This is a genomic window from Pseudomonas sp. YA1, assembly GCF_058680555.1.
The window spans coordinates 228,488-284,721 of sequence record NZ_JBZWBG010000006.1 but is presented as its reverse complement, the minus strand read 5'-3'; the positions used below and the strand labels follow the sequence as shown (position 1 = coordinate 284,721).

The 56,234-nt window shown below is 67.7% G+C and carries 46 protein-coding genes (2 of these 46 running past the window's edge); 24 read left to right on the top strand and 22 right to left on the bottom strand.

What is annotated here, in order from left to right; all coding sequences use genetic code 11:
- Together AC4OR5_RS10815 and AC4OR5_RS10810 are read right to left on the bottom strand one after the other, a co-directional pair.
- Positions 1–733, bottom strand: partial view of a bile acid:sodium symporter family protein gene (locus AC4OR5_RS10815; protein WP_003128792.1) — the 5' portion only. It extends 269 nt beyond the left edge of the window; the window shows 733 of its 1,002 coding nt (coding positions 1–733); it begins with the start codon at positions 731–733; its stop codon lies beyond the left edge, outside the window.
- Positions 734–885: 152 nt separating this feature from the next.
- Complete coding sequence (locus AC4OR5_RS10810) at positions 886–1,278, bottom strand: ACT-like domain-containing protein (protein ID WP_003088646.1); 393 nt, start codon at positions 1,276–1,278, stop codon at positions 886–888.
- A gap of 132 nt (positions 1,279–1,410) precedes the next feature.
- Between AC4OR5_RS10810 and AC4OR5_RS10805 the strand changes: the two genes are divergently transcribed.
- Both AC4OR5_RS10805 and AC4OR5_RS10800 read left to right on the top strand, forming a co-directional pair.
- Positions 1,411–1,884, top strand: a complete 474-nt coding sequence (locus AC4OR5_RS10805; RefSeq protein WP_003088649.1) for an Lrp/AsnC family transcriptional regulator — start codon at positions 1,411–1,413, stop codon at positions 1,882–1,884.
- Positions 1,885–1,907: 23 nt separating this feature from the next.
- A complete protein-coding gene (locus AC4OR5_RS10800) occupies positions 1,908–2,207 on the top strand; it encodes a winged helix-turn-helix domain-containing protein (RefSeq protein WP_003088651.1) in 300 nt (99 codons plus the stop codon).
- Between the two features lie 74 nt (positions 2,208–2,281).
- Here AC4OR5_RS10800 and AC4OR5_RS10795 read toward each other — a convergent pair whose 3' ends face one another.
- A complete protein-coding gene (locus tag AC4OR5_RS10795; RefSeq protein ID WP_023126086.1) occupies positions 2,282–2,539 on the bottom strand; it encodes a hypothetical protein in 258 nt (85 codons plus the stop codon).
- Positions 2,536–2,790: a DUF1127 domain-containing protein gene (locus AC4OR5_RS10790; RefSeq protein ID WP_003110679.1), complete on the bottom strand. Its 255-nt coding sequence runs from the start codon at positions 2,788–2,790 to the stop codon at positions 2,536–2,538. Before AC4OR5_RS10790 ends, AC4OR5_RS10795 begins: the two co-directional genes overlap by 4 nt.
- 179 nt (positions 2,791–2,969) lie before the next feature.
- Here AC4OR5_RS10790 and AC4OR5_RS10785 point away from each other — a divergent pair, with 179 nt between their 5' ends.
- The 3 genes from AC4OR5_RS10785 to AC4OR5_RS10775 all read left to right on the top strand — a co-directional run bounded on the left by AC4OR5_RS10785 (position 2,970) and on the right by AC4OR5_RS10775 (position 6,111).
- The gene (locus tag AC4OR5_RS10785) at positions 2,970–4,394 is read left to right on the top strand and encodes an aminotransferase-like domain-containing protein (RefSeq protein WP_003088661.1); all 1,425 of its coding nucleotides are present in this window, start codon (positions 2,970–2,972) and stop codon (positions 4,392–4,394) included.
- Positions 4,395–4,528: 134 nt separating this feature from the next.
- Positions 4,529–5,437, top strand: coding sequence for a siderophore-interacting protein (locus AC4OR5_RS10780; RefSeq protein WP_073647077.1), 909 nt, complete (start codon positions 4,529–4,531; stop codon positions 5,435–5,437).
- Positions 5,437–6,111 carry a class I SAM-dependent methyltransferase gene (locus tag AC4OR5_RS10775; RefSeq protein ID WP_058160389.1) on the top strand — a complete coding sequence of 225 codons (675 nt, stop codon included), beginning with the start codon at positions 5,437–5,439 and terminating at the stop codon, positions 6,109–6,111. The genes AC4OR5_RS10780 and AC4OR5_RS10775 overlap by 1 nt, the downstream gene beginning before the upstream one ends.
- A 7-nt stretch (positions 6,112–6,118) precedes the next feature.
- Here the strand turns inward: AC4OR5_RS10775 and AC4OR5_RS10770 are convergent, their stop codons facing one another.
- Positions 6,119–7,777, bottom strand: coding sequence for a thiamine pyrophosphate-binding protein (locus tag AC4OR5_RS10770; RefSeq protein ID WP_058160390.1), 1,659 nt, complete (start codon positions 7,775–7,777; stop codon positions 6,119–6,121).
- Positions 7,778–8,511: 734 nt separating this feature from the next.
- On the opposite strand from AC4OR5_RS10770, the gene AC4OR5_RS10765 reads away from it, so the two are divergent.
- Positions 8,512–9,033 carry a class I SAM-dependent methyltransferase gene (locus AC4OR5_RS10765; RefSeq protein ID WP_058160469.1) on the top strand — a complete coding sequence of 174 codons (522 nt, stop codon included), beginning with the start codon at positions 8,512–8,514 and terminating at the stop codon, positions 9,031–9,033.
- Positions 9,034–9,266: 233 nt separating this feature from the next.
- Here AC4OR5_RS10765 and AC4OR5_RS10760 read toward each other — a convergent pair whose 3' ends face one another.
- Both AC4OR5_RS10760 and AC4OR5_RS10755 read right to left on the bottom strand, forming a co-directional pair.
- Positions 9,267–9,581, bottom strand: coding sequence for an AzlD domain-containing protein (locus AC4OR5_RS10760; RefSeq protein WP_003088669.1), 315 nt, complete (start codon positions 9,579–9,581; stop codon positions 9,267–9,269).
- Positions 9,566–10,276 carry an AzlC family ABC transporter permease gene (locus AC4OR5_RS10755; RefSeq protein WP_009315631.1) on the bottom strand — a complete coding sequence of 237 codons (711 nt, stop codon included), beginning with the start codon at positions 10,274–10,276 and terminating at the stop codon, positions 9,566–9,568. Before AC4OR5_RS10755 ends, AC4OR5_RS10760 begins: the two co-directional genes overlap by 16 nt.
- 564 nt (positions 10,277–10,840) lie before the next feature.
- On the opposite strand from AC4OR5_RS10755, the gene AC4OR5_RS10750 reads away from it, so the two are divergent.
- The 4 genes from AC4OR5_RS10750 (at position 10,841) to AC4OR5_RS10735 (ending at position 16,484) form a co-directional block, all read left to right on the top strand.
- The gene (locus AC4OR5_RS10750) at positions 10,841–12,217 is read left to right on the top strand and encodes a glutamine synthetase family protein (RefSeq protein ID WP_003118546.1); all 1,377 of its coding nucleotides are present in this window, start codon (positions 10,841–10,843) and stop codon (positions 12,215–12,217) included.
- A 156-nt stretch (positions 12,218–12,373) separates the two neighbouring features.
- Positions 12,374–13,744, top strand: a complete 1,371-nt coding sequence (locus AC4OR5_RS10745) for an APC family permease (RefSeq protein ID WP_058160391.1) — start codon at positions 12,374–12,376, stop codon at positions 13,742–13,744.
- A gap of 487 nt (positions 13,745–14,231) precedes the next feature.
- A complete protein-coding gene (sstT, locus tag AC4OR5_RS10740) occupies positions 14,232–15,461 on the top strand; it encodes a serine/threonine transporter SstT (RefSeq protein ID WP_003088680.1) in 1,230 nt (409 codons plus the stop codon).
- A 120-nt stretch (positions 15,462–15,581) separates the two neighbouring features.
- Positions 15,582–16,484: an RluA family pseudouridine synthase gene (locus tag AC4OR5_RS10735; RefSeq protein ID WP_014603788.1), complete on the top strand. Its 903-nt coding sequence runs from the start codon at positions 15,582–15,584 to the stop codon at positions 16,482–16,484.
- A 157-nt stretch (positions 16,485–16,641) separates the two neighbouring features.
- Here AC4OR5_RS10735 and AC4OR5_RS10730 read toward each other — a convergent pair whose 3' ends face one another.
- From AC4OR5_RS10730 to cmrA, 4 genes are all read right to left on the bottom strand, one after another.
- Positions 16,642–18,516 carry a DUF3857 domain-containing transglutaminase family protein gene (locus AC4OR5_RS10730; RefSeq protein ID WP_003088690.1) on the bottom strand — a complete coding sequence of 625 codons (1,875 nt, stop codon included), beginning with the start codon at positions 18,514–18,516 and terminating at the stop codon, positions 16,642–16,644.
- A 174-nt stretch (positions 18,517–18,690) separates the two neighbouring features.
- The gene (yidD, locus tag AC4OR5_RS10725; protein ID WP_003088692.1) at positions 18,691–18,951 is read right to left on the bottom strand and encodes a membrane protein insertion efficiency factor YidD; all 261 of its coding nucleotides are present in this window, start codon (positions 18,949–18,951) and stop codon (positions 18,691–18,693) included.
- Positions 18,952–19,009: 58 nt separating this feature from the next.
- Positions 19,010–20,365, bottom strand: a complete 1,356-nt coding sequence (locus tag AC4OR5_RS10720) for a hypothetical protein (protein WP_015503020.1) — start codon at positions 20,363–20,365, stop codon at positions 19,010–19,012.
- 87 nt (positions 20,366–20,452) lie between these two features.
- The gene (gene cmrA / locus AC4OR5_RS10715) at positions 20,453–21,385 is read right to left on the bottom strand and encodes an AraC family transcriptional regulator CmrA (protein ID WP_003088694.1); all 933 of its coding nucleotides are present in this window, start codon (positions 21,383–21,385) and stop codon (positions 20,453–20,455) included.
- 581 nt (positions 21,386–21,966) lie between these two features.
- Between cmrA and AC4OR5_RS10710 the strand changes: the two genes are divergently transcribed.
- Positions 21,967–22,263, top strand: coding sequence for an antibiotic biosynthesis monooxygenase family protein (locus tag AC4OR5_RS10710; protein WP_003088696.1), 297 nt, complete (start codon positions 21,967–21,969; stop codon positions 22,261–22,263).
- A 57-nt stretch (positions 22,264–22,320) separates the two neighbouring features.
- On the opposite strand, the gene AC4OR5_RS10705 is transcribed toward AC4OR5_RS10710, so the two are convergent.
- Entirely contained in the window at positions 22,321–24,315 is a 1,995-nt protein-coding gene (locus AC4OR5_RS10705; protein ID WP_058160393.1) for an alkaline phosphatase D family protein, read from the bottom strand.
- Between the two features lie 327 nt (positions 24,316–24,642).
- On the opposite strand from AC4OR5_RS10705, the gene AC4OR5_RS10700 reads away from it, so the two are divergent.
- Both AC4OR5_RS10700 and AC4OR5_RS10695 read left to right on the top strand, forming a co-directional pair.
- Entirely contained in the window at positions 24,643–25,149 is a 507-nt protein-coding gene (locus AC4OR5_RS10700; protein ID WP_003088700.1) for a sigma-70 family RNA polymerase sigma factor, read from the top strand.
- Positions 25,146–26,099, top strand: a complete 954-nt coding sequence (locus AC4OR5_RS10695; protein WP_058160394.1) for a FecR family protein — start codon at positions 25,146–25,148, stop codon at positions 26,097–26,099. Before AC4OR5_RS10700 ends, AC4OR5_RS10695 begins: the two co-directional genes overlap by 4 nt.
- A 37-nt stretch (positions 26,100–26,136) precedes the next feature.
- Here the strand turns inward: AC4OR5_RS10695 and cynS are convergent, their stop codons facing one another.
- Together cynS and cynT are read right to left on the bottom strand one after the other, a co-directional pair.
- The gene (gene cynS, locus AC4OR5_RS10690; protein ID WP_003088707.1) at positions 26,137–26,607 is read right to left on the bottom strand and encodes a cyanase; all 471 of its coding nucleotides are present in this window, start codon (positions 26,605–26,607) and stop codon (positions 26,137–26,139) included.
- Between the two features lie 39 nt (positions 26,608–26,646).
- Entirely contained in the window at positions 26,647–27,309 is a 663-nt protein-coding gene (gene cynT, locus AC4OR5_RS10685; protein ID WP_003111901.1) for a carbonic anhydrase CynT, read from the bottom strand.
- A gap of 114 nt (positions 27,310–27,423) precedes the next feature.
- On the opposite strand from cynT, the gene cynR reads away from it, so the two are divergent.
- Positions 27,424–28,311, top strand: a complete 888-nt coding sequence (cynR, locus tag AC4OR5_RS10680; protein WP_023084319.1) for a transcriptional regulator CynR — start codon at positions 27,424–27,426, stop codon at positions 28,309–28,311.
- A gap of 6 nt (positions 28,312–28,317) precedes the next feature.
- On the opposite strand, the gene AC4OR5_RS10675 is transcribed toward cynR, so the two are convergent.
- Entirely contained in the window at positions 28,318–29,703 is a 1,386-nt protein-coding gene (locus AC4OR5_RS10675; protein WP_058160470.1) for an MFS transporter, read from the bottom strand.
- Between the two features lie 140 nt (positions 29,704–29,843).
- Between AC4OR5_RS10675 and AC4OR5_RS10670 the strand changes: the two genes are divergently transcribed.
- The 8 genes from AC4OR5_RS10670 (at position 29,844) to AC4OR5_RS10635 (ending at position 42,235) form a co-directional block, all read left to right on the top strand.
- Positions 29,844–30,746: a LysR family transcriptional regulator gene (locus AC4OR5_RS10670; RefSeq protein WP_023094081.1), complete on the top strand. Its 903-nt coding sequence runs from the start codon at positions 29,844–29,846 to the stop codon at positions 30,744–30,746.
- Between the two features lie 261 nt (positions 30,747–31,007).
- Positions 31,008–33,965, top strand: coding sequence for a TonB-dependent receptor (locus AC4OR5_RS10665; RefSeq protein WP_058160397.1), 2,958 nt, complete (start codon positions 31,008–31,010; stop codon positions 33,963–33,965).
- A gap of 3 nt (positions 33,966–33,968) precedes the next feature.
- Positions 33,969–35,777, top strand: a complete 1,809-nt coding sequence (locus AC4OR5_RS10660; protein ID WP_015503012.1) for an extracellular solute-binding protein — start codon at positions 33,969–33,971, stop codon at positions 35,775–35,777.
- Position 35,778: 1 nt separating this feature from the next.
- Entirely contained in the window at positions 35,779–36,852 is a 1,074-nt protein-coding gene (locus tag AC4OR5_RS10655) for a microcin C ABC transporter permease YejB (protein ID WP_058160398.1), read from the top strand.
- Position 36,853: 1 nt separating this feature from the next.
- Positions 36,854–37,870, top strand: a complete 1,017-nt coding sequence (locus tag AC4OR5_RS10650; RefSeq protein WP_023126071.1) for an ABC transporter permease — start codon at positions 36,854–36,856, stop codon at positions 37,868–37,870.
- Between the two features lies 1 nt (position 37,871).
- A complete protein-coding gene (locus tag AC4OR5_RS10645; RefSeq protein ID WP_003109649.1) occupies positions 37,872–39,482 on the top strand; it encodes an ABC transporter ATP-binding protein in 1,611 nt (536 codons plus the stop codon).
- 145 nt (positions 39,483–39,627) lie between these two features.
- Positions 39,628–40,809, top strand: coding sequence for an aminotransferase class V-fold PLP-dependent enzyme (locus AC4OR5_RS10640; RefSeq protein WP_058160399.1), 1,182 nt, complete (start codon positions 39,628–39,630; stop codon positions 40,807–40,809).
- A gap of 202 nt (positions 40,810–41,011) precedes the next feature.
- On the top strand, positions 41,012–42,235 hold the full coding sequence (locus AC4OR5_RS10635) for a T6SS phospholipase effector Tle1-like catalytic domain-containing protein (RefSeq protein WP_003088736.1): 1,224 nt from the start codon (positions 41,012–41,014) through the stop codon (positions 42,233–42,235).
- Between the two features lie 19 nt (positions 42,236–42,254).
- Here the strand turns inward: AC4OR5_RS10635 and AC4OR5_RS10630 are convergent, their stop codons facing one another.
- The 7 genes from AC4OR5_RS10630 to AC4OR5_RS10600 all read right to left on the bottom strand — a co-directional run bounded on the left by AC4OR5_RS10630 (position 42,255) and on the right by AC4OR5_RS10600 (position 52,334).
- Positions 42,255–43,310 carry a copper resistance protein B gene (locus tag AC4OR5_RS10630; RefSeq protein WP_058160400.1) on the bottom strand — a complete coding sequence of 352 codons (1,056 nt, stop codon included), beginning with the start codon at positions 43,308–43,310 and terminating at the stop codon, positions 42,255–42,257.
- Positions 43,307–45,127: a copper resistance system multicopper oxidase gene (locus AC4OR5_RS10625; RefSeq protein ID WP_033984006.1), complete on the bottom strand. Its 1,821-nt coding sequence runs from the start codon at positions 45,125–45,127 to the stop codon at positions 43,307–43,309. The genes AC4OR5_RS10630 and AC4OR5_RS10625 overlap by 4 nt, the downstream gene beginning before the upstream one ends.
- Positions 45,128–45,275: 148 nt before the next feature.
- Positions 45,276–45,914: a YdcF family protein gene (locus tag AC4OR5_RS10620; protein ID WP_003088740.1), complete on the bottom strand. Its 639-nt coding sequence runs from the start codon at positions 45,912–45,914 to the stop codon at positions 45,276–45,278.
- Positions 45,911–46,579 (bottom strand): HAD family hydrolase, encoded by a 669-nt coding sequence (locus tag AC4OR5_RS10615; RefSeq protein WP_058160401.1) that lies wholly within the window; start codon positions 46,577–46,579, stop codon positions 45,911–45,913. Before AC4OR5_RS10615 ends, AC4OR5_RS10620 begins: the two co-directional genes overlap by 4 nt.
- Before the next feature lies 1 nt (position 46,580).
- Positions 46,581–47,744 carry an MFS transporter gene (locus tag AC4OR5_RS10610; protein ID WP_003109654.1) on the bottom strand — a complete coding sequence of 388 codons (1,164 nt, stop codon included), beginning with the start codon at positions 47,742–47,744 and terminating at the stop codon, positions 46,581–46,583.
- A 43-nt stretch (positions 47,745–47,787) separates the two neighbouring features.
- Positions 47,788–49,512 carry a carbamoyltransferase family protein gene (locus AC4OR5_RS10605; RefSeq protein WP_058160402.1) on the bottom strand — a complete coding sequence of 575 codons (1,725 nt, stop codon included), beginning with the start codon at positions 49,510–49,512 and terminating at the stop codon, positions 47,788–47,790.
- A 179-nt stretch (positions 49,513–49,691) separates the two neighbouring features.
- Positions 49,692–52,334 (bottom strand): TonB-dependent receptor, encoded by a 2,643-nt coding sequence (locus tag AC4OR5_RS10600; RefSeq protein WP_058160403.1) that lies wholly within the window; start codon positions 52,332–52,334, stop codon positions 49,692–49,694.
- A 275-nt stretch (positions 52,335–52,609) separates the two neighbouring features.
- Between AC4OR5_RS10600 and fusA the strand changes: the two genes are divergently transcribed.
- Both fusA and AC4OR5_RS10590 read left to right on the top strand, forming a co-directional pair.
- Positions 52,610–54,718 carry an elongation factor G gene (gene fusA, locus AC4OR5_RS10595; RefSeq protein ID WP_003139642.1) on the top strand — a complete coding sequence of 703 codons (2,109 nt, stop codon included), beginning with the start codon at positions 52,610–52,612 and terminating at the stop codon, positions 54,716–54,718.
- 171 nt (positions 54,719–54,889) lie between these two features.
- Positions 54,890–56,234, top strand: the 5' portion of a protein-coding gene (locus AC4OR5_RS10590) for a bifunctional diguanylate cyclase/phosphodiesterase (RefSeq protein WP_003128667.1). Its footprint extends 1,250 nt past the window's final position; 1,345 of the gene's 2,595 nt are visible here — the first part of the coding sequence; its start codon is at positions 54,890–54,892; the stop codon falls past the right edge of the window.

Below are 56,234 nucleotides of genomic sequence, written 5' to 3'. Positions count from 1 at the left end.
CCAGGGCGAGGATCACGCAGCAGGCGACGGTCAGGCCGAGCAGCGCCAGCCAGGGTACTTCGTGCCACAGGCCCTGGATCACCGCGGCGCTGAAGGCGGTGTAGACCACCAGCAGGATCGAGCCCTGGTCGACATAGCGCAGCACCGGCTTGTTGCGCTCCACCCAGGCGCCGATCCAGCGCCGCAGGACCTGGCCGGCGATGAAGGGTACCAGCAGTTGCAGGGTGATCTTGCCGATGGCGTCCAGCGCGTTGCCGGTCTCGCCTTCGGCGCCGAGCAGCAGCTTGACCAGCAGCGGGGTAAGGAATACGCCGAGCAGGCTCGACACGGAAGCGCTGCATACCGCTGCCGGCACGTTGCCGCGAGCCAGCGAGGTGAAGGCGATGGAGGATTGCACCGTGGCCGGCAGGGCGCAGAGGAACAGGATGCCGAGGTACAGCTCCGGGGTGACCATCGGCGACAGCGCCGGTTTCAGCGCCAGGCCGAGCAGCGGGAACATCACGAAGGTGCAGGCGAATACCAGCAGGTGCAGGCGCCAGTGGGTCATGCCGGCGACGATCGCCTGGCGCGACAGCTTGGCGCCGTGGAGGAAGAACAGCAGGCCGATGCCGATGTTGGTCACCCATTCGAAGACCACGGCGGTCTGGCCGCTGCAGGGCAGGAAAGTGGCGAGAAGGACGGTGGCGATCAGCGCCAGGGTGAAGTTATCCGGAAGGAAACGCGGTCGGGACATGGGCACGCTCTGCAGGATCGGGGAACACACGGCAGTCTTCTGGCTGCCTGGCGAACCTGCACTGTAGCCATGGGCTGGGCGACCGGCTAACGCCAGAAGGCCAGCCGATGACGCTGAGTGGACAGGGCGGCCGCCGCGCCGCCCCGAGGGGCTCAGACGACGCTGGCCAGCAGCGGCTCGCTGACGCTGGGACGGACCTTGCCGGCATGGGGAGAGAACTCCAGGCGGACGGCGAGCACGGTGACCAGCGAGCGCAGTTTCTCCGCGATCACGCTGGCGCGGTGCTGGCTGAGGCCGGGGAAGGTCAGCAGCAGGCGGATCTTGTGGTCCTCGCGGTCGGCACGAACCCGCTCCGGGGTGAAGGACTGCACGGCGAACAGGTTGAGCACCCGGCACAGCAGGTCCGGGTCGGCCATGCCCTCGATATGGAAGATCGACAGGGTCTCGGTATCTGCGCAGGAGGTTTCCCAGACGTTCGGGCGGATCACCTGGCGTTCTTCGCCGTCAGGGTGTTTGGCCAGGAAAAGGGGGGCGAGGGTTGACATGTGACGCTCCAGGCAGTGTTTCGACGAGAGAAATTCTCCCAGAGACGTGCCGGATTTTTTCTCCTGTTTTTGCGTGATTTTGCGCTATCCGTGCATACTTGATCCCTATGTTTTTCTTTGTAGGGAATATTTATGTCCATTCCGCTGGATATGTACGATCAGCGTATTCTCGCTTTGCTGCAGGAGGAATCCTCGCTTTCCACCGCCGAGATCGCCGAGCGCATCGGACTTTCCCAATCGCCCTGCTGGCGGCGCATCCAACGCCTGAAGGAGGAGGGGGTGATCCGCAAGCAGGTGACCCTGCTCGACCGCAAGAAGATCGGCCTGAATACCCAGGTATTCGCCCAGATCAAGCTCAACGCCCATGGGCGCAAGAACCTCACCGACTTCGCCGAGGCGATGCACCAGTTTCCCGAGGTGCTGGAGTGCCACGTACTGATGGGCGCGGTGGACTTCATGCTGCGTATCGTCACCCGCGATATCGAATCCTACGAACGCTTTTTCTTCGAGAAGCTGTCGGCGGTGCCGGGCATCCAGGAAGTGAACTCCATCGTCGCCTTGTCGGAAATCAAATCCACCACTACCTTGCCCCTGCTCGCTCCCTGAGCCTTCCCGGAGAACGCCTGCCCATGACCATCAGCAAGACCAAGTCCAGCTTCTACCGCCGCCTCTACGTCGCCTACCTGATCGACAGCGGCATCGCCAGCGTGCCGGAGATCATGGCCGCCACCGGCATGCCCCGGCGTACCGCCCAGGACACCATCGCCGCGCTGGAGGAACTGGACATCGTCTGCGAGTTCGAGCAGCGGGAGGGCGCGCGCAACCACCAGGGCGGCTATGTCATCCGCGACTGGGGGGCGGTACGGCGGGAGTGGGTGGTCGAGCAGCATCGGCGAATCGCGGCGGCGCTGGAGTATCCGGCGCAATGAGCCACGCGCTGGCGGCCATATGCATATAAAAGAAGGAGGGGCTCAAACTGCCTCCCCTCCCGAGCATGCGTTCTTCAGATGCCGCGCTGTTCCAGGGTGGCCTGGCGGGCGCGCTGGGCCAGCTCCTCGGCGGGCTGGACGCTGCTGCCGGCGGTAGGCGGCGGTGACGGCATATGCGGCTTGAGGTAGGCCGCCAGGCTGACGCCGCAGTAGACCAGCAGGGCCATGGCGATCAGCGCCTTGTATGGGTCGAGGTCGGATCGGCGCTTGCAGACCATACAGATATGCCCTTCGCTGGCTGGGCGTTCGCCACAGTTGCGACAGCGGATCATGCCTTTCTCCCGCCGGACCTTCCCGCCTGCCAGAACGCCAGCGAGGCTTCCTCGCGGGCCTGCTCGGCGCTCAGGCCGATATCCTTCAGCTCCGCCGCCTCCAGGTCCAGCAGCGCGCGCCGGGTCAGCTGGCGTTGCCGGGCCAGGCGATAGCCGCGACGCAGGGCCTGCGCCAGGGTGTCCATCGCGGCGAGTGGGAAGGGGCCATCGAGGCGTTGGCGGCGCTCGGATTTCGCACTGAGTCGCGTCATGCTGCGTACTCCATATTGATCGGCTGGACGACGGAGATAGAATGGCCATCGCGCGCTGTTCCGTACAGGTCCAGAAAAGGTGGGTTGACTGCATACAGATCAAGCGCTCCCCGGCCTGAATGGTGGATTTCGCCACCATCTGTACCGGTCCCGCTTTCGATCACCCTGGAGTCCCGTTCATGACCCTTTATCTGCAACTCGCCGAGACCCTCGGTTCGCGCATCGAACAGGGCCTCTACCGTCCGGGCGACCGGTTGCCCTCGGTGCGGGCCATGAGCATCGAGCACGGTGTCAGCCTGAGCACCGTGCAACAGGCATACAGGCTGCTGGAAGATCGCGGGCTGGCCGAACCACGGCCGAAGTCCGGCTATTTCGTCCCGGCCGCGCGACAGATGCCGCCGCTGCCGGCGATCGCCCGCCTGGCCCAGCGGCCGGTGGAAATCTCGCAATGGGAGCAGGTGCTGGCCCTGGTCAGCACGGTGCCGCGACCGGACGTGGTCCAGCTCGGTCGCGGCATGCCGGACATCTCCAGCCCTTCGCTGAAACCGCTGACCCGCAGCCTGGCCCGGCTCAACCGCCACGCCGACGCCCGTGCGCTGGCCTACGACGGGATCCACGGCTCGCCGTTGCTGCGCGAGGAAGTCGCCCGCCTGTTGGTGGACTCCGGCTGTCGGGCCACCGCCAGCGACGTGGTGATCACCACCGGCTGCCACGAGGCCCTGTCGGTGAGCATCCGCGCGGTGTGCGAACCGGGCGACATCGTCGCGGTGGAGTCGCCGAGCTTCCATGGCGCCATGCAATCGCTGAAAGGCCTCGGCATGAAGGCCCTGGAGATCCCCACCGATCCGGTCAACGGCATCAGCCTGGAAGCCCTCGAACTGGCGCTGGAACAGTGGCCGATCAAGGCCATCCAGGTGACCCCGAACTGCAACAACCCGCTCGGCTACATCATGCCCGAGTCGCGCAAGCGGGCGCTGCTGGCCCTGGCCCAGCGCTACGACGTGGCGATCATCGAGGACGATGTCTACGGCGACCTGGCCTACACCTATCCGCGCCCGCGCACCATCAAGTCGTATGACGACGATGGCCGGGTGCTGCTCTGCGGGTCGTTCTCCAAGGTCCTGGCGCCGGGCCTGCGGATCGGCTGGATGGTACCCGGGCGCTACGCCGACCGCGTGCTGCACATGAAGTACATCAGTACCGGCGCCAGCGCCTTGCAACCGCAACTGGCGATCGCCGAATTCATCGGCAACGGCCACTACGAGCCGCACTTGCGGCGTATGCGCGCCCAGTACCAGCGCGGACGTGACCTGATGATCGACTGGGTGGCGCGCTATTTCCCGGAGGGCACCCGCGCCAGCCGGCCCCAGGGCGGTTTCCTGCTCTGGGTCGAACTGGACGAGGCGTTCGACACCCTGCGCCTGGACAAGGCCTTGCGCAACCGCGGCGTACAAGTCGCGGTGGGCTGCATCTTCTCCGCTTCCGGCAAGTACCGGAACTGCCTGCGGATGAACTACGCGGCGTTGCCGACCCCGGCCATCGAGCAGGCGGTCAGGCGAGTAGGGGAGAGCGCTTGCGAGCTGCTGGAGCCTTGCGAGGCCTGAGCGGCAGTCGTGCTTTCGACGCAGTCGACGATTGCACAAATAGCAAATGCTAATCATTCGCATTGTTTGCTAGAGTTGCCTGATGCATGCATCCGCCGGCGCCGCTGGGCGCCGGTCACCAGGAGACCATCGTCATGTCGCAACCCGCCTATCGTCTGTTCAATGTCGAACTCAAGCGCCGCGAGCAACTCAGCCCGGCGCTGACCCGCTTCGTCTTCGGCGGCCCGGAGGTCGCCGAGATGAAGACCCTGGCCGCCGACCAGCGGATCAAGATCTTCTTCCCCGATGCCAGCGGCCAGCCGCCCAACCTGCCCGGCGGCAGCGAGTGGTACCAGGCCTATCGCAGCGTCGAGCCGGCTCGCCGGCCGCCGATGCGTACCTACACCATCCGTGCGCTGCGCGCCGAGCAGGAGGAGGTCGACGTGGAGTTCGTCCTCCACGGCGAGAACGGCCCGGCCTCGGCCTGGGCGACCCACGCGCGGATCGGCGACCGCCTGCAACTGGCCGCGCCCAACCGGCAATACGGCGATGACCCCGGCGGCTACGAATGGAAGCCGCCGGCTGGCGTCCGCCATATCCTGCTGATCGCCGACGAAACCGCCTTGCCCGCGGTGGCGGGAATTCTCGAGGAGCTGGCCGGCGAAGCCGAGCCGCCGGTGGTCGAGGCCTTTCTCGAAGTGCCGGGAGAAGCCGACATCCTCGACCTGCCGGCGATTCCCGGTGCGCGCCTGCACTGGCTGCCGCGCCACCAGGCCGGCATCCATTCGCGCAACGGCGAGCGGATGATCGAGGCGGCGCGCCAGGCGCGGCTGCCGGAGCGCGAGGTGGCGGGTGGTGCGGCCCAGGAACTGGAGGACATCGATATCGACGAGGAGATCCTCTGGGAACTGGCGAGCCCCGAGAGCGGCAGTTTCTACGCCTGGGTCGCCGGCGAGTCGGCGGCGGTGATGGCGATCCGGCGCTACCTGGTGCAGGAGCGCGGTATCGACAAGCGTCATCTGACCCTGATGGGCTATTGGCGCCTGGGTAAGGTGTTCGACTGATGGGCCGCTTCGTCGGGAAACAGGCGGACGGCTACGAGACGCGGATCGACCGCCTGTTGCCGGGCTACGAGTTGCTGCACCTGCTCAGTCGCGCGCAGTTGCTGGCCCGTCTGCCGGAACGGGCGCGCCTGCTCAGCGTCGGCTGCGGCGCCGGCGGCGAGCTGGCGGAGCTGGCCGGGTTGCGTCCGGGCTGGCGCTTCGTCGCGGCGGACCTGTCGGCCGACATGCTCGCCCTGGCCCGCCAGCGCTGCGCCAGGCTCGGCCTGCTGGAGCGGATCGAGCTGCATTGCGGCGACGTCGCCGGGCTACCGCCAGCGCCGCCTTGCGATGCGGCGCTGGTCCTGCTGGTGCTGCATTTCCTGCGCGGCGACCAGGCCAAGCGGCGCTTCCTCGAGGCGGTCGCCGAGCGTCTGGCGCCAGCGGCACCGTTGCTGCTGGCCAACCTGATGGAAGCCCGGGACGCCTTCGAACGCCCGGTGCAGGCCGAGGCCTGCCGCTTGGCCGGGCTTTCCCCGGAGGACAGTGACGGCATGCTGCAACGCTTGCGCGAGGATTTCGATCCGCTGTCCGAGCAGCGCCTCGGCGAACTGCTGGAAGACACCGGCTTCGTCCTGCCCAGCCGCTATTTCCAGGCCGTGGGCTACCAGGCCTGGATCGCCTTCCGCGCCGGTTGAGGATGCCTCAGGCGAGGCGCGCCTGCGGCGTGATCTGGCGCGGGTCGGTCAGCAGCTCCAGCAGCGCCGGGCGTCCGCTTTCGCGGGCGCGGCGGAACGCGGCGGGGAAGTCGGCGCTGCACTCCACTCGTTCGGCGTGGGCGCCGAAGGCTCGCGCCAGGGCGACGAAGTCGGGGTTGGCCAGGCGGGTGGCGGATACCCGCCCGGGATATTCGCGTTCCTGATGCATGCGGATGGTGCCGAGCATGCCGTTGTTGACCACGATCACCACCGGCGTCGCGCCGAACTGCGCGGCGGTCGCCAGCTCCTGCGGATACATCATGAAACAGCCGTCGCCGGCGAAGCACACCACGCTGCGCTGCGGATCGCGCAGGCTGGCGGCGATCGCGGCGGGCAGGCCGTAGCCCATGGCGCCGTTGGTCGGCGCCAACTGCGTGCGGGCCTGGCGATAGCGGTAGAAACGATGCACCCAGACGGCATAGTTGCCGGCACCGTTGGCGATCACCGCGTCGTCCGGCAGGTTTTCGCTGAGGTACGCGACCACGGACGCCAGGTCGACGCCCTGGATGGCGGGGTCGCTCGCGGCCGGGGTCGAGTAGGCCAGGTAATCGGCATGGGCGGCTTCGCGCCAGTCCTGCCAGGTGCTCGAGGGCAACGGCGCGAGGTCGGCCAGGGCCTCGGCGAAGGCACACGGGGTGGCCTGGATCGGCAGTCGCGCCAGGTAGACGCGGTTCAGTTCCGCGCTGTCCGGATGCACGTGGACCAGCGTCTGCGCGGGGGTCGGACTACGCACCAGGCTGTAGCCGGCGCTCGGCGTTTCGCCCAGGCGCGCCCCGACCACCAGCAGCAGGTCGGCCTGGCGCAGCCGCTCCAATAGCGCCGGCGCCGCGCCGAAGCCCAGTTGCCCGGCGTAGTGCGGGTCGCGGTTGTCGAACAGGTCCTGGCGACGGAACGAGGTGGCCACCGGCAGGCCATTGGCCTCGACGAAGGCGCCTAGCCGTTTCCTGGCGGCGCCGTCCCAGCCGCTGCCGCCAAGTACCAGCAGGGGGCGCCTGGCGTTCGCCAGCAGTTCGCGCAGTTCCGCCATCGCCGTGGCGCCCGGCCGCCCCGGAAGCACCCTTGGCACCGGCGCATCGGCGACCTGCGCGGAACCGAAGAGGATTTCCTCGGGCAGGGCGACCACGACCGGGCCCGGTCGGCCCGAGGTGGCGACGCTGAAGGCGCGGCCGACGATCTCCGGGATGCGTTCGATACGGTCGATTTCCACGGCCCACTTGGCCAGTCCCGAGAACATCTGCACGTAGTCGACTTCCTGGAACGCCTCGCGGCCCTTGAAGGCGCTTTCCACCTGGCCGACGAACAGGATCATCGGCGTCGAGTCCTGCTGTGCCGTGTGCACGCCATTCGCCGCATGGGTGGCACCGGGGCCGCGGGTGACGAAGCAGATGCCTGGTCGGCCGGTCAGCTTGCCGTAGGCATCGGCCATGTTCGAGGCGGCACCCTCATGGCGGGTGACGATGGTGCGGATGTCGTCGGCGTCGTGCAGCGCGTCGAGCACCGGCAGGTAGCTTTCCCCGGGGATGCAGTAGACGGTATCGACGGCATTGCGCCGCAACGCCTCCACCAGGATCTGCCCGCCGTTGCGCTGGGGAAGGGAGTCGGACATGAGGGCCTCGCTGCGCACGTTGTGGTTGCCCCGATCTTCGGCCCAAAGCGCGTCAGCGCCAAGCGACCTTTCTTCGCGAGTTCATTCCCGTGGAGCATGAACCCTCGTTCTTCGTTCCGGGGGAGGCCCCTTTCAGCGCTTCATCTGGAAGGGAAGGGGCCTGGAGCGTCATCGCAACGGATCTCCTCTAGGCGGATCGGAGAGCGCGGTTTTCCGCTCGTTTCTCCATCTTCTCCTCAATTATGTCTATGTAACTATTTCCTCTAGCAAAAAGGATTGTTCTTACATTATTTATAAATTTTCTTTGTTAGTTTTTCCTCGCTCCGTGCTGTCTGGCTGCTTCCTGAAGGGAAGGTTGTTGCTGGGGCGCTGAGATAGAGGGCGAGTTGTTGTTTGGTTGTCGGCAAGTTTCGGCTTTTATCTTTCAGTCCGATGGGGCAAGGGTATCAATGAGCAGGGAGGTTTTTAGGGTGAAGTTTTTATCCGGTTTCTGGGAACGCCGTCGTTCGAATGGCACTCCTCTAGCATGCGACGAAGAACTTGGCAGTGAAGCAGGCGAATTCTCGTCGTTGTCCCGTAGGGTTGAAACTGCTCCTGACATACGTAGCGTTGCGTCCGCAGATCCGGAGCAGTGGATGCATTCCCAGGAGTACGAGCTTTCTTTCTGGAAGGATAAATGGCCCTATCGCCATCTGTCTGTCGAGGAACTACAAGAGGCCCGGCATAAGGATGCAATGTGGTTTCTTGGGAAGATGGGGTTCACGTACGGCTCCTCGCATTATCGCTACGAAGGTTTTGAAGGTAAGGTTTTGGAAGTAGGTAGTGGGCCGATCGGCTTTTTCGAGAAGGTCGAAGGCGTGACAGTGACTGCCCAGGACTCATTGATGGGGCTGTATGCAGAGAATCTTCCATTCTCGATTCTCGGGGAAAGAGGTTCTTCTTGTTATGTAAGGGATGGTGTTGCCGATATAGAGAGTGCGTTCGATTTCGTCGTTTGCTCAAATGTGCTTGACCATACGGCCGACTGGATCCAGTTCCTGATTGACTGTGTGGGCAGGTTGAGGACGGGCGGTGAGCTACTGTTGGTGACTGACTCTCGCGGAGTTCCAGCAATCGGGCATACACAGATATTCAGCCATGATCAACTGGTTCGTGTCTTGGAGTTGTTGGGGGCAAAGCAGTTCAAGGTGAAAGCCGTCGAGCGGGAGGATGGCGTTCACTGTGACTATCGTCATTATTTTCGGGTGATTTTCTAAAGTGCTCCCCCGTTAATTGCTTTGCCTGGGCGGGCGCCAGGTTTACGCGTGTTTATCCAGGCTAGATAGAAGGGAGCTGGTTGCTATCAGGTACTGCATCGATAGTAGCCTGGCTGTCAGCTGGATAGCGGCTGCTCCGGAGCATCTGGTGGGCCATACAGCCGCCCGCCGCGAGTTTGCATGAACCCTGCAAGGCCGCCTGCCGAGGTCATGCCGTCAGCGACTGACATCGATCAAATCAGCCACCACTTGAACAGGAAGAAGAACGCCATGCCCAGCAGCATGCTTGCCAGGGTATTGCGGGTATAGAGCACCAGCGCCACGGTGACTGCGCCGCTGACCAGGTAGGGATTGTCGTAGCCGAGGTCGATGCGGCCCTCTGGCATGAACACGATCGGGCCGCAGATCGCGGTGAGCATGCCGGGCACGGCGAAACCGAGGAACTGCCGCAGGTTGCTGCCGAGGCGGATCGGCAGGCGTGGTTCGAGGAACAGGTAGCGGTTGAGGAAGACGATCGCGCCCATCCCGAAGATCACTGCCCAGACCATGGCGCCTCCCGATACAGCTTGTTGCAGACGAAACCGGCGGCCATCCCGGCGAGGCCGGCGAGGACCAGTGCCGAACTCCATTGCCAGTGGCTGAACAGCACCGAGCAGAACAGCGAGGTGGCCACGCAGACCAGCGTCGGTACGTTGCGCACCAGTGGCGCGACCAGCGCGATGAAGGTGGCGGCGATGGAGAAATCCAGGCCCAGGTGTTCGAGACCGGGAATGCTGCGGCCAAGCAGGATGCCGGCGAGGGTGAACAGGTTCCAGGCGATATAGAAGGTCAGGCCGACGCCGAGGGCGTACCAGCGGTTGAAGTTGCGCCGGTCGTGCTGGCTGGCGAGGGCGAAGAACTCGTCGGTGAGCAGGAAGCCCAGGCCGATCCGCCAGCGTCCCGGCAGAGGCGACAGGACCGGCCGCAAGCTCATGCCGTAGAGCAGGTGCTGCGAGGTCAGGAGGAGGGTGGTGAAGATGATCGAAAAGAACCCGGCACCGCCCTTGAGCATGCCGATCGCCACCAACTGGGCGGCGCCGGCGAAGACGATGGCGGACAGGCCCTGGCCCTCGGCCGGGGTCAGGTTGGCTTCGATGGCCATCGATCCCGCCAGCAGCCCCCAGGGCGCGACGGCCAGGGACAATGGGAGGATGGCGACGGCGCCGCGGAGAAAGGCTTGGCGGGGCAGGTCGTGGGCAGTCATGGGGGCATGGCGGTGGTGAACGTCGGTCCAGCATGCCAGCAGGCGCATCGGGTTGGCTTGAACGATCTTGCTCTTCGTATCCGTTATCCACGCAGGCGAAAGCGGCCGGTGTCCTTCCTTATATAAGGAGGACGGGCAGGACAGGCGGCGGACGAGCGAGGGCCGCTCGAGGGCGCTGCGAAGAATCGAGGGAGAGAAGAACCGGAGCGGAGCTAACGCGGATGCTGACCGATCTTGTGGCCGCGGAACTTGGCGCCGAGGGACGGCTGGTAGGACATGGAACACCCGGTTTATTGCTGTTGTAGGGTTGGCACAGCTTAGCCTTGTTCAATTTTTCGTACAACGGAGCCTGTAAAATATCTGCTGCACCAGGTTGAACACCTTGCCTGGCCTGGCTTTGGCCGCTTTCTTGATGCTCTGGAAGGCCCTGTCTACGGCCATTCCGCCGTCCGCGAGGGCGACGAGAGGGCGACGAGAGGGCTATTGACAACAAATTGGCTTTCCGATTGACTCTGGCTCCAGCCCCCGCATGATTGAAATTTTTAACAAAAAAGGTGTTGCATCATGTCGGTACCCCTGCGTGCCGTTCAGCTCACTGAGCCGAGCCTGTTCCTTCAGGAACATCCCGAGGTCCAGTTCGTCGACCTTCTGATTTCAGACATGAATGGCGTGGTTCGCGGCAAGCGAATCGAACGCAACAGTCTGCCCAAAGTCTTCGAAAAAGGTATCAACCTTCCCGCTTCCCTGTTCGCCCTCGATATCACCGGCTCCACCGTAGAGAGTACCGGCCTGGGTCTCGACATCGGCGACGCCGACCGGATCTGCTACCCGATCCCCGGCACCCTCTCCATGGAACCCTGGCAGAAGCGCCCGACCGCGCAACTGCTGATGACCATGCATGAGCTGGAAGGTGATCCCTTCTTCGCCGACCCCCGCGAAGTCCTGCGCCAGGTGGTGGCTAGGTTCACCGAGATGGAACTGACCATCGTCGCCGCCTTCGAGCTGGAGTTCTACCTGATCGACCAGGAGAACGTGAACGGCCGGCCGCAGCCTCCGCGCTCGCCGATCTCCGGCAAGCGTCCGCAGTCGGTGCAGGTGTACTCCATCGACGACCTCGACGAATACGTCGAGTGCCTCCAGGACATCATCGACGGCGCCCGCGCCCAGGGCATCCCGGCCGACGCCATCGTCGCCGAATCCGCACCGGCGCAGTTCGAGGTCAACCTGCATCACGTCGCCGACCCGATGAAGGCCTGCGACTATGCGGTGCTGCTCAAGCGCCTGATCAAGAACATCGCCTACGACCACGAGATGGACACCACCTTCATGGCCAAGCCCTATCCGGGCCAGGCCGGGAACGGACTGCACGTACACATCTCGCTGCTCGACAAGCACGGCAACAACATCTTCACCAGCGAGGATCCCGAGCAGAACGCCGCATTGCGCCATGCGATCGGCGGCGTGCTCGAGACCCTGCCGGCCTCCATGGCCTTCCTCTGCCCGAACGTCAACTCCTACCGCCGCTTCGGTTCGCAGTTCTACGTGCCGAACGCGCCGAGCTGGGGCCTGGACAACCGCACCGTGGCCCTGCGCGTGCCCACCGGCAGCCCGGACGCGGTACGCCTGGAACATCGCGTCGCCGGCGCCGACGCCAACCCCTACCTGCTGCTGGCCTCGGTGCTTGCCGGGGTGCACCACGGGCTGACCAACAAGGTCGAGCCGGGTGCCCCGATCGAAGGCAACTCCTACGAGCAGTTGGAGCCGAGCCTGCCGAACAACCTGCGCGACGCCCTGCGCGAACTGGACGACAGCGAGATCCTGGCGAAGTACATCGATCCGAAGTACATCGACATCTTCGTCGCCTGCAAGGAAAGCGAGCTGGAGGAGTTCGAGTACTCGATCTCCGACCTCGAGTACAACTGGTACCTGCACACCGTGTGAGCATGGGCGGGCGGCTCCGGTCCGGCGCCGCCCGCCCGTTCTTCCGTCGAGGTTCCCACCCTTGCTGAAGGTAGACGGCGGCAAGCCTGCGGTTTCCGCCCGTCCGCCTTCCTTTGCTGTGCATTAGAAAAAGAAGAAATCGAGGCAAGCATACCCATGTCGAATCCTCCCCCCACCGCAGAACGAACCCAGCTTCGCAAGTCCCTCAAGCTGTGGCAGATCGTCATGATCGGGTTGGCCTACCTGACCCCGATGACCGTCTTCGACACCTTCGGCATCGTTTCCGGGATTTCCCAGGGACACGTGCCCACCGCCTACCTGCTGGCCCTCGCCGGCGTGCTGTTCACCGCGATCAGCTACGGCAAACTGGTCCGCCAGTTCCCCACCGCAGGCTCGGCCTATACCTACGCGCAACGGGCGATCAATCCCCATGTCGGCTTCATGGTCGGCTGGTCGTCGCTGCTGGACTACCTGTTCCTGCCGATGATCAACGCGCTGCTGGCGAAGATCTACCTGACCGCACTGTTCCCCGAGGTCGCGCCATGGGTCTGGGTGGTGATGTTCGTGCTGATCATGACCCTCATCAACATCAAGAGCGTGAACCTGGTCGCCAATTTCAACACCGTCTTCGTGCTGGTCCAGCTGGCGATCATCGTGGTCTTCATCGGCCTGGTGATCCATGGCCTGAACAACGGGGAGGGGACCGCCGCGGTGCTCAGTACCCAGCCGTTCTTCTCCGAGCACGCGCATCTCTCGGCGATGGTGGCGGGGGCGACGATCCTCTGCTTTTCCTTCCTCGGTTTCGACGCGGTGACCACGCTGTCCGAGGAAACCCGCGACGCCGCCAAGGTGATCCCGCGGGCGATCTTCCTCACCGCGCTGTACGGCGGGGTGATCTTCATCACCGTGTCGTATTTCCTGCAGTCCTATTTCCCGACCAACGTACGCTTCAAGGAACCCGACGCGGCGTTGCCGGAAATCGCCCTGTACGTCGGCGGTAAGCTGTTCCAGTCGATCTTCCTCTGCGCCACCTTCATCAATACCCTGGCGTCTGGCCTGGCCTCCCAGGCCAGCGTGTCGCGCCTGCTGTACGTGATGGGGCGGGACAACGTGCTGCCGGAGCGGATCTTCGGCTTCGTCCATCCGAAATGGCGCACGCCGTCGATCAACGTGCTGATCGTGGGCATGGTGGCGCTTTCGGCGATCTCCTTCGACCTGGTGACGGCGACCGCGCTGATCAATTTCGGCGCCCTGGTGGCCTTCACCTTCGTCAATCTCTCGGTGATCGTGCATTTCTATGTGCGCGGCGGGCGCAACCGCAGCCTCAAGGAGCATTTCCACTACCTGGTCCTGCCGCTGCTCGGCGCGGCCATCGTCGCGGTGCTCTGGCTCAACCTGGAAAGCACCTCGCTGGTGATGGGGCTGATCTGGGCCGGGCTGGGCTTCGGCTACCTGTTCTACCTGACCCGCAGCTTCAGCCGTCCGCCGCCGCGCTTCCAGGAGAGCGAACTGAGCCCGACCCAGTGAGGCGAGCGGTGAATGGATTCAGCGAAAAAGTGAAGGAAAAAGTTTGGTAATCTTCACGAAATTTTCACGGTGACGGGTCAATCATGGACCCATGGCTAACGGACTAGCCCCCCATCTGAAGCCCGCCTCACGGCGGGCTTTGGCTATCTGCAGACAGCGAATTCCGCGTTTTCCCTCCTTTTCACAGGGGTTTCCGGCCTCCCGGCTGGCAATGCACCTGCGACGACATGTCCGAATCCAGACAGAATTGGACGCCCCCAAAAAGCGCAGACACGGCTAGAATCCACGCCGTCCCGATCCGGTTCGATGGCCGTGGCGGGGGAGCCCGGTATCCGCTGGTCGGTGTTTCCTGTGGTGCTGCGCGTCCTTCCCTAGACTACCCGGCTCGCTCGAACCATCCCTTCGCGGGGGCGGAACGGCACAGGGTCGTTCGGCATGGAAGCTGCCTGGGCCGGCCTTCGACACACCTATAAGAGTAGAAATCTGCATGACATACCCTGAACGTCCCCTGCTTCATCTGCTGACGCGTACCAGCCTGGTGGGCCAGATCATCGTCGGCCTGATCGCCGGCCTGCTGCTCGCCAGCTTCTTCCCGGCCGCCGCGCTCAAGGTCGGCTTCATCGGCAAGGTCTTCGTTTCCGCGCTGAAGGCCGTCGCGCCGGTACTGGTGTTCGTCCTGGTGATGGCATCCATCGCCAACCACAGGCAAGGCCAGCAGACCCATATCCGGCCGATCCTGCTGCTGTACCTGGTCGGCACCTTCAGCGCCGCGGTGGTGGCGGTGATCGCCAGCTTCGCCTTCCCCTCGAGCCTGGTGCTGGCCAGCCATCCGGGCGAGATGTCGCCTCCGGGCGGCATCGCCGAGGTGCTCCAGTCCCTGCTGCTGAGCGTGGTGGACAACCCGGTCAACGCCCTGATCTCGGCCAACTTCATCGGCATCCTGGCCTGGGCCATCGGCCTCGGCATCGCCTTCCGCCACGCCAGCGATACCACCCGCAACCTGCTCTCCGAGCTGTCCAACGGCGTCTCGCTGATCGTCAAGGTGGTGATCCGCTTCGCCCCGCTGGGCATCTTCGGCCTGGTCGCCTCGACCTTCGCCGAGTCCGGCGTCGAGGCCCTGAAAGGCTACGCCCACCTGCTGGTGGTGCTGCTCGGCTGCATGCTGTTCGTGGCCTTCGTGGTCAACCCGCTGATCGTGTTCCTGAAGATCCGCCGCAATCCCTATCCGCTGGTGCTGACCTGCCTGCGCGAAAGCGGCATGACCGCGTTCTTCACCCGCAGCTCGGCAGCCAATATCCCGGTCAACCTGCAGCTCTGCGAGCGCCTGGGCCTGCACGAAGACACCTATTCGGTATCGATCCCGCTGGGCGCGACCATCAACATGGCCGGCGCAGCGATCACCATCACCGTGCTGACCCTGGCAGCGGTGCATACCCTGGGCATCGCCGTGGACGTACCGACCGCGATCCTGCTCAGCGTGGTGGCGTCGGTCTGCGCCTGCGGCGCATCCGGCGTGGCCGGCGGCTCGCTGCTGTTGATCCCGCTGGCCTGCAGCCTGTTCGGGATTCCCAGCGAGGTGGCGATGCAGGTGGTAGCGGTAGGCTTCATCATCGCGATTCTCCAGGACTCCGCGGAGACGGCGCTGAACTCCTCGACCGACGTGCTGTTCACCGCCGCCGCCTGCCTGGCGGAGGAGCGCAAGGCGAGCGCCGCCTGATTCGATCCCTGGATCACGGAAGAAACCGCCCTCGGGCGGTTTCTTCGTTTCGCTCCGGCGCGCTTTGACCTGTGCGCCGCGCTGCGGCCTAATGTTCGCCCGTCCTTCCCGAGTTGCCGCATGTCGTCTCCTTCCTTGCCCGACGCCAGTCTCCGCGCCAGCACCCTGCATCTGCCGGCCGGCCCCTGGAGCACCGTGCTCGATTGTCTCTGCGCGCGTTTCCCGGCCATCGACCGCGACACCTGGCTGGCGCGCATGCAGCGGGGCCGGGTGCTGGACGCCGAGGGGCGTGCGCTGGGCCCGCAGGCGGCGTATCGCGAAGGCCTGCGTGTGCACTACTTCCGCGAGTTGCCGGCGGAGGCGCCGATCCCTTTCGAGGCGCGCATCCTGTACCGCGACGAGCATCTGCTGGTGGCGGACAAGCCGCACTTCCTGCCGGTGATGCCGGCCGGCGGCTATGTCGAGCAGACGCTCCTGGCGCGGCTGGCCCGCAGCACCGGCAATCGCGACCTGGTGCCGCTGCATCGGATCGACCGGCATACCGCCGGGCTGGTGCTGTTCTCGACCAATCCCGGCAGCCGCGGGCGCTACCAGGCGCTGTTCCGCGAGCGGCGTATCGACAAGTACTACGAAGCGATCGCTCCGGCCTTGCCGCGACTGGACTTCCCGTTGCTGCGCAGGACCCGCCTGGTGCCCGGCGAGCCGTTCTTCCGCATGCGCGAAGGCGAGGGCGAGCCGAACAGCGAGACGCGCATCGAGGTCGCCGAGCGCAACGGCCGCTGGTGGCGCTACCGGCTGTATCCGGTGACCGGCAAGAAGCACCAGCTGCGCGTGCACCTCGCGGCACTCGGCGCGGGTATCCAGAACGACGGGTTCTATCCCGAGCTGCTGGACGCCGAGGACAGCCCCGACGATTACCGGCGGCCGCTCAAGCTGCTGGCCAGGGGGCTGCGCTTCGACGACCCGCTGAGCGGGGAGAGGCGTATGTTCGAATCCGGGCTGCGGCTCGATTGGCAGGTGTAGGCGACAGGCTCGCCAGCGGAATGCTGGCGTACGTCGCCGACCCGGAGCGCATGGCGCGTTTCTATGAGCAGGCGCTCGGCCTGGAGGGCTGCGCGGGCGAGTAGAAGAATCGCCCGCTGTGCGGCTGGACGCGCCCGCCGGAGCGGGCGCGCGTCGCTCAGGGACGCTTGTCCAGCTTGACCACCAGGCGCAGTTGCTCGACGCAACCGCGGCTCTGCTCGATCAGCTTGCCGAACTCGGCGCTGTTGATCTCGTCGTGGTTGAGCCAACTGGTCTTCTGCACTTCCCGGTAGCGATAGTGGTAGCCGCCGTCCTTGGCCGGTTCGGCCTGCAGGTCGATGTCGAACCAGGGGCTGCGGATCTCGCAACTGTGCGCCGGCTCGTCGGTCTTGCCGCCGGACAGGCTGATGTCGTAGGAGGTGATCTGCGGTTCGCCCAGGTACAGCTCGGCCAACTGGCCTTCGCTGCGGTACTTGGCGAACGCGTCCCACTGGCTGGCCAGGTCCTGGCGGTTGTAGAAATACTCTCCGCCGAGCCGGTCGAGGGCGCGGCGGTCGGTAAGCCTGGCACTGATCGTATAGCTGGGCGGCAGCACGAACTGGCTGTCGTCGCGCTCCAGCACGCAGTCGCTGCCTTCCTTGGCGAAGTTGCGGCACAGGTCCTGGTCGGTGCTGGTGCGGCCGCGTTGGCGATCGGCGACGCTGAGCTGCATCAGCGGCGCATTGGAAAGCTCCACGCGCGACTCGACCCGGGCTTCGCCGTCATGGGTGTAATGCTCGCTGCGGGTCACGCGCAGGGTGTCGCCGGGCGCTTCCAGGGGAATCTCGTCGCGCCGCACCTTGCCGTCGGCGCCCAGCACCAGCGCCCAGCGCTGCTGGATGTCGGGCATGGTGCGGCCGGGAGCGAACACCGGGTTGGTCGGGTCCAGCCACCAGGTCTTGCCGTCCACCTCGGCGCGGACGATGGCATGGTTCGGCGCGTACATGCCGGGCACCAGCAGGTCCCAGACCACGTCGCCGCGGCTGACCAGGGTCGGTTCGGCCTTGATCCCGGCGGCCTTGAGCATGGCGGCGAGGAGGATCGCCAGGTCCTTGCAGTCGCCGTAGCCATTGCGCTCGATCTCCGCCAGGGAGAAGGGCACGTAGCCGCGCTCGCTGGCGCGCCAGTCGCCCAGGTAGCGGTAGGTGTCGTTGATGTACTGCATCAGGCCGGCGACCTGCTCGCGGGCCGGCTTGCCCTTCACCGCGGCGACGGCCGCCGCGGCGCCCTTGGGCAGCTCCGCGGCGAGGATCTCGTTGTAGCGCGCGGCGAACGGGCCGAAGTTGTCCTGCAGGTCCAGCGAACTGCCCAGCTCCAGGCGCGGGGTATGGCGCAGGTAGGCGTTGCCGGCTTCGTTGATGTAGTTGGTGTATTGCGGCTTTTTCAGGCTGACCTTGAGGGTCTTCTTGTCGGCGCTCTGTTCGATGCGATAGGCGTCCATCAGCTCGCTGCGCACGAAGATCGGCCGCTCGGCCTTGAACTCGGCGACGAAGCGGTCGTCGCGCACCGGCATCGGCGGGCGGCTGAGGATGTAGTGGAACTGGGTGCTCAGCGGCTTGGCGGTGAAGTGCTCGCGCAGGGTGTAGCTGATGCGGGTGCCGACGCGCAGGTTGGGGAACGCCAGGGAGGTCTGGCGTTCGCGCAGGAAGCCCTGGTCCGGGTTCGGCGCGGTGCGCGTATCGATCTGCGACTGGTCCAGCGGCACCGGCTTGCCGCCGGGCTGGGTCAGCTCGGCCTTCTCCACGATCAGGCTATCGGTCTCCGCGTAGCTGCGATCGATGCGCGAGAGCATCTCGCGGCCGCTCGGCTTGAGGATGGTGAAGCTGTAGGTGCTCACGCAATCGGTGCTGTTGTCGGCGTTGAACTGGCAGCGGAACTCGGTTTCGCCGGCCAGCGGCGCCTCGGCGATCGGTTGCAGCGCGGCGAGGGCCGGGGTGGCGGCGCAGAAGACGCTGGCGGCGAGGAAGGAAGGGGAGAAGGGATGACGGGGCATCGGAGCCTCAGGATGAAACGTTTGAGCGGAACTCCCCGGCGTAGTCGGGCGCAAGGGGGCGCCGGGCGATAGCCGGGGAGATGGACCCTGAATGATAGGTTTTATCAATTCCGCATGTCGACCGGCGGGTCCGGTTATGTGCGGGATGTCGCCGTTGCGATCTTTTCGCCGGCTTCATTCGCCGGGCTTCGCCGTTCTGTGGCAGGCGCACGCCTGTTCCTGGCGCTCCGGAACCGGGTCGTAGCCGCCCGGGTGCCAGGGGTGGCAGCGCAGCAGCCGGCGCGCGCCGAGGTAGCCGCCTCGCAGCGCGCCATGTACGCGGATGGCTTCCAGGGTGTAGTGCGAGCAACTGGGGTAGAAGCGGCAGCGGGGACCGATCAGCGGGCTGATTGCGTACTGGTAGAAGCGGATCAGCCCGATCAGCAGGAACTTCATGGCGAGCCCTCGGCGGGGTTGCGGCGGCGAGCGGGCATTGTAGCGCCGTTGTCGGTCCTCAAGGAGCATTCTCCGCTGCGCAATAAAGGGTCCGCCCGTCGACGAGGCTGCGAGCAGTCGCCAGGCGGCCGCGCAGGCCGGGTTCTTCCGGCGCCAGCGTGCCCTCGCGCCAAGCGCCTCCGCGCAATGGAATCAGTGCCGAACGGCCGTAGCCCGGGCAGTACGCCTCGGCGTCGCCCTCCAGGTAGTCGACGCCGTCCAGGGTCAGCTCGCCGACATTCCAGCGCGCGCCGAGGTAGGCCTGGCGGAACGGCCCGTCGGCAAGAACGTAAAAGCCCCCGCGCACCTTGCTGGCCGCCGTGGTGAAGCCGATGGTGCGGCGCGGTTGCGGGATCACCAGCAGCGGTCGCCGTGGGTCGGCGAAGGCCTCCTGCAACTCGACCAGGCGCTGGCGGGTGGCGCCCATCTCACGCCGGTAGCGCTCGCCGCGCGCCCGCGCGTCGTCGGGAAGTTCGCTCCAGGCCGGAGGCTGGTCGCGCAGCAGGTAGTCCAGCGGCCAGGTGCCGGCTATCGCGGCCTCCTTCCAGTCCGCGTCGTCGTCGCGCAGGTCCAGCAGCACTCCGGCCAGCGCGCCGATCTCGTAGGCTTCGCTGTCGACGCCGACGCCGATCTCGTTGGCATCGTAGAAGGCCAGCGCGTACTCCCGCAGCGCCTGCCGATAGCGTTGCGGATCCTCGGCGAAATCGGTGCGGTAGCGCGCGGCGGCGGCCATCTCGATGTAGCGCGCGGTGCCTTCGCTGAGATCGACCTGCGCCGCCAGCCGGCTTTCCTCGGGAGCAGCTTCGCGCCAGCGGCGCAGCCAGCCCTGGGCGTCGCTCAGGTAGCTGTCGCGCTGCCCGGGCGTGCGCAGGGCCTGGAGCAGCGACTGGAACAGGGCATAGCGGTATTCCCGCGGGCGCGGGTCGAGCGTGGCCAGGTCGCCGCGATAGCCACCGGGCTTGCGCAGGCCCGGCCAGTCTTCCTGGGCGTAGCGATGGAAGGCTTCGTGCGGGCCGATGGCGGCCAGCGTCTCGCTATTGCCGGTATTGCTCCGCAGGTGCGCGGCGCTGATCTGCAGCAGCACCGCCGGACGGCCCCGGTAACGCGGAAAGGCATAGCTCAGGTCGAGATCCGGGTCGCTGTCGCCCGCCGCCGTGGTGCGCTGCGCGCGGCCTTCGGCATCGGCGACCCAGGTACTGCGGCCATCGCTGTAGAGGAAGGCCTTGTCGGCCATCCGCCAGCCGGGCCAAAGTCGTTCGCTGTGCTGGCCGACGGCATGGGCATAGGCCAGGTAGCGGCGGGCGAACGACTCGCTGTCCGTCGCCGCGGCGGGAAGGGACAGGGCAAGCAGGAGCAGGGGCAGGGCTCGGGTCATGGCGGGTACGGTTGCGCAAGGTCGGTCGGGGCGACGAAGGTATCCCGCCGCTTCCCGATTGACCGTCGCGGCCGCTGCCGCGTTCCCCTAGGCGGTGTTGCGCGCCCGCGCCAGGTCGCGCAGCGGCGGGGCGCCGAACAGCCGGCTGTACTCGCGGCTGAACTGCGACGGGCTTTCGTAGCCGACCCGGTAGCCGGCGGCGGCCACTTCCAGGCCCTCGCTGAAGATCAGCCGGCGTGCTTCCTGCAAGCGCAACTGCTTCTGGTACTGCAACGGGCTCATCGCGGTCACGGCCTTGAAGCGGTGGTGCAGGGTCGAGGGGCTGAGGTTGACCACCTGGGCCAGTTGCTCGATGCGCAGCGGCTTCCCGTAGTTCTGGTTGATCCAGTCGATGGCGCGGGTGATGCGGTGGGCCTGGCTGTCGGCGATGGCGATCTCGTGCAGGCGCTGGCCCTGGCCGCTGCGCAGCAGCCGGTAGAAAATCTCGCGGAGGATCAGCGGCGCCAGCATCGGGATGTCGCGCGGGCTGTCCAGCAGATGGATCAGGCGCAGCACCGCATCCAGCAGGCTGGCGTCGATACGGTCGACGTAGAGGCCGCGGTCGCCGCGCCGGCTGGCCACTTCCATGGGCCCGGCGTCGGAGATCAACTGGGTGATTTCCGCCGGGTCGATATCCAGCCGGACGCAGAGGTAGGGCGCGTCCGGCGAGGCGTCGATCACCTGGCCGGCCAGCGGCAGGGTGACCGAGACCACCAGGTAGTGCAACGGATCGTAGATATAGCGTTCCTCGGCCAACTGCACCTCCTTGCGGCCCTGGGCGATGATGCACAGGGCAGGTTTGTGCATGCCGCGCGCCGGCAGGGTGGGGCCGTCGGCGCGGATCAGGGCGAGGGGTTCGACGGCGGTGCCGTAGATACCGTCGCGGGGGCAATGCCTGAGCAGCGACTGCGCCAGTTCGCTCTGGCGCTGGCGCAATTCGGCGGGGAGATCGACGGAAAGAAGCGGGGTGTTTTCGCTCATGCGGGGACTCGCGGGGGAAACCTTCCCAAGACTAGCGCGCGTCGCGGCGACAGGCATCCATCGCGCTGCGCGATGGCAGGATCAGGCAAGCATTCGCCAGGAACAGGCAAGCCAGCTCGTTTCACCGGGCGCAAGCGGATGAGAAAAAACCGGAACGCGGCAGTTTCAGGCAAGAACCCGACAGTATCCGTCTACCGATTCCCCGCGCCGTCCCCCTAATCTGGCTGGCATGGCGGAATCTCCGTCATGCCGATGGGAAATACCTGCAGGGGGACACACCTATGTCAAATCAACAGGCCAGACTGTCATCGGGCGGCGTGCCGCCGGAGCGCGCGCCGGGCGCCTCCCGTTCGCGGTCGCGCGACGGCGCTCTGGTCCCCGACACGCCTTCCCGTTCGCCTGCCGGCCCCGCCGCGGGCGGCACGCTGGCGCGGACCCATCCCGGCAACTGGTAATCGGAGGCAGGGCACATGCGTCACCCTTACACCCCACAGCGGCCGGCCGGCGTCTCGGCGCCGCCGGCCCTTCCACTCCTGGTGCCGCTTGCGCAGCGGCGAATCCATGTCGAGGAGGCAGAGAGCATGCCAGCGTTCAATCGGGCCAGTCACCTGGTCAGCATTCGCGCCCGCAGCGGCCAGTCGCACCGCCTCGGCCTGCGCCTGCAAGAGCTGGCGCAGGCGGGCCAGGCCGCGCCCGGTTGCCTGCGCTACGAACTGCGCCAGGCGGACGGGGACGCCGACCTGTGGCTGTTGCACAGCGAGTGGAGCGATGAAGCTGCCATGCAGGCGTACCTGTCCGGCGACGCCCAGCGGGTCTTCGCCGAGGTGCTCTGGCAAGCGCTGGCGGCGACCCTGGACGTGCAGGAGCGGCCGTTCTGAAACCGGGCGGGCGGATGACGCGGCGCGGCGTCCGCCCGTCCCCCTTGTTCTGGCGTCTCAGCGACCCGGCGCGACCGGCGACTGGTCCGCTCGTTCGTCTTCGACGTCGCGATGTCGCTCGAAGGCGGTCGCCGGCGAGCCATCGGCATTGACCTGCAACACCGCGCGCGGACGGCCGTCCTCGCCAATGAATACCTGGCCGATCCCGGCGCTGTTCCACAGGCGCTCGCCGGCCTGGCTGTGCTGCGGAACGCGCGGGCGGATTTCCAGGCTGCGCCGCTGGGTCAGCCAGTTCAGCGGCGACCAGGGCGCATAGAGCCAGCGGTTGAGGCGGTCGAACCAGTCCAGCAGGCGTCGCGGGAATTCGTTCTTGATCCCGCTGCTGGTGATCTGCCAGAGCCGGGGCCCGCGCTCGCGGTGGCGAATCCGGATGTCGTAGACGAAGGAGTAATGCACGTCGCCGGAAAGGATCAGGTAGTTACCCGGCGTGCGCGAGTGGCGGAAGATGTTCATCATCACCGAGGCCGCGCCGCGATGGGCCATCCAGTTTTCCGCATCGACCAGCAGCGGCTGGCCGATCCAGCTGAAGAGCTTCTGCACGCCCTCGATCAGCTTGACCCCGAACATCGGCGCCGGCGACACGATGATCGCCGCCTTTTCGCCGAGCAGGTCCTGCTGGAGTTCACTCAGCGCCTCCCAGTCCATCAGCCCGGAGGGCCGGCCCAGGTTGCGCTCGCTGCGCCAGCGGCGGGTGCGCGTGTCGAGGACGATCAGGGTCGGGCTGCCAGGCAACCGGTAGTGCCAGTGCTGGAAGTCGAGCAGGGCATCGAGCAGGCGGTCCTGCTCGGCGCAGGGCAGCCGGCCGTCTGCCGCGGCACCCTCCATCAGGGCCGCGACCGGCGCCAGCCATTCGCCGCAATGCTGCGGGTCGTTGCCCCAGCCCTGGCAGAGCAGGTAGGCGAGCAGGGCGTTGCCGATGATCCGCCGGGAGAACGGATGGCCGTAGGCGGTCAGCTCCCAGCGCGCGGAAAGGTTCCAGTCGTCGGTGATGTCGTGGTCGTCGAAGATCATCAGCGACGAGATATGCGCCAGTGCCCGCGCCACGCCGGGCAGGCCATCGCGGAAGGCTTCGATGTGCCGGCGCTCGTCGGCGAAGCGCTGCGCGTGCCGCGCATCCAGCCCCGGCGGCGGTTCCAGCCTGACCAGGCGCCAGGGCGCCGGCGACCAGACCAGCAGGTACATCGCCAGCACCTCGGCCAGGCCGACCAGATGGTTGTGGGCGTTGGCCGAGGTGAAGATCGGCTTCTTCACCCCGCCGAAGAAGCGCTCGCGCAGGGCTTCGTTGGACTTGAAGGCGGGCAGCAGGTCCTCGCGCCGGTAGTAGGTGGCCGGGTGTGCGTAGAGCGCCTCGCTGTCGTCCACCAGCGCGCCTTCCAGGTGTTCGCCGTACAGGCCGAGGCGGCGGATCAGCCCATGGATGGCCACCAGCATCGGCCCGGCGACGTCGTCGGCGTAGACCTGGTCGCCGCTCATCATCAGCAACGCCGGGCGGCTTTCGGCCTGCAGCAGGTTTTCCTCCAGCAGCCGGTCGACCTGCAGCAGGCCATCGGCCGCCGGGTGATGCGGCTTGCGGCAGGAGCCGTGGAGCAACTGGTCGAGACGTGGCTTGAGCACCAGGCTGGCGCGCTGGCGACCGGGGTAGAGCAGATGCGGCGCCCATTCGGCGATTCCCGCGGGCTCCCGGCCGTCGGCGGCCAGGCGCAGGTCGTAGTCGACCAGGCGGGCGCAGGGCAACGGCGGGTCGAGCGCGACATCCAGCAGATGCAGCCAGGCATGGGTGCCGATGCGGATGGCCGAGTGGGTTCCTTCCGCGAGGCGGATCCGACGCTCTGCCTCGCCTTCGCTGGCGAGGACCAGCTCGATGGCCGTCGGGCATGACGTGGCCAGCCAGAACACCAGGCGCTCGGGCTCTGCGCGGCGCAGCAGGGGGCCGGCCAGGACCAGGGGCAGGGCTTCGTCAGGCGGGATGTCGTTGGGGAGCGAGGCGGACATTGGTACGGGCGTTGTCGACGCGGCGAAACAAGCTGACGAGTATGCCGCTTTCCGCGGATCGCGGCGTTGCCATTTCGTAAGGAATGACGACAGTCGTCGCGGGATGGCGATCTTCTAATGCCAAAAAGTTAAGTACACCTTAATTAATATTCTTTTTTGCGTTCGGGCTTCTGCGGCATATTGCCTTCCGCGCAGGCCCGGCGGCCTGCCATCGCTGTTTGCGGGAGGGACACGTGCAATCCGACGTCGGCGCCGCCTCCCGCCGATCAAGGTTTCGCCTGCCACCCCGACGCCCGGTGGCGCAGGCCCGTAGCACGAGAGTGCGGAATGGGCATGGATCAGACACGCAATCGCCTCGTCGGCCTGATGTTCCAGAACGACTATTCCTGGCTGAGCGGGCGCCTGCGGCGCTACCTCGGCTGCCCCCACAGCGCCGAGGACATCGCCTCGGAAACCTTCCTCAAGGTCCTCGCCCTGCCGGACCCGGCAAGCATCCGCGAGCCGCGCGCGCTGCTCACCACCATCGCCCGCCGGTTGATGTACGACGGCTGGCGGCGCCAGGACCTGGAACGCGCCTACCTGGAAAGCCTGGCCGGGCTTCCGGAGGCCCTCGCGCCGTCCGCCGAGGAGCAGGCCCAGGTGGTGGAAACCCTGCTGCGCCTGGAGCGCATGCTCGCCGGGCTGTCGCCGAAGGCCCGCGCCGCCTTCATCCATAGCCAGATCGGCGGACTGACCTACGTGGAGATCGCCGGCTTGCTGGAGGTTTCCGTCAGCCGCATCCACCAGTACATGGTCGAGGGCTTCAAGCAGTGCTACCAGGTGCTTGCCGAATGAGCCAGGGAAGGCGCGAACGCATCCTCGACGAAGCGGCGCAGTGGATGGCGCTGCTGCAATCCGGCCATGCCGGCGCCGAGGAGCGCCTGGCGTTCCAGCAGTGGCGCCAGGCCGACGCCGAGCACGGTGCGGTGTTCGACCGGCTCAGCCTGGGCTTGCAGTCGTTTCGCGACGAGCCCTTGCACGGCTTGCGCGCCGAGCAATTGATCGGCGCGCTCGAGGCGCCGTCCGCCCGTCGCCGGTTTCTCCAGCGCAGCCTCGCCCTGGCGGCGTTCGGCGTGGCGACGCTGGCGCTGGGGCGGATCGGCATCGTCGGCTTCCCCTGGCCCGGCGACCTGTATACCGGCACCGGACAACGCCAGAGTTTCCGCCTGGAGGATGGCAGCCAACTGGTGCTGGACGCGCGCAGCCGGGTACGCCCCGAATTCGATGGCTACCGGCGTCGCCTGCGCTTACGCGAGGGGCGCCTGCTGGTTGACGTGGCACGGGATCCGGCGCGGCCGTTCGTCGTCGACACCGGGCGCGGCCAGGTCGAGGCGCAGGGAACCCGCTTCCAGGTCAGCGATGACGGCGCCAGCTCGCGAGTGGTGGTGCTCGAGTCGCGGGTGCGGATCACCACGGCCGACGGACGGCAATGCCTGCTGGATCGCGGCCAGAGCGCGCGTTTCGACGCCTCGGCGATTCTCGCCCGAGGTCCTGCCGAAGGCGGCGAGAGCGCCTGGCTGGATGGCCGGCTGGAGGTCCGCGACCGCCCGCTGGGGGAGGTGCTGGAAGCGTTGCGCGCCTATCGCCGCGGCATCATCAGCGTCGCCGACGACGCGGCGGCGCTGCGCGTCAGTGGCATCTACCCGCTGGACGACAGCGGCGTGGCGCTGGCATTGCTGGAGCAGAGCCTGCCGATCCGGCTCGACTACCACGGGCCCTACTGGGTCAGCATCGCCAGCCGCTGAGGCGCGCGCCCGGCGGCGAGCCGGGCGGCGCGACGCTTCAGAACGGCTTGGTCGGCAGGTACTTGCCGTCGAGGGTGATCACCGCCCGCGAGCCGCCTTCCGGGTCCTCGACCTTCTTGATGTCCAGCTTGAAGTTGATCGCGCTGATGATGCCGTCGCCGAACTGTTCGTGGACCAGCGCCTTCAGGGTGCTGCCGTAGACTTGCAGCATCTCGTAGAAGCGATAGATGGTCGGGTCGCTGGGAATGCCGCCGGGAATGCTGCCGCGCAGCGGGATGCTTTGCAGCAGGAGCACCGCGTCGTCGTCCAGGCCGAGTTGGGCGGCGACCTTGCGCGCCGCCGCCTCTGGCAGGGCATGCTGGCCGAGCAGGGCGGCGGTGACGAAGGTCAGGGCGAGACCGGTGCCGTCGGCCAGATCCTGCCAGGACAGGCCCAGGCGGGCCTTGTTCAGGACCACGGTCTCGGCCAGTTGCTGGCGCGCGTTGGGGGACACTTGGCTGTGTTGCATGGGATGACTCTCCTTGCGGGTGGTTGTGAGGGAAGGGATTCAGGCGACCGCCTGCCCGGGTGCGCCGCCTACCGCGCGCACTTCGGGATGCTCGGCGAGGGAGACGAAGCGCCGGCTGGCGCCGTCGAGGGCGTCGATGCGGCCGCTTTCGATGTCGTAGACCCAGCCGTGCAGGTTCAGCCGACCCTGTTCCAGGGCGCGGGCGACGCAGGGGTGGGTGCGCAGGTTGGCCAGTTGGGCGATCACGTTGTGCCGCACCAGGGCGTCCAGCCGCGCCGCCTCGGAGGCGTGTTCGTGGGCGCTGTTCATCGCCCGTGCGGCCTCGGCGTGGTGCAACCAGCCGGCCACCGCCGGCAACTGGTCGAGACAGGCGCAGGACGCGATGGCGCCCATCGCGCCGCAGTCCGAGTGGCCGCAGACCACGATGTCGCCGACCCCGAGCACCGCCACCGCGTATTCCACCGAGGCGCTGACCCCGCCGGGCTGCGGCCCGTAGCCGGGGACGATGTTGCCGGCATTACGGATCACGAAGAGTTCGCCGGGCTCGCGCTGGGTCAGCAGCTCGGGGACCACCCGGCTGTCCGAGCAGGCGATGAACAGCGCCTTGGGGGCTTGCCGGGTGGCCAGGGACTTGAACAGTTGCGAGCGCGCCGGGTAGGCGTCGCGCTGGAAGCGGAGAAAGCCGTCGATGATGTCACGCATGGCGCTGGGCTCCTGGCCGTCGAATGGTGGGGCCAGGATGCGCGGATTGAGCCATAGGGTCCAAGACCGGTTTATTATTCCAATCATTGGTCTGGCCTATAGTTGGATGTTTCCATGCTGCTTCGCCACCTGCGCTACCTGCTCGCTGTCGTCGAGCATCGCAACTTCACCCGCGCCGCCGAGGCGCTGCACGTTTCGCAACCGACCCTGTCGCAGCAGGTGCGGCAACTGGAAGAGCAACTGCGCGTGCAATTGCTCGACCGCTCCGGCAGGAGCGTGCGTCCCACCGATGCCGGCGAGCTGTACCTGCTTCATGCGCGGCGTGCCTTGCGCGAGCTGGAAGCGGCGCAGCGGGCGATCCACGAGGTGCGCGACCTCAGTCGCGGCCGCCTGCGCCTGGGCATGACGCCGACCTTCACCTGCTATCTGGTGGGCGCCCTGGTGGATCCGTTCAATCAGCGCTATCCGGGCATCGAGTTGAGCCTCGAGGAGTTGCCCCAGGACGCCCTGGAGGCGGCGCTGATCGACGATCGCCTGGACCTTGGCGTGGCCTTCAGCGAGCCGGGTTCAGTGGAGATCGACAGCCAGCCGCTCTACCTGGAGCGCCTGGGCCTGGTGCTGGGGGCGGAACACCCGGCGGCGGACGCGCCGCTGGCCGCCGCAGCGCTGGCGGAGTTGCCGTTGGCGTTGTTGCGCGACGACTTCGCCACGCGCCGGCACATCGACGCTTACCTGCGCCAGCAAGGGGTGACGGCGCGGGTGGCGCTGGAGGCGAACTCGATCAGCGCCATCGTCGACGTGGTTCGCCGCGGACGGCTGGCCAGCATCCTGCCGGAGGCGGTGGCGCGCCAGCAGGCCGGGTTGCGCTGCGTGGCGCTGCGGCCGGCGCTGCCGACCCGCCAGGTAGCGCTGTTCTGGCGCCAGGGCAGCCACCCCGGTGCCGCGCGCCTGGCCTTCCAGGCCCTGGCGCTGGAGCTCGGCGCCGAGCTGGGCGACGCCTGAGCGGGATCAGCCGCGACTCGGCTGCAACGCCGCGGGCTCCTCGCGGCGCAGGCGCAGGGCCAGGGCGGCGCCGAACAGGGCGAGCAGGGCGCTGAGCGCGGTCACCCATTCGATGCCGCGCGCCTGGCTGGCCAGCAGGCTGGCGGCATCGGCGCCGCGCACCTGGGTGTTGGCCAGCGCCACCAGCAGGGCCAGGCCGAGCGCGCCGCCGATCTGCTGGGTCATCGAGGCCATCCCCGAGGCGACGCCCTGTTCGGCGGGATCGACGCCGCTGGCGGCGCTGACCCACATGGCGGTCCAGGTCATGCCCTGGCCGACGCTGAGGATCACGATGGCCGGCAGCAGCGCCAGGAAGCCGCGCCCCAGCGGTAGGCACGCTGCCAGCAGGCTGAGCCCGAGCGCGCCCAGCAGCAGGCCGGCGACCAGCGTCGCGCGTGCCCCGTGGCGGGCCAGCAGGCGCTCGGCGACGCGGATGCCGAGGGTGCAGAGCAGAGTTGCCGGGAGGAACGCCAGGCCGGTCTGCAACACGCTGTAGCCGTACACCGACTGGAAGTAGATGGCCAGGAAGTAGTACTGCACGCCGTAGCTGCTCATGAAGATCGCGGTCAGCAGCATCGCCACCTGCAGGTTGCGGTTGCCCAGCAGGCGCAGCGGCATCAGCGGGTCGCGGCTGTAGTGTTCGATGGCGAGGAACGCCAGCAGCAGCGGGACGGAAAGGTAAAGTCCGAAACGTACCGAGGGCGCATCCCAGCCCGACTCGGGGCCCTGGACCAGGGCGAAGACCAGCAGGGTGGCGCCGGCGGTGACCGTCAGCGCGCCGGCCAGGTCGAAGCGCCGGCCGCGCTGGCGCCGGGCGTCGGCCGGGATCAGGCGCAGGGCGAGCAGCGCCGCGGCGCCGGCCAGCGGCACGTTGACCAGGAAGATCGAGGCCCAGCCGAACAGCTCGGTGAGCGCGCCGCCGAGCGCCGAACCGAGGGCCAGGCCGAACGCCGAGGCGATGCTCCAGATCGCCAGGGCACGATTGCGCGCCGGGCCCTCGGCGAAGTGATTGCCGATCAGCGCCAGGGTCGCCGGGAACAGCAGCGCGCCACCCAGGCCCTGCACGGCGCGGGCGAGGATCAACGGCAACTCGCTCTGGGCCAGGCCGCCCGCGAGGGAGGCGAGGGCGTACAGGCTTTGTCCGAGGACGTACATGCGGCGCCGGCCGAGCAGGTCGGTGGCGCGCCCGCCGAGCAGGAGGAAGCCGCCGAAGGCCACCGTATAGGCGCTCACCACCCATTGCAGGCGTTGCGCCGAGAAATCCAGCGCCCGGCTGATTTCCGGCAGGGCGACGAACACGATGGTGGCGTCGAGGGCGATGATCAACTGCGCGCAGGCGAGCAGGGCGAGCATCCAGTTGGAAGGGGCGGCACGGTCCGTCACGGCGGGACTCCTGGTCTGGGTTGGGCGCGGCCAGTGTTTCTCATGCTGGAATCGTGATAAATAGCCTCTCCGTCCTTTCACTGATGAAAATAATCATCGATGAGATCGCCATGGACCTGAATGCCGTCAAGTTGCTCGCCCGCGTGGCCGAGACCCGTAGCTTCACCCAGGCCGCCGTTTCCCTCGGTCTGACCCAGTCCGGCCTGTCGCGCGCCATCGGCCGGCTGGAAGCCGAACTCGGCGTGCGTCTGCTGCACCGCACCACCCGCAGCGTCAGCCTGACCCCGGACGGCCAGCTGTTCTACGAGCGCTGCGCACCCTTGCTGGCGGAGCTGGAGGAAGTCGAGAAGTTGCTGGTGGACCGCCAGTGCGCGCCGAGCGGCCCGCTGAAGATCACCACCCCGCAGGCGCTCGGGCGGATCGTGATCATGCCGGCGCTGCGCGAACTGACCCGGCGCTACCCTCAGTTGCAGATCGAGGCGGCGATGACCGATCGCCTGGTCGACCTCACCGAGGAAGGCTTCGACGCCGCCGTGCGTCTCGGCCGGGTCGGCGACGTGCGCCTGATCGCCCGGCCGTTGGCGGCGTTGCGTTGGGTCACGGTGGCGTCGCCGGAATACCTGCGCAGTCACGGCACGCCGGAGCGCCTGGAGCAACTCGCCGGGCATAACTGCCCGACGGTGCGCGACCTGCACACCGGCAAGCTGCTGGAATGGCAGTTCCAGCGCGACGGCCAGCCGCTGAGCCTGGCGGTGCGCGGCGACCTGGTGCTGGACGTGGCCGACGCGCTGGTCGACGCGGCGCTGGTCGGCCAGGGCATCGTCCAGGTGATGGGCTTCATGGCCGAGGAGGCGATCCGCCGGCGTCGACTGGTACGCATCCTCCAGCCCTTCGAACCGCCGCTGTGCCCGGTGTCGCTGATCTACCCGCCGTCGCGGCAGTGCTCGCTGAAGATCGGCGCGCTCTACGAGGAACTGAAGAGCGCGCACTGGTGCGGGGCGCTGACGTACTGACCCGAGGGCGGCAGGGCGGATAACGCCGTGTTCGGACCGGCGGATAGCCGCAAGCGGCTATTCGCCCTACGCGGGGCAAGGCCGGTAGCGGAGCTGGGGAAGATTGTCGGGTAGGGCGAATAACGCCGGAGGCGTTATCCGCCGATACGCCTGTTCGCCTGCGTTTATAAGCTCAGAACAAAGCGTTCCAAGCTGGCCCTGCAAATCTCCCGCGCTCATCGCTCATCCCCTGGAAACCATGTTTTCGGGGGGAACCGAACGATGCCGCACCATGCTCCATCCACACGCCTGCCTTCCAGCCTGGCCCTGGCCGCGCTGCTCGCGGCGGCCTACGCCGCGCCGCCGGAGGCTCGTGCGGAGACGCCCGCGCTCGCCGCCAAGGCGCTCACCTTCGACGTCGCCGCCGGCCCGCTGGACCAGGTGCTGCTAGGCATCTCGCGGCAGAGCGGCTTGCTGATCTCCTTCGAGCAGGCGTTGGTGCGCGGCCGGCAGGCGCCGGCGGTGCGCGGTCCGCTGAGTGTCGACCAGGCCCTGGAACAGGCCCTGCGCGGTAGCGGCCTGCAGTTCCGCCGTTCCGAGCGCGGCGCGGTGATTTCCGCCGCGCCGCTGCGCGCGGCCGTACCGGCGGCGAAGGTGCAGCCGCTGGCGGCGAACGCGGAGCAGACCCTGGAGCGGGTGGTGGTGACCGGCTCGCGGATTCCCCGCGCCCAGCAGGAAGGACCGTCGCCGGTCACGGTGATCAGCAGCGAGGAAATCCAGAACCGCGGCTACCGCAACGTCTTCGAGGCCTTGCAGACGCAGACCCAGAACACCGGCATGACCCAGGGCGAGGACTACGGCAACACCTGGCAGCCGGCGGCCAACGCCCTCAACCTGCGCGATCTCGGCCCCAACCACACGCTGGTGCTGATCAACGGCCGGCGCGTCGCCGACTACCCGACCGCCTATGGCGGCTCGGTGAACTTCACCAACCTGGCGAACATCCCGGCGGTCATGATCGACCGCATCGAGATCCTCAGCGGCGGCGCCTCGGCGATCTATGGCTCGGATGCCATCGCCGGGGTGGTCAATATCGTCCTGAAGAAGAAATTCGATGGCGTCGACGTCAACCTGCGCGCCGGCACCACCGAGCGCGGCGGCGGCGACAACCAGCGCCTGCAACTGGTCGGCGGCGGTGCGACGGGCGACTTCGAAGGCCTGTTCGGCCTGCAGGTCGAGCAGCGCCAGCCGGTCTGGGCCAACCAGCGCGGTTTCATGGACAGCTACCCGGACGGCAACAACGTCGGCTACCGGCTGAACCCGCAGAGCGGACGCTACCTCGGCGACGCCTCCTGCGCCGGCCTCGGCGGCCTGTTCGGCGGCAACGTGGCGCCGGTGCCGGGCGCCAGGGGTGGCTATCGCTGCATGACCGACCAGTACTACAACAACTACTGGACCCTGCAGACCAAGAAGGAAAACTACGACGGCTACGCCGGCGGCACCTGGCACCTGAGCGACAGCGGCAAGCTGTTCGCCGACCTGCTGTTCGGCTTCGACCACCTGCAGAACAACACCCGCGGGCCGTCCTTCACCTCGCCGGACTTCATCAATGCCTCCAGCGGCGACCTGGAGCGCTGGTACCGGCTGTTCTCGCCCGAGGAGATCGGCGGCAAGAGCAGCAACAACAGCAAGTGGCGCGAGGTGTCCTGGACCGGCACCCTCGGCTACAGCGACCGCGTCGCCAATACCTCCTGGGAATACGAACTGGCCGCGACCCGCTCCGAGTACCGCAGCGACCGTACCACCCGCTACACCCCGGCGGCCGGGATCCTCGACCTGTACCTGGGCCGCAAGCTCGGCGAACGCGACGGCTACCCGGTCTACGATCCCGATCCGGCGCGCCTCGGACGTCCGCTGAGCGAGGAAGAGTGGCGCAGCCTGCGGCGCAACGTGACCCAGCACAGCGAGTCCTACTCGCAGACCTACAGCTTCACCGGCAACGGCGAGCTGTTCGACCTGCCGGCCGGCCCGGTGGCCTTCGCCGGCGTGCTGGAGGTGGGCAAGCAGGGCTACAGGATCCGCCCCGATTCGCAATACAACGACGGCTCCCTCTACAACGTCTCCAAGGCCAGCAGCTCCGGCGGCTCGCGCGACCGTTACGCCGCCGGCGGCGAATTCAGCATCCCGCTGCACGACACGCTGCTGGCGTCCGCCGCCGGCCGCTGGGACCAGTACAGGTTCAGCGGTCGCACCGAGGAGCAGACCACCTACAACCTGGGGCTGGAGTGGCGCCCGCTGACCAGCCTGCTGCTCCGCGGCAGCTACGGCACCAGCTTCCGCGCGCCGGACCTGAACTACATCTACCAGGCCGACGCCAACGGCTACTACCCGGCGCAGAAGGACTACTACGGTTGCGAGAAAGGCGTCGACGGCGCTTGCAAGAACGGCCGGGTCGACTACGTGCAGAGCGGCACGCCCGACCTGAAGTCCGAGCGCGGGCGCTACTGGGGCTACGGCTTCGTCTGGTCGCCGTCGAGCAGGTTCGACTTTTCCGCCGACTACTACCACATCCAGATCGACGACCTGCTGACCACCCTCGACCCGGACAAACTGCTGCGCGACGAGGCGGCCTGCCGTAGCGGCGGGCTCGATCCGGACTCGGCGCAGTGCCGCGACACCCTGGCGCGGGTCGAGCGCAACGCCGGCGACGCCAGCGTCGATCCGAATCGCCTGAACAAGGTCTACGTCAATGCCATCAACGCGGCCAAGGAGCGCACCAGCGGCATCGACCTGCGCAGCAACATCCGCTGGGGCGCCGGTGACTACGGCGCCTTCTCCTCGACCCTCGGCTACACCCTGGTGTTGTCCCACGATTACCAGCAGTCCGACGACTACCCCAGCGAGAACCAGCGCGACAGCCTCGACTCCCACGACTGGCGCAGCAAACTCAACGCCAGCCTGACCTGGGACTACGCACAGTTCACCTCGACGCTCTTCGCGGTGCGCTACGGCAGCGTTACCAACGCCGCTGGCAGCGGGCGCCTGAGCCCGTGGACGGTGTTCAACGCCAGCGCCCGCTACCGGCTCAACGAACGCGCCAGCGTCGGCCTGACGGTGAACAACCTGCTCGACCAGATCAAGGAGGACGACTCCGATGGCTGGCCGTACTATCCCACCGGCAACTACGACGCCATGGGCCGCCAATGGTGGCTGGACTTCAGCTATCACTTCGGTGGTTGAGCCATGCCCGGACGCATCCTGGTCTTCGCCTGCTGCCTGCTCGCCAGCCTGGCCCGCAGCGAGCCGCGCCATGCCATCACGCTCTACGACGAGCCGGCGAAATACCCGCCGGGTTTCCAGCACTTCGACTTCGTCGACCCGCAGGCGCCCAAGGGCGGCAGCCTGCGGCGGATGGAAAGCGGCAGCTTCGACACGCTGAACCCCTTCGCCAACCGCGGCACGCCGATCAGCATGACCCAGGCCGCGCTGATCTACGAAACCCTCGGCTTCCAGTCGCTGGACGAGCCGTTCACCGAATACGGCTACCTGGCGCGCTACATCGAGAAAGCCCCGGACAACAGCTGGGTGCGTTTCCATATCGATCCGCGGGCGCGCTTCAGCGACGGCGTGGCGGTCACCGCCGAGGACGTGAAGTTTTCCTTCGATAGCCTGGTCGAGCAGGGCAGCCCGTTCTGGCGCGCCTACTACAAGGAGGTCCTCGAGCCGGTGGTGGAGGACCGCCTGCGCATCCGCTTCGACTTCCGTCATGCCGGCAACCGCGAACTGCCGCTGGTGCTGGCCCAGCTCTACGTGCTGCCCAGGCATTGGTGGCAGGGACGCGACTTCAACCGCAGCAGCATGCAGCCGCCGCTGGGCAGCGGACCTTACCGGCTGGAGAAGGCCGAGGCGGGGCGTTCGGTGAGCTACCGGCGCAACCCCGACTGGTGGGCTCGCGACCTGCCGGTCGGGCGTGGCCTGTACAACTTCGAGCGGATCCGTTTCGACTACTACCGCGACAGCGGCGTGGCCTTGCAGGCGTTCAAGGCCGGGCAGGCCGACATCAATGTCGAGACCAGCGTCAAGGCCTGGAGCAGCGGCTACGACTCGCCGGCCCTGCGCGATGGCCGGTTGCGCCAGGAGAGCTTTCCCTACCCGTACCCGGCCAGCCTCCAGGGCCTGGTGTTCAACCTGCGCCGGCCGCTGTTCGAGGACCGCCGGGTACGCCAGGCGCTGAGCCTGCTGTTCGACTTCGAATGGACCAACCGACAGCTCTTCGGCGGTCGCTACAAGCGCCTGCGCAGCTATTTCGACAACTCGGAGATGGCCGCTCGCGGCCTGCCCGGCGCCGACGAGCTGGCCTTGCTGGAGCCGCTGCGCGGGCAGATCCCCGAGGAGGTCTTCGGCCAGGCCTACGCTCCGCCGGTGAACGACGGCAGCGGCGATATCCATGAGCGCCTGGTGCAGGCCTACCGCCTGCTCGGCGAGGCCGGCTGGCATGCCGTCGACGGACGCCTGCTGGATACCGCCGGACGGCCGCTGCGCTTCGAACTCCTGCTCCAGGGCAAGGGCCTGGAGCGCGCGCTGCTGCCGTTCCAGCGCAACCTGGCGCGGATCGGCATCGATATGCGCCTGCGCCAGGTGGACGCTTCGCAATACATCGAGCGCATACGTGCGCGGGACTACGACATGATCGTTTCGAGTTTCTCCCAGTCCAATTCGCCGGGCAACGAGCAGTACAGCTTCTGGCATTCCTCCAGCTACGCCGATCCCGGCGGCTACAACCGCATCGGCCTGAAGGACCCGGCCATCGACCGGCTGGTGCAGGCGGTGGTCGAGGCCGACTCGCGGGCCGCCCTGGAAACCGCCGTGCGCGCCCTCGACCGGGTGCTGCAATGGGGCTACTACCTGATCCCGACCTGGTATTCCGACGAGGTCTGGATCGCCAGCTGGAATCGCTTCGGCCGACCGCCGCAGGCGCCGCGCTACAGCCTGGGGCTGAACACCTGGTGGGAAGTCCGCGAGCGGGCCGCGCCGAGCCGGGAGGCGCAGTGACATGGGCGGCTACCTGTTGCGCCGCCTGGCGCTGATCCTGCCGACCCTGCTGGGCATCCTGCTGATCAACTTCGCCATCGTCCAGGCCGCACCCGGCGGGCCGGTGGATCAGGCCATCGCGCGCCTGCAGGGCGTCGACGGCGGTGGCCCGCTGGGGCGTGGCGGGGAGGGTGGGCATGGCGCTCTGGAAGCGCAGCGCCACGGCGAGACCGGCATCGATCCGCAGCTGGTGGCCGCCCTGGAGCGCCAGTACGGCTTCGACAAGCCGCCGCTGCAACGGCTCTGGCTGATGCTGTCGAGCTACGCCCGGCTGGATTTCGGCGAGAGCTTCTACCGCGACGCGCGGGTCGTCGACCTGATCGCCGAGAAGCTGCCGGTCTCGCTGTCCCTGGGCTTGTGGGCGACACTGATCACCTACCTGGTGTCGATTCCCCTGGGGGTGGCCAAGGCGGTGCGCCACGGCAGCGCCTTCGACCTGTGGAGCAGCGCGCTGGTGGTGGTCGGCTATGCGGTGCCCGGCTTCCTCTTCGCCATCGTCCTGATCGTGCTGTTCGCCGGCGGCAGCTACCTGGACTGGTTCCCCCTGCGCGGCCTGGCTTCCGAGGGCGCCGAGCGCCTCGGCGCGCTGGCGCGCTTCGCCGATTACCTCTGGCACCTGGCGTTGCCGGTGGGTTCGCTGGTGGTCGGCGGCTTCGCCAGCCTGACCCTGCTGACCAAGAACAGCTTCCTCGACGAGATATCCAGGCAGTACGTCGCCACCGCCCGCGCCAAGGGCCTCGGCGAGCGCCGGGTGCTCTACGGCCACGTGTTCCGCAACGCCATGTTGCTGGTGGTGGCCGGGCTGCCGGCGGCGCTGGTCTCGGTGTTCTTCACCGGGTCGCTGCTGATCGAGGTGCTGTTCTCCCTCGACGGCCTCGGCCTGATGGGCTACGAAGCGGCGCTCGGCCGCGACTACCCGGTGGTGTTCGGCAGCCTGTTCATCTTCACCCTGCTCGGGTTGCTGGTGAAGCTGGCCGGCGACCTGGCCTACAGCCTGGTCGACCCGCGCATCGACTTCGCCGCGAGGAAACAGTGAGATGGCCATCGTCCTTTCCCCGCTGAACCGCCGCCGCCTCGCCGCGTTCCGCGCCAATCGCCGCGGGCGCCTGGCGCTGCGGCTGTTCCTCGCGCTGTTCGTCGCCTGCCTGTTCGCCGAGCTGATCGCCAACGACCGCCCGCTGCTGCTGGAATACCGTGGCCAATGGTTCCTGCCGGTGCTGCGGGACTATCCGGAAACCGCCTTCGGCGGCGAGCTGCCGTTCCCGCCGGACTACCGCGGCCGCTTCATGAGCGAACGCATCGCCCGCGACGGCTGGGCGCTGTGGCCGCCGATCCGCTTCGACGCCCGCAGCATCAACTACGCGCGCCCGGCGCCGGCGCCGCCCTCGGCGGAGAACTGGCTGGGCACCGACGACCAGGGCCGCGACGTGCTCGCGCGGGTGATCTACGGCCTGCGCCTGTCGATCCTCTTCGCCCTCGGCCTGACCCTGGCCTCGTCGTTGCTGGGAATCTGCGCCGGCGCGGTGCAGGGCTACTACGGCGGCTGGATCGACCTGTTCGGCCAGCGCTTCATCGAGGTCTGGTCGGGTCTGCCGATGCTTTACCTGTTGATCATCCTCGCCAGCCTGGTGCAGCCCGGGGTCGGCTGGCTGCTGGCGATCATGCTGCTGTTCTCCTGGACCAGCCTGGTCGACGTGGTTCGCGCCGAGTTCCTTCGCGGTCGTCACCTGGAGTACGTCAAGGCGGCGCGGACCCTCGGCCTCGGCGACGCCGGGGTGATGTTCCGGCACATCCTGCCCAACGCCATGGTCGCGACCCTGACCTTCCTGCCGTTCCTGCTCTGTGGCGCGGTGACCACCCTGACCGCCCTGGACTTCCTCGGTTTCGGCCTGCCGCCCGGCTCGCCGAGCCTTGGCGAACTGGTCGGGCAGGGCCGCGACAACCTCCAGGCGCCCTGGCTCGGGCTGACCGTGTTCGTGGTCCTGGCGACCTTGCTCAGCTTGCTGGTGTTCATCGGCGAAGCGGTGCGCGACGCCTTCGATCCGAGGACATGAGATGAACCGGGAACTGTTGCGAGTGGAAAACCTGAGCGTCGCCTATGGCGACACGCAGGTCGTGAAGGGGATCGACTTCAGCCTGCGCGCCGGCGAGACCCTGGCCCTGGTTGGCGAGTCCGGCTCCGGTAAGTCGCAGACCGCCCACGCCCTGCTGCGCCTGCTGCCGGGCGCGGCGCGCCTGGGCGGCAGCGTGCGCCTGGACGGCGAGGAACTGCTCGCGCTGTCGCCGCAGGCATTGCTGGCGATTCGCGGGCAGCGCATCGGCATGGTATTCCAGGAGCCGATGACCTCGCTCAATCCGTTGCAGCGCATCGGCCGCCAGGTCGGCGAGGGCCTGCGCCTGCATCGTCGCCTGCGTGGCGCCGCGCTGCGCGAGCGGGTGCTGGAACTGCTCGAACTGGCCGGCCTGGAACAGCCGCGACGTCTGTTCGAGGCCTATCCGCACCAGCTCTCCGGCGGCCAGCGGCAGCGGGTGATGCTGGCCATGGCGCTGGCCTGCGAGCCGCAACTGCTGATCGCCGACGAACCGACCACGGCTCTCGACGTTACCGTGCAGAAACGCCTCCTGGAGCTGCTGCAAAGCTTGCAGCGACGGCTGGGCATGGCGATCCTGCTGATCAGCCACGACCTCAACCTGGTGCGTCGGGTCGCCGACCGGGTCTGCGTGATGCGCGATGGCCGGATCGTCGAGGAGAACGCCTGCGAGACGCTGTTCCGTTCGCCCCGGCATCCCTACACGCGGCTGCTGATCGAGGCCGAGCCGGGTGGCCTGGCGGAGCCGGTGGCGTGCCGCGAGACCTGCCTGGAGGTGCGCGCGCTGAGCCTCGACTATGCCGCGCCCGGCGGCTGGCTGCGCCGGCGCGCGGGACTGCGCGCGGTGCACGAGGTCAGCCTGCGGCTGCGCCGTGGCAGCACCCTGGGGATCGTCGGCGAAAGCGGTTCGGGCAAGTCCTCCCTCGGCCAGGCGCTGCTGCGCCTGTTGCCGGCCGAAGGGCAGATCCTGTTCCAGGGCGAGCGCCTCGACCGGCTGCACGGCAAGCGCCTGTTGCCATTGCGCCGGCAGTTCCAGGCGGTGTTCCAGGACCCCTACGGCAGCCTCAACCCGCGCCTGAGCGTGGAACAGATCGTCGGCGAAGGCCTGCGTATCCATGGCATCGGCGATGCCGGCGAACGCCGCGCGCGGGTGCTGGAGGCGCTGCGCGAGGTCGGTCTCGACGAGCCTTGCCTGGAACGCTATCCCCACGAGTTTTCCGGCGGCCAGCGCCAGCGCATCGCCATCGCCCGCGCGCTGGTGCTGAAGCCGGCGCTGATCCTGCTCGACGAACCGACCTCGGCGCTCGACCGCAGCGTGCAGTGCCAGGTGGTCGAGCTGCTGCGTCGGTTGCAGCGTCGCCACGGGCTGAGCTACCTGTTCATCAGCCACGACCTGGCCGTGGTACGCGCCCTGGCCCACGACATCCTGGTACTCAAGGACGGCCGGGTGGTGGAGCAGGGCAGCGCCGCGGCGCTGTTCAGCCAGCCGCGCCACCCCTATACCCGCGAGTTGCTCGGAGCGATACCCGCGCTGCGCCTGGAAGAGCACCTGCGGGTGGCCGGGCTGGGAATCTGAGGCGGGAAACCATGCAGACTCTAAGGATGTTCCGAAAGGTTCTTTCCAGACGCCCCGGCGCTTTTCTTAAGATCGGCCTGCGGGCCCGTCAGGGACAAGGAGCCATGTCGGCTTCCGGGGCCGTTCGATCGATTGGGGGAATGCGATGAGTTCGTTACCGTTGTACTTCGATTACGCCGCCACCACGCCCGTGGACGAGCGCGTGATCCGGGCCATGGTGGAGTGTCTCGGCTACCAGGCGTGTTTTGGCAATCCCGCGTCGAACTCCCATGCTTACGGCCGCCAGGCGCGGCGGGCGGTGGAGCGGGCCAGGGAGCAGGTGGCCGCGCTGGTCGGCGCCAGCGCCGGGCAGATCGTCTGGACTTCCGGCGCCACCGAATCCAACAACCTGGCCCTCAAGGGCGTGGCCCAGGTGCTGGACACGCCCGGCCACCTGATCACCAGTCGCCTGGAGCACAAGGCGGTGCTGGACACCGTGCAGCAACTCGCCGATGACGGCTGGAGCGTGACCTGGCTGGCGCCCGGCGCCGATGGCCTGATCCGGCCGGAACAGGTGGAGGCGGCCTGGCGCGCCGATACCCGCCTGGTGTCGCTGATGCGGGTCAACAACGAACTCGGCACCCTGACCGACATCGCCGCCATCGGCGAACGGGTGCGCGAGCGCGGTGCGCTGTTCCACGTCGACGCGGCGCAGGCCAGCGGCAAGGTGGTGATCGACCTGGGCCGCCTGGCGGTGGACCTGATGTCGTTCTCCGCACACAAGACCTACGGGCCCAAGGGCATCGGCGCGTTGTACGTCGGGCCGCGCGCCGAGCGCCGGCTGAAGGCGCAGATCCACGGCGGCGGACACGAGCAGGGCCTGCGCTCCGGGACCCTGGCGACCCACCAGATCGTCGGCATGGGCGAGGCCTTCGCCCTCGCCGGCGAGCTTTTCGAGGAGGAGGGCAGGCGCATCGCCGGACTCCAGCGGCGTCTGCTGGAGGGGCTGGCGCAGATCGACGGCTGGCACTTGAACGGCAGCGCCGACGCACGCATCGCGCATACCCTGAACCTGACCTTCGACAACCCGGCCTTCGTCCCCCAGGCGCTGGAGTCCAGCCTGGCGGTGTCCAGCACCTCGGCCTGCAACTCGGCGCGGCCGGCGCCGTCCCACGTGCTTCTCGCCCTCGGCCACGACGCCGCCAGCGCCGGCCGCAGCGTGCGCCTGAGCCTCGGTCGCTACACCCGCGAGGCCGACGTCGACGCGGCGGTGGCCGCCCTCAAGGCCGCGGCGGATAGTGGCGCGCCGGCGTGGCAGCCGTTCCTCGGGGTATCCAGGGCAGGCTGAGCGGCCGGCTCGACCCGCCCTCGCCGAAGCCAGGGGCTGCGGATAACCGCGAAGCGGTTATCCGCCCTGCGGCTCCAGGGGTTTTTCGTCTTTGCCGTCATTTCCCGGCAATGCGCGCTTGGCGGATCATCCAGGTTGGGTATCATGCGTCGCCATTCCCATCCACCGCCGACGGAAGTCAGGCTTTGCCTGCGTGAGCCCAATGGACGATCTCTCCCCCGATTCCGCCTTGCCGCCTGCCGGCAGCGCCCAGGACAACGACGCGCCGCGCCAGTTGGTGGTCTGCATCGACGGAACCTCGAACCGCTTCGGCGACCAGCCGACCAACGTGGTGCGCCTGTACCGTTCGCTGTCGCGCGATCCGCGCAGGGTGCTGGCCTACTACGACCAGGGCGTCGGCACCTTCGGCCTGAAGGAAACCCTGTTCGAGTGGCAGAAGTTTCCCTCGCGGATCGCTGGCCTGGCCTTCGGCTGGGGGCTCAAGCGCAACGTCGAGGGCGCCTATCGCTTCCTCGCCGAGCACTACCGGCCCGGCGACCAGATATTCCTCTTCGGCTTTTCCCGTGGCGCCTACGCGGTGCGCGTGCTGGCCGCGATGCTGCGTGCGGTGGGCCTGATCGATGCGCACCAGCCGCACCTCTTCGACTACGCCTGGACCCTGCTCACCACCCGCATGCCGCCCCGCGACGAAGACAAGCGGGCCGGCACGCGTCGCCGCGGGCCGGACTTCGGCCTGCTGGGGCGCTTCCGCAAGGTCTTCGGCCGGCAGGTGAAGGTGCACTTCCTCGGCCTGTTCGACACCGTGACCTCGGTGGGCTGGGTCTACGACCCGCTGACCGTGCCGTATTCCTCGAACAACGAAATGGTCGACGTGGTCCGCCAGGCCCTGGCCATCGACGAATGCCGCTGCTTCTTCCGGCAGAACCTCTGGTTCGGCGAGAAGGACCGCAAGTCCGACGTGTTGCAGGTGTGGTTCCCCGGCATGCACTCCGATGTCGGCGGTGGCTATGCGCCGAAGGACTCGCGGCTGGCCCTGGTGGCCTTTACCTGGATGCTCGGCGAGGCGCTGGAGGCCGGCCTGCATGTCGACCCGGCGCGCAGCCGCGACCAGTTGCGCGCACGTTCGAAGCAGGGCCCGGACCCGACCGCGCCGATCCTGCCGGTGATGACCCGGCCCTGGCGCCTGGCCGAGTGGCTGCCGCTGCTGGTCTGGGACCGCCGCAGCGGCAACCGCGCCTGGCGCTGGTCGCGTGGCCGGCCGCGCTCGCGGCCGCTGGAACCGGTCGGGCAGGAAACCCGGGTCAAGCTGCACCGTTCGGTGCAGCGGCGGCTGGACGAATGCCCCGACTACCGGCCGTGCAACCTGCCAGCGCTGGAACGCTGCGACCTCATCGACGATTCGCCGTTGCTCGACGGCTACCGCTAGCGGCTGGCCGCGATCGCGTTCAGAACCACATGCGGATACCGGCGACGAAGCGCGCCTCGTCGTCGTCCTCGCCCTCGGCGCGGGCCAGGTCGGCGCTGTTGCCGTAGGAGCGGTTCCAGGTCACCCCGATGTAGGGCGCGAACTCGCGACGGATCTCGTAGCGCAGGCGCAGGCCCAGCTCGCTATCGGCAAGGCCCGAACCGATGCCGCGGGCGGGATCGTTCCTGCCGTACAGGTTGACCTCGGCGCTGGGCTGGAGGATCAGCCGGTTGGTCAACAGGATGTCGTACTCGCCCTCCAGGCGCAGCGCGCTCTGGCCGTTCTCGCCGAGGAAGGCGGTGACTTCCGCCTCGAAGTCGTAGAGCGCCAGGCCCTGCACGCCGAACGCCGCCCAGGTCTGCGGCGAGCCGGGCTTGAAATCCTGGCGCACGCCGGCGACCAGGTCCCACCAGGGACCGATGGCGTGCCCGAACAGCGCCTGGACCTCGGCGTCCTCGGTCTTGCCGTCGAGCCGTTCGCCTTCGCTGCGCAGCCACAGGCGGTTGATGTCGCCGCCGATCCAGCCGCTGGCGTCCCAGGCCAGCGCGCTGCCGTCGTCGGCGTCCTGGTATTCCAACTGGTCGAGCAGGAAGAAGCTGTTCAGCGCGCTGTCGTGCACCTTGTGCCCCTCCAGCGGCGGAAAGGCGGCACGGCGGTCGGCCTCGGTCGGCACCGGGATCGGCGTACGGCTCTGGCTGGGCGCGGCCTGCGCCGGAGGTTGCCGCGCAGCGTGGCTCATCCCCGGCATCCGGCCATGGTCCATTCCCTGGTGCTCCATGGGCTGTGCCGGGGTGGGCGATGCGGCGCCGTGGTCCATCCCCGGCATCCGGCCATGCCCCATCCCCTGGTGGTCCATGGGTTTCGCCGGGGCGGGGGTCCTCTGGCCGTGGTCCATGCCAGGCATCGCGCCGTGGTCCATGGCCGAGTGCTCCATGCCATTGTCCTGCGCGGCCTCGACGGGATTCGGCAGGCCCAGCAGCAGACCCAGGGCGAGGGCACCGCCGGCCAGGCGGGCGGGTTTCGGCTGGCGGCTCATGCGTTGTCTCCTTCGTCTACCCGCACTTCGCGGAACATGCCCATCTCCATGTGGAACAGCAGGTGGCAGTGGTAGGCCCAGCGCCCCAGGGCGTCGGCGGTGACCCGGTAGCTGCGGCGGGTGCCCGGCGGCATGTCGATGGTGTGCTTGCGCACCAGGAAGTTGCCTTGCTCGTCCTCCAGGTCGCTCCACATGCCGTGCAGGTGGATCGGGTGGGTCATCATGGTGTCGTTGACCAGGACGATCCGCAGGCGCTCGCCGTAGGTCAGGCGCAGCGGCTCGGCGTCGGAGAACTTGATGCCGTCGAAGGACCAGGCGAACTTCTCCATGTGCCCGGTCAGGTGCAGCTCGATGGTGCGCCCCGGCTCGCGGCCGTCCGGGTCGGCGAAGCGGCTGCGCAGGTCGGCGTAGGTCAGCACCCGCCGCCCGTTGTCGCGCAGGCCGAGGCCGGGGTCGGCGAGCTTCGGTGTCGGCGTCATGGTCTGCATGTCGACCAGCGGGTTGCCGTCCTCCGAAGCCGGATGGGACTGCATCGGCATGGCGCCCATGCCCATCCTGGAATGGTCCATGCCGTTCATGTCCATGCCGGCCATCTTGGAGTGGTCCATGCCGTTCATGTCCATGCCCGACATCTTCGAATGGTCCATCTCGCTGGCGGGCCTCGTCGCCGCGCCATGCCCCATGGCGCCGTGGTCCATGCCGCCCATGCCCATGTCGTCCATGCCGATCAGCGGGCGCGGATCGGGCGTCGGCACCGGCGCGCTAAGCCCTTCGGCCAGCGCCAGGGTGCCGCGGGCGTAGCCGCTGCGGTCCATGGACTGGGCGAAGAGGGTATAGGCGCGCTCGCCGCCCGGCTCGACGATCACGTCGTAGGTCTCGGCCACGGCGATGCGCAACTCGTCGACGCTGACCGGCTCGACGTGCTGTCCGTCGGCGGCCACCACGGTCATCTTCAGGCCGGGAATGCGGACGTCGAAATAGCTCATCGCCGAGGCGTTGACGAAGCGCAGGCGGAGCTTTTCGCCGGGGCGGAACAGGCCGGTCCAGTTGCCGTCCGGCGGCTGTCCGTTGAGCAGGTAGGTATAGGTGTAGCCGCTGACGTCGGCGAGATCGGTGGGACTCATCTTCATCTCGGCCCACATCTTGCGGTCGGCCAAGGTCGCGGCCCAGCCGTTGGCGCTGACGTCGTCGATGAAGTCGCCGACGGTGCGCTTGTGGAAGTTGTAGTAGTCGGACTGCTTCTTCAGCTTGGCGAGGATGCGCTGCGGCTTCTCGTCCGACCAGTCGCTGAGCAGCACCACGTAGTCGCGGTCGTAGCTGAACGGTTCCGGCTCGCGGGCGTCGATCACCAGGGCGCCGTAGACCCCGGCCTGCTCCTGTAGCCCCGAGTGGCTGTGGTACCAGTAGGTGCCGTTCTGCCGGACCTTGAAGCGGTATTCGTAGAGACCGCCGGGAGCGATGCCTTCGAAGCTGAGGCCCGGCACGCCATCCATGTTGGCCGGCAGGATGATGCCGTGCCAGTGGATCGAGGTGTCCTCGGCGAGGCGGTTGCGCACCCGCAGGGTCACGTTGTCGCCTTCGCGCCAGCGCAGGGTCGGGCCGGGCAGCGAACCGTTGATGGTCATGGCGGTGGCCGGCGAGCCGCTGAGGTTCACCGGGGTCTCGCCGATGAACAGGTCGAAACTGTCGCCGGCGAGCAGGTTCTGCTGGCCCGGCCCGGCCAGGGCCCAGGCCGGGGCGCGCCAGAGACCCAGTCCGCCGAGCAGACCGGTGGCGGCGAGGCCTTTGACGAAGGTGCGTCGCGAAGTTCTGTGCATCCGCTGGTTTCCACGCAGGTGGCAGGACGGACTGCGCGAGCCTGCGCAGCCGGGAGGTCGCGGCCCCGCCAGGGCGGTGCGGCGATGCGGACACCCTAGCGGCGCGCGCCTGTCGGCAAGCTGTGGGGAAGATTACAGAGCTGTCAGCTCAGCGCGGCGGGTTCACCAGGTGGCGGTCGAAACCCCGCGCCACCAGGCGTTCCCAGGCGTCCATGACCTGCGCCGGGATCGGGCAGGCGACCTGGAAGCCCAGCGCCGGGTAACGCATGATGCGGTCGAGGTCGCCAACCATCTCGTCGATCACCCCGAGTACGCCGACCAGGTTCGAGATGCCGTCGGGAAATGCGTAGTCGGGCGCATCCACGTGTCCCTCCAGCCCCGGCCAGCGGACCGGCAGGGTCAGCGCCACGCGGCGGATCGAGTTGGGCTTGGTGACGAAGGTCGCGCGGCGCAGGTCGGGGAACAGCTCGCGGGCGAAGGCGATGTTCTCGGCGAAGTTGGTCGCCCGCGGCTCGATCACGATGAGGCTGTCGCTTACCCCGCGTGCCCTGGCGTGGCGGGCGAACAGCTCGGCTTCCGGCTCGACCCAGAGATGGCGCGTCCAGTGCCCGGTGTTGCCGGTGAACAGCAGGCGTTCGGCGAGGCCGCGTTCGAGCAGTTCGCAGGCGTGGTCGCAGACCCGCAGGTCGTAGGAGCCGCATACCACCAGCAGTTCGCAGGGCACATGGCAGCGGCCCTGGCCGAGGAAGTCCCAGAGCAGCCGGGCATCTTGCAGGGTCGGGCTCATGGGACGCCAACGCTCCTCTCGCTGCCGGTCGTGGCGGGGTGCCGATGCTGGCAGTACAGCCGGTCGTCTTCGCGGACGATCCGCAGCTCGCGGAAATCCCGGACCGACCAGCGCGCGCCGGCGGCGAGCAGGCCGCTCTCCTCGCCGATCACCACGCAGGTCGCGCCGGCGGCGCAGGCGGCCTGCACGCCGCTGAGGGAGTCTTCGAACACCAGGCAGCGCGACGGTGCCACGCCGAGCCTGGCCGCGGCCAGGCGATAGCCATCCGGAGCCGGCTTGCCGTGGACCACGTCGTCGCGGCTGACCAGGGTGCGGAACGCCGCCTGCAGGTCGTGCTGGCGCAGCACGTGGTCGATGCGTGCCGGCCAACTGCTGGTGACCAGCGCCAAGGGCACGTCCAGCCAACGCAGCTGGCGGATCACCGCGGCGACGCCGGGCAGCAGGGGACAGTCGGCGCCTTCCTCCAGCGCATCGACCCGTTGCTTGAGGATCCGCCGGCGCTCCATCGGCAGGTGGCCGAACAGATAGTCCAGGGTGTAGCCGCCCGGACGACCGTGCACGTGGTCGCGCAGGCAGTCCGGGCCGAGCGCCACGCCCTGTTCGCCGGCAACCCGGCTCCAGGCCGCGGCGATGGCTTCGCGGGAGCTGATCAGGACGCCGTCCATGTCAAACAGAACGGCTGAAAACGCTAGTCGATGCATCTCGGGCACTCTGTAGGGCAAGCCAGACCAGGACCGCGCCGCCGAGGGCGAACAGCGCCATGATCAGATAGGACCACTGCGGCAGGCCTTCGTACAGCCAGCCGGCGGCCGGACTGGCGAGGCCCATGGGCAGCGCTACCGCCAGAGAGTAGTAGATTCCCTGGGTCAGTACCCGCGCGCTTTCCGGCGCGTGGTCGCGGATGTAGCGCATCACCGCGGCGTGGTAGGCGGCGAAGCTGAGGGCGTGCAAGCACTGGCCGAGGAGGATCGCGGCGAGATGTTCGCTGCCGGCCAGCAGGCCCCAGCGCAGCGCCGCGCAAAGGCTGGAGAAGAGCATCACCTGGAGCGCCGGGTGGCGGTCCAGGATGCGGTTGGAGACGGCGAAGAAGCTGATCTCGGCGATCACCGCCAGGCCCCAGAAGGCGCCGACCGAGAACGACGAGTAGCCCAGCGCCTGCCAGCCCAGCGAGGCGGTGGTGAAGTACAGCGAGTGGCTCAGCTGGATCATTCCCGCCGCGGCGATGGCCAGCAGCAGGGGGCGTTGCCGGAGGATCCCGCGCAGGTCGGGACGGCGCCTGGCGCCCGGCAGCGGCGAGTCCGGACGGCGCAGGCTGCGGCGACGGAGGAACAGGCAGGCGAGGGCGGTGAGCAGCATCGTCAGGCCGACCAGGGCGGGCACCAGTTGCTGGCCGAACCGACCGAGCAGCAGGCCGCCCAGGGTCGCGGTGAGGATGAAGGCCAGCGAACCGACTGCGCGTACCCGCCCGTAGTTCTGCAGGGCGGCTTTGTCGCGCTTGAGCAGGTAGGATTCGGTGAGCGGCAGCACGCTGGTCCAGAACGCGCCGTAGAGCACGCTCAGGGCGATGAACAGCGGCAGGCCCTCGGCCAGCTGGAACAGCAGGGCGCAGGCGCCGGCCAGGGCCGCCAGCAGGGTCGCCAGGCGCAACTGGTCGATGCGCCAGTCGGCCACGTAGGTCAGCGCCACCCCGGCGATCACCTGCGGCCAGTAGGCCGCGGCGATCAACAGGCCGATCTGGCTGGCGCCGAAGCCCAGGCTGGCCAGCCAGGTCGGCCAGAACGGATAGATCAGCCCCTCGGCGGCGAAGTAGCCGGAAAAGATCAGGTACATGCCGGTTCACGCGTCGCCGTGCCGGTTCGCTGCGGTTTGCGCCTCACTCGAAGCGCGCCCTGGCGAAGGCGTTCTCGCCCTTGCGCCAGACCAGCAGGGACTCGCCCAGCACCACCAGGTCGACCATGCCGTCCTCCAGCGCGCCGAGGGCGTCCTGCGGGGCGCAGACGATCGGTTCCTCGTGGCGGTTGAAGGAGGTGTTGATCAGCGCCGGCTGGCCGCTGCGGGCATGCCAGGCATGCAGCAGGGCGTGCATGAACGGATCGGCCTGCGGCCGGATGATCTGCGGCCGGGCGGTGCCGTCGACATGCACCACCGCCGGGCAGCGCGCGCGGAAATCCGCATGGCAGTCGTAGGTCATGGTCATGTAGTCGGCCGCCACCTGGTCTTCGCGCCAGCCGATGTAGCAGCCCTCGGCGTGCTCGACCGCGGTGACCGGGGCGAATGGCATGAACTCGGTGCGTTCCATGCGCTGGTTGAGCCAGTCGTTGGCGCTGGCATCGCCGGGATGGTAGACGATGCTGCGGTTGCACAAGGCGCGCGGACCGAACTCCATGCGGCCCTTGAACATGCCCAGCACCTGGTTTTCCCGCAGCGCTTCGACCAGCGTCTCGATCAGGTTGGCTGGCCGGCTGTAGGCCAGCTGCGGGTACTGGCTGGCGATCAGCTCGGCATTCTGCGCGGCGCTGCGCGCGTCCGGCCCGAGGGCCATGCTCGGCGCCGGGAAGCGCGTACCGTTCTCGCGATAGGCCACCGCCACCGCCGCGGCCAGGGCCAGGCCGCCGTCGCCCATGCAGGGCAGCACGTAGACATCGCGGACCCCGGGGATCTCGCGCAGGCGCTGGTTCAGCTTGACGTTGCCGAACACCCCGCCGGCCAGGCACAGGTTGGCACAACCGGTGCGCGCCACGTGCTCCCGGGCGATGGCCACCAGCAGGTCTTCGGAGTGCCGTTGCGCGGCGGCGGCGACATCCGCCGGGCGTTCCGCCGCGCAGCGTTGCAGCAGCGGATCGCTGTAGCCGTCGTAGGAGGGCAGGTACAGTTCGCCGCAGCGGGCGCGCAGGCGGCCGTTCTCCAGGCGGATCATGTCGTTCATCAGCGGCAGCAGCTTTTCCGCGTCGCCGAACGCCGCCAGGCCGGTGATCTTGCCTTCGTGGCGGTTCGGCTTGAAGCCGAGCAGGCGGGTGATGCGCCCGTAGAAGTAGCCCAGGCTGTCGACGCTGGTCTCGCGTTGCAGGACCGTCTCGCCGCCGTCGGCGCGGTAGTGGGTGACGGTGAGCGACTGGAAGTCGCCGCGGCCGTCGCAGGTGAGGGTCAGCGCCTCGTCGAACGGCGAGCAGACGAATGCGCCGAGGGCGTGGCATTCGTGATGGTCGATGTACTCGACCTTGCCGCGCAGGCCGTTGGCGCGGACGAAGGCATCGAATTCGCCGCGCTTGGCCTTGTCGTTGGCCATCTCGTCGGCGATCCGCTTGCGCAGGTGCGGCAGGCCCTCGGGACGCTCGCGGGCTTCCTCGAGGACCCGGTCCAGGTAGAGGTCGAGGTGCCGCCCGGCGTCGAACCCGGCGTTCCAGCCGTAGGCGATGCGGTCGATGTCGGCCAGGTCGATGCCGGCCTCGCCGAGCACATAGTCGATGGAGCGGCTCGGCCAGGCCTTGTGGTCCTTCTGGCGGGTGAAGCGCTCCTCGCTGGCGGCGGCGACGATCGTGCCGTCGCGCACCAGGCAGGCGCCGGCCAGGTCGTTGTTGGTGATCCCGAGAATGATCATGCGGTGTCCTCTTGCGCGAACGGGTGGGGGGCGAGAGGCGTAATAGGTTGCATGGCGCCGGGGGCCCAACAACCTGCCAGATCTGGTCGCCTGCGAAATCTGGCAGGGCTACCGGATCTGGTAGCTGGACAGCCGTCGACGGGCTTGCCGGCCATACCGGCCGGGCGCCCGCGCCGGCATCAGAAGCTGTAGCTGAGGCGGCCGAACAGGATGCGCCCGTAGGGATCGGTGTAGCGCGGGTCGTAGCCGCTCTGGAAGGTGTAGGTCTGGTTGCTGAACGGCGGTTCGCGGTCGAACAGGTTCTTCACCCCGAGGGTCAGCCCCAGCGCGTGGCTGAGGCGGTAGCTGCCGGCCAGGTCCCAGAGGTTCCACGAGCCGACCCTGCCGTGGCTGGCGCGATCGTAGTCGTTGTAGCCGCTGGTGTAGCGGTTGCTCAGGGTGGCCTGCCAGGCGTCGCGGCTCCAGGTGGCGTTGGCGACGTGCTTCCAGCGGGCGATCACGCCGACGCCCTGGAAGTCGCCGACGTTGTCCAGGTACTGGCCGCCGATCTGCTGCTGGAAGTCGTAGCGGGACACGTAGGTGCCTTGCAGGTCGAGCCCGAACTGCCCGTAGCGGCTGGCCGGGAAACGATAATCGAGGCTCAGGTCGACGCCGCTGGTCTTTACCTTGCCGAGGTTGGCCAGTCCGGTGACGACGTGATCGATCGAGCCGTCGGCCTTGCGCACGATGCGTCCGGCGTAGGCCTGCGGGTCGGCGAAGATCGCCGCTTCGGGAAACTCGGCGATCTGGTTGGCGATCCTGATCCACCAGAAGTCCAGGCCGACGGAAAGGTCGCGCAGCGGCTGGTAGACCAGGCCCAGGGTAACGTTGCGCGCGGTTTCCGGTCGCAGGTCGGTGTTGCCGCCGGTGGCGTTGTAGAACTGCTGGGCGCAGTCGCGGTTGGCGATGCCGCCCTGGCTCGGCTGGCCGCCGGCGCACAGGCGCGGGTCGTCGTAGTTGGCGCTGGTATAGGTGGTGAAGGTCGGGTTGTACAGTTCGTACAGCGACGGCGCGCGGAAACCTTCGCTGTAGGCGCCGCGCAGGACCAACTGGCGGAACGGCTGGAAGCGGAACGAATATTTCGGGTTGGTAGTGCTGCCGAAGTCGCTGTACTTGTCGTGGCGGATCGCCGCGCTGAGTTCCAGGCTGTCCAGCACCGGCACGTTGAGTTCGGCGTACTGCGCCTTCAGGTTGCGCTCGCCGCTGACCGTGGCGGCGGGATCGACGCCGAGGCTCTGCACGTTGCCGGCGAAGTCCTGGATGTCCTGGTGGAACGCTTCCTTGCGGAATTCGCCACCCAGCGCCAGGGCCGCCGGCCCGGCGCCGAACCAGTCGCCGATCTCCCGGCTGGCGCGGGCGTCCAGGCCCTTGACGCGGCCGACCGAGGTACGGAAGTCGCCGCTCAGGGCATGGCTGCCGAGGTAGGCGAGGCCGGCGTCGGTCTGCGGCCCGAACGGGTTCAGCGTCCCGTTGGCGATGCCGAGGGCGGCGGCGCGATCATCGACGTAGCCGCTGTGGATATGGTCGACCACCTTGTTCTGGTTGTACGAGGCGCCGATATCGTAGTCCCAGCCGGCGAACTGGCCGTCGAAGCCGAGCAGCAGGCGCTGGCCGGTGTTCTGCGAGGATTGCAGGCGCGGCCCGAGCACGCTCTGCCGCCAGTTGACCTCCACCGGACGGCTCGGGTCGAGGACGAAGCCGCCGGGACCGGGAGTGATGCCGTTGCCGGGATAGAAGGCGGTGCCGGGATCGATCTGCAGGCCGGTGAGGGTCCCTGGGCCGACCTGGGTAGCGTTGTCGTTGCGCGACCAGAAGTACTCCAGGCTGACGTTGTGCTCGTCGGCCAGCTTGCCGGTGGCGCGGCTGAACACCGAGGTCTTCTCGGTTTCCGGCACCAGGTCGAGGTAGCGCCACAGGCTCTGCCGGCAGATGCTGTTGCGCGGGATCAGGTCGGCGCCCTTGCAACCGCCGGCGGCCAGCGGATTGCTGGCGTTGGCTCCCTGGCTCCAGTTGCCGGGGAAGGCGGTGCCGGAGCTGTAGTCGAGGCCGCGTCCCGGCTGGTAATTGTAGGTGTAGCCGCGGTCCTTGGCGCCGAGGCGTTCCTGCTTGTCGTAGTTGGCCACCGCGAAGACATTGAAGCGATCCTCCTCCAGCTCGCCGAAGCCCCAGCTAGCGCTGACGTTGCGCTGGTTGCCGCCGCCGTCGTGGGTGGGGGAGGCGTAGCCGCTGTCGACGCGGCCTTCGTTCAGGCTCTTGCGGGTGATGAAGTTGATCACCCCGCCGATGGCATCGGTGCCGTACAGCGCGGAGGCGCCGTCGCGCAGCACCTCGACCCGGTCGATGGCGGCGAAGGGAATGGTGTTGAGATCCACCGCGGAGCCGTCGATGGCATTGTTCGCCAGGCGCCGGCCGTTGAGCAGCACCAGGGTCTTGTTCGCGCCGATCCCGCGCAGGTCGGCGAACGAGGCGCCGCCGGTGGCGCTGCCGACCGAGCGACTGGAGTTGTATACGCCCTGGTTGCCGGAAAGCCGGCCGATCAGTTCCTCGGTGCTGGTCACGCCCTGTTGGCGCAGCTCCTCGGCGCGCAGGACGCTGATCGGCACCGCGGTTTCCGCATCGACCCGGCGGATCGCGCTGCCGGTCACCTCGATTCGTTGCAACTGGACCGTGGGCGGGTCGACAGGCGCCTGTCCCTCCGCCGCGGCGGCGCTGCCGGGAGCGAGCTGCAGGGCCAGCAGCAGGGCGGCGCCCAGCGGCGCGTCGGTGTGGAGCGATCGGTGCATGGTCGGGGCATCCCTTGTTCCGGTGTGTCCAGGGATGTCCGTCGAGCCGGGGGATTTTCCAGGGACGGCTTAGACCTTTGCGCCATGAGTTTATGTCCGCTGGGAACAAGCCCGACCGTCGCGCCTTTCGTCGGCGGGCCGGAGCGGCAGAACCCGTACCCTCTGCCGAGGTCGAAAAGCAGGCGTCGCGGCGGTGCTGTGGCGTCCTTTCTTCAGCTACATTTTTCTTTCAGCAGTCGTTCCCATCATCCAGGGCAGCACCCAAGGGGCAGATCATGGCTCGCACCACTCCCATCGAGCTTTATCGCAACATCGGCATCGTCGCCCACGTCGACGCCGGCAAGACCACGACGACCGAGCGGATCCTCTTCTACACCGGCGTCAACCACAAGATGGGCGAGGTCCATGACGGCGCGGCGACCATGGACTGGATGGTCCAGGAGCAGGAGCGCGGCATCACCATCACCTCGGCGGCGACCACGGCCTTCTGGCAGGGCTCGACCAAGCAGTTCCCGCACCGCTATCGCTTCAACATCATCGACACCCCCGGCCACGTCGACTTCACCATCGAGGTGGAGCGCTCGCTGCGCGTGCTCGATGGCGCGGTGGTGGTGTTCAGCGGCGCCGACGGGGTCGAGCCGCAGTCCGAGACGGTCTGGCGCCAGGCCAACAAGTACCATGTGCCGCGCCTGGCCTACGTGAACAAGATGGACCGCCAGGGCGCCGATTTCCTCCGCGTGGTCGCGCAGATCAAGCTACGCCTGGGCCATGTCCCGGTGCCGATCCAGCTGGCGATCGGCGCGGAGGAAAACTTCAGCGGGCAGATCGACCTGGTGAAGATGAAGGCCATCTACTGGAACGATGACGACCAGGGCACCAGCTACCGCGAGGAGGAGATCCCGGCGGAGTTGCGGGCGCTGGCCGAGGAGTGGCGGGCGCACATGGTCGAGGCCGCCGCCGAGGCCAACGACGAACTGATGAACAAGTATCTGGAAGGCGAGGAACTGAGCATCGAGGAGATCAAGGCCGGGCTGCGCCAGCGGACCCTGGCCAACCAGATCGTACCGGCGGTGCTCGGCTCCTCGTTCAAGAACAAGGGCGTGCCTCTGGTGCTCGACGCGGTGATCGACTATCTCCCGGCTCCGTCGGAAATCCCGGCGATCAGGGGCACCGACCCGGACGACGAAGAGAAGCACGACGAGCGCCATGCGGACGACGACGAGCCGTTCTCGGCGCTGGCGTTCAAGATCGCCACCGACCCCTTCGTCGGCACCCTGACCTTCGCCCGCGTGTATTCCGGGGTGCTGACTTCCGGCGACGCGGTGCTCAACTCGGTGAAAGGCAAGAAGGAGCGGGTCGGGCGGATGGTGCAGATGCACGCCAACCAGCGCGACGAGATCAAGGAAGTGCGCGCCGGCGACATCGCCGCGCTGATCGGCATGAAGGACGTGACCACCGGCGACACCCTGTGCGCCATCGACAAGCCGATCATCCTCGAACGCATGGACTTCCCCGATCCGGTGATCTCGGTGGCGGTGGAACCGAAGACCAAGGCCGACCAGGAGAAGATGGGCATCGCTCTGAGCAAGCTGGCCCAGGAAGACCCGTCGTTCCGCGTGAAGACCGACGAGGAGACCGCGCAAACCATCATTTCCGGGATGGGCGAGTTGCACCTGGACATCATCGTCGACCGCATGCGCCGCGAGTTCGGCGTCGAAGCCAATATCGGCAAGCCGCAGGTGGCCTATCGCGAGACCATCCGCAACACCTGCGAGATCGAGGGCAAGTTCGTCCGCCAGTCCGGCGGCCGCGGCCAGTTCGGCCATTGCTGGATCCGCTTCGCTCCGGCCGACGAGGGGCAGGAAGGCTTGGAGTTCCACAACGAGGTGGTCGGCGGGGTGATTCCCCGCGAGTTCATCCCGGCGATCCAGAAGGGCATCGAGGACCAGATGCAGAACGGCGTGCTCGCCGGCTACCCGCTGATTGGCCTGAAGGCGACGGTGTACGACGGCTCCTACCATGACGTCGACTCCAGCGAGATGGCGTTCAAGATCGCCGCCTCGATGGCCACCAAGCAACTCTCGCAGAAGGGCGGAGCGGTGCTCCTGGAGCCGGTGATGAAGGTCGAGGTGGTGACCCCGGAGGACTACATGGGCGACGTGATGGGCGACCTCAACCGCCGGCGTGGCCTGATCCAGGGCATGGAGGATACCCCGGCGGGCAAGGTGATCCGTGCCGAGGTCCCGCTGGGCGAAATGTTCGGCTATGCCACCGACGTGCGCTCGATGTCCCAGGGGCGCGCGAGCTACTCGATGGAGTTCGTCCGCTATGCCGAGGTACCGGCCAGCGTGGCCGAGGCGATCGTCGCCAGGCAGGGCCGCTGAGAGCCGCCGCGCGCCGCCGAGGCCAGCGGCGGCGCGCGTCTTTCCGGGAGAGGCAGCCGCATCTCCGGCGCCGATGCGCTTGCCAAGCGGGTTTTTTGACGCCCCCTGGATGCTTAACTATAAGACAGTGACCAAGGCCCGCACCTATACGGTCACAAGGATGGCGAATCGATGCTTGCTTCAGCGATTGCCAGCGGTACCGCAGTCTCCCAGGTCTCCAAGCATCTCCTAATGTTCCTGGCCGCCCTTTTCCTCGCCCTCGGTGCATGCGGCTGGGCGATCCTGCACATCGCCAGGCAGCAGGACGACATCGCCATCGAGCAGAGCCATTTCTACGTGGAAAAGGCGCTGCAGAATCGCCGGGAAAATTCCGAGCAGTTCTCCACCACCTATTCGTTCTGGACCGACGCCTACGTCTATCTGGGAAACCGGGTCGACGTGGACTGGGCCTTCACCAAGAACAACCTCGGCTCGGTGCTCTACACCACCAACGGCTACGACGGCGTCTTCGTCATCGACGACCGTGGCACTCGCTACGCCATGCTCGAGGGCGAGCTGTCCGAGCGCTCGCTGGCCGACTCGCTGGGCGCCGATGCCGGAGACATCCTCAGCGCCGCCCGCCGCGCCGCGGTGGACGAGGCGGCGATCAGCCGCTACGTCGACTTCGACGGCGCACCGGCGATCCTGGTCGCCTCGGCGATCAAGCCCACCAGCGATCATGCGCCCATCGACCTGGACAAGGCCTCGGTGATGGTCTTCGTCGACCGGCTGACCCCGGCGAAGCTGGCCAAGCTCGGCGGCGACTACGGCATCGCCAACCTGCACCTGCTGGCCGGCGGCGCGGCGGGCGACAAGGAAAGCCTTGCCCTGGAGGGCACTCCCCATCGCCTGGCCTGGGTGTCGTCGCGTCCGGGTAGCGCCATGCTGCGGGAGACCGCGTTGCCGCTGCTGGGAATCTTCGTGCTCGCCGCCGGGCTGCTGTTCTGGCTGAGCCGCAGCGCCGTGCTCAACGCTCGCGCGGTGGATCGCCAGCAGAAGGTCCTGAAACGCAGCAACCAGGCCCTGCTGGCCAGCGAGGAACGTTTCAAGTCGATAGCCGAGGCGGCCTCGGACTGGATCTGGGAAGTCGACGGGCATTTCGTCTTCACCTATCTCTCCGTGCGCTTCCGCGACGTCACCGGCTACCAGCCGGAGGCCTGGATCGGGCGGCGGCTGGACGAGTTGCTGGATAGCGATACGGTGAACATCGTCAAGTGGCTGGAAGGGCTGCCCGATGCCGGTGCGCCGTCCAGCCTGGTCTGCGCTTTCCGCGACAGCCAGGGCCAGGCGCGGGTCGGCAAGCTGAGCGCCAGCGCGATCCGCAACGGCGTCGCCAGCGGCTATCGCGGCACGGCGGCCGACATCACCGACGAAGTCGAAGCCCATGCGAAGATCCAGCATTTGTCCCTGCACGATGCCCTGACCGGCCTGCCGAACCGCAACAAGCTGTTCCAGTTCCTCGAACGCCTGCTGGCGG

What these genes read in the sequence shown, in the direction of transcription:
- AC4OR5_RS10810 (WP_003088646.1), bottom strand. Translation starts at nt 1,278, where the DNA reads ATGTCAACCCTCGCCCCCCTTTTCCTGGCCAAACACCCTGACGGCGAA.
- AC4OR5_RS10805 (WP_003088649.1), top strand. Translation starts at nt 1,411, where the DNA reads ATGTCCATTCCGCTGGATATGTACGATCAGCGTATTCTCGCTTTGCTG.
- AC4OR5_RS10800 (WP_003088651.1), top strand. Translation starts at nt 1,908, where the DNA reads ATGACCATCAGCAAGACCAAGTCCAGCTTCTACCGCCGCCTCTACGTC.
- AC4OR5_RS10795 (WP_023126086.1), bottom strand. Translation starts at nt 2,539, where the DNA reads ATGATCCGCTGTCGCAACTGTGGCGAACGCCCAGCCAGCGAAGGGCAT.
- AC4OR5_RS10790 (WP_003110679.1), bottom strand. Translation starts at nt 2,790, where the DNA reads ATGACGCGACTCAGTGCGAAATCCGAGCGCCGCCAACGCCTCGATGGC.
- AC4OR5_RS10785 (WP_003088661.1), top strand. Translation starts at nt 2,970, where the DNA reads ATGACCCTTTATCTGCAACTCGCCGAGACCCTCGGTTCGCGCATCGAA.
- AC4OR5_RS10780 (WP_073647077.1), top strand. Translation starts at nt 4,529, where the DNA reads ATGTCGCAACCCGCCTATCGTCTGTTCAATGTCGAACTCAAGCGCCGC.
- AC4OR5_RS10775 (WP_058160389.1), top strand. Translation starts at nt 5,437, where the DNA reads ATGGGCCGCTTCGTCGGGAAACAGGCGGACGGCTACGAGACGCGGATC.
- AC4OR5_RS10770 (WP_058160390.1), bottom strand. Translation starts at nt 7,777, where the DNA reads ATGTCCGACTCCCTTCCCCAGCGCAACGGCGGGCAGATCCTGGTGGAG.
- AC4OR5_RS10765 (WP_058160469.1), top strand. Translation starts at nt 8,512, where the DNA reads ATGTGGTTTCTTGGGAAGATGGGGTTCACGTACGGCTCCTCGCATTAT.
- AC4OR5_RS10760 (WP_003088669.1), bottom strand. Translation starts at nt 9,581, where the DNA reads ATGGTCTGGGCAGTGATCTTCGGGATGGGCGCGATCGTCTTCCTCAAC.
- AC4OR5_RS10755 (WP_009315631.1), bottom strand. Translation starts at nt 10,276, where the DNA reads ATGACTGCCCACGACCTGCCCCGCCAAGCCTTTCTCCGCGGCGCCGTC.
- AC4OR5_RS10750 (WP_003118546.1), top strand. Translation starts at nt 10,841, where the DNA reads ATGTCGGTACCCCTGCGTGCCGTTCAGCTCACTGAGCCGAGCCTGTTC.
- AC4OR5_RS10745 (WP_058160391.1), top strand. Translation starts at nt 12,374, where the DNA reads ATGTCGAATCCTCCCCCCACCGCAGAACGAACCCAGCTTCGCAAGTCC.
- sstT (WP_003088680.1), top strand. Translation starts at nt 14,232, where the DNA reads ATGACATACCCTGAACGTCCCCTGCTTCATCTGCTGACGCGTACCAGC.
- AC4OR5_RS10735 (WP_014603788.1), top strand. Translation starts at nt 15,582, where the DNA reads ATGTCGTCTCCTTCCTTGCCCGACGCCAGTCTCCGCGCCAGCACCCTG.
- AC4OR5_RS10730 (WP_003088690.1), bottom strand. Translation starts at nt 18,516, where the DNA reads ATGCCCCGTCATCCCTTCTCCCCTTCCTTCCTCGCCGCCAGCGTCTTC.
- yidD (WP_003088692.1), bottom strand. Translation starts at nt 18,951, where the DNA reads ATGAAGTTCCTGCTGATCGGGCTGATCCGCTTCTACCAGTACGCAATC.
- AC4OR5_RS10720 (WP_015503020.1), bottom strand. Translation starts at nt 20,365, where the DNA reads ATGACCCGAGCCCTGCCCCTGCTCCTGCTTGCCCTGTCCCTTCCCGCC.
- cmrA (WP_003088694.1), bottom strand. Translation starts at nt 21,385, where the DNA reads ATGAGCGAAAACACCCCGCTTCTTTCCGTCGATCTCCCCGCCGAATTG.
- AC4OR5_RS10710 (WP_003088696.1), top strand. Translation starts at nt 21,967, where the DNA reads ATGCCAGCGTTCAATCGGGCCAGTCACCTGGTCAGCATTCGCGCCCGC.
- AC4OR5_RS10705 (WP_058160393.1), bottom strand. Translation starts at nt 24,315, where the DNA reads ATGTCCGCCTCGCTCCCCAACGACATCCCGCCTGACGAAGCCCTGCCC.
- AC4OR5_RS10700 (WP_003088700.1), top strand. Translation starts at nt 24,643, where the DNA reads ATGGGCATGGATCAGACACGCAATCGCCTCGTCGGCCTGATGTTCCAG.
- AC4OR5_RS10695 (WP_058160394.1), top strand. Translation starts at nt 25,146, where the DNA reads ATGAGCCAGGGAAGGCGCGAACGCATCCTCGACGAAGCGGCGCAGTGG.
- cynS (WP_003088707.1), bottom strand. Translation starts at nt 26,607, where the DNA reads ATGCAACACAGCCAAGTGTCCCCCAACGCGCGCCAGCAACTGGCCGAG.
- cynT (WP_003111901.1), bottom strand. Translation starts at nt 27,309, where the DNA reads ATGCGTGACATCATCGACGGCTTTCTCCGCTTCCAGCGCGACGCCTAC.
- cynR (WP_023084319.1), top strand. Translation starts at nt 27,424, where the DNA reads ATGCTGCTTCGCCACCTGCGCTACCTGCTCGCTGTCGTCGAGCATCGC.
- AC4OR5_RS10675 (WP_058160470.1), bottom strand. Translation starts at nt 29,703, where the DNA reads ATGCTCGCCCTGCTCGCCTGCGCGCAGTTGATCATCGCCCTCGACGCC.
- AC4OR5_RS10670 (WP_023094081.1), top strand. Translation starts at nt 29,844, where the DNA reads ATGGACCTGAATGCCGTCAAGTTGCTCGCCCGCGTGGCCGAGACCCGT.
- AC4OR5_RS10665 (WP_058160397.1), top strand. Translation starts at nt 31,008, where the DNA reads ATGCCGCACCATGCTCCATCCACACGCCTGCCTTCCAGCCTGGCCCTG.
- AC4OR5_RS10660 (WP_015503012.1), top strand. Translation starts at nt 33,969, where the DNA reads ATGCCCGGACGCATCCTGGTCTTCGCCTGCTGCCTGCTCGCCAGCCTG.
- AC4OR5_RS10655 (WP_058160398.1), top strand. Translation starts at nt 35,779, where the DNA reads ATGGGCGGCTACCTGTTGCGCCGCCTGGCGCTGATCCTGCCGACCCTG.
- AC4OR5_RS10650 (WP_023126071.1), top strand. Translation starts at nt 36,854, where the DNA reads ATGGCCATCGTCCTTTCCCCGCTGAACCGCCGCCGCCTCGCCGCGTTC.
- AC4OR5_RS10645 (WP_003109649.1), top strand. Translation starts at nt 37,872, where the DNA reads ATGAACCGGGAACTGTTGCGAGTGGAAAACCTGAGCGTCGCCTATGGC.
- AC4OR5_RS10640 (WP_058160399.1), top strand. Translation starts at nt 39,628, where the DNA reads ATGAGTTCGTTACCGTTGTACTTCGATTACGCCGCCACCACGCCCGTG.
- AC4OR5_RS10635 (WP_003088736.1), top strand. Translation starts at nt 41,012, where the DNA reads ATGGACGATCTCTCCCCCGATTCCGCCTTGCCGCCTGCCGGCAGCGCC.
- AC4OR5_RS10630 (WP_058160400.1), bottom strand. Translation starts at nt 43,310, where the DNA reads ATGAGCCGCCAGCCGAAACCCGCCCGCCTGGCCGGCGGTGCCCTCGCC.
- AC4OR5_RS10625 (WP_033984006.1), bottom strand. Translation starts at nt 45,127, where the DNA reads ATGCACAGAACTTCGCGACGCACCTTCGTCAAAGGCCTCGCCGCCACC.
- AC4OR5_RS10620 (WP_003088740.1), bottom strand. Translation starts at nt 45,914, where the DNA reads ATGAGCCCGACCCTGCAAGATGCCCGGCTGCTCTGGGACTTCCTCGGC.
- AC4OR5_RS10615 (WP_058160401.1), bottom strand. Translation starts at nt 46,579, where the DNA reads ATGGACGGCGTCCTGATCAGCTCCCGCGAAGCCATCGCCGCGGCCTGG.
- AC4OR5_RS10610 (WP_003109654.1), bottom strand. Translation starts at nt 47,744, where the DNA reads ATGTACCTGATCTTTTCCGGCTACTTCGCCGCCGAGGGGCTGATCTAT.
- AC4OR5_RS10605 (WP_058160402.1), bottom strand. Translation starts at nt 49,512, where the DNA reads ATGATCATTCTCGGGATCACCAACAACGACCTGGCCGGCGCCTGCCTG.
- AC4OR5_RS10600 (WP_058160403.1), bottom strand. Translation starts at nt 52,334, where the DNA reads ATGCACCGATCGCTCCACACCGACGCGCCGCTGGGCGCCGCCCTGCTG.
- fusA (WP_003139642.1), top strand. Translation starts at nt 52,610, where the DNA reads ATGGCTCGCACCACTCCCATCGAGCTTTATCGCAACATCGGCATCGTC.